The following is a 55,099-nucleotide window of genomic DNA, read 5'->3' as shown; positions in this document are numbered from 1 at the left end:
TGGGGTTCAAGCGCTGCACCATGACAGACGATCAAGGCAACAAGAGGACGGTCTGGTCCTTCAAGATCGGCATCGGCATAGGCGTGGGCGTGAACGCCAGTTCCACGCGATCGTTCGACAACAAGCGGGTAAGTCAATTGGGTGGCAAAGCCGCGTTCGTCGAGACCGGCGGGTCGCTCGGGCCCATCGGATTCGGAGCGTCAGCCTCCTTCGACATCGATGACCAAAAGGGAACCATAGGCCCGGTTCCCGCGATCGAAGCCGGCAATTCGGTGGGTGTCGGAGGCGCTCTCTGGAACACGGGGGTCGAGTTCAGTTGGTGACTCGTTGAAGTGTTGATGTGTTGTGAAGTCTCACGGAGCAGGGCGAAGGCATCTTCGGCGTTGCATGAGGATGCCTTTGACCTGGCCGATCACTTCCAGGCTCCGGAGAGCTGCACGCGGCCCTGGTGGGTGCTAGCCGGGTGTGGAACCGGCCGTCCGAGGCTCGCAAGCTGACACCGGTGCAACCACACCGCACAGCCAGAGCGGAAGCGGGCCACGGCCCGGAGCGGAGTGCTCCGTTCGGGTTGCTCATGACGGTCACCGAGTACGTCACCACGGCTTTCTGCCCGACGGCGAGTTTTCCATGCCGGCGAAGCGATTTCCCGGTCACAATGACGGATCCACTCGTGGCCTTCGCGTCGTCGTTGTAGGTGGCGTCGTCGAGGACCTTGGTCAGGTCGTCGGTGATGGGCCGGCGGCATCACCTTCCTCGCTGCGTGTGGGGTCGAAGCGTTCGTAGCTTGGATCCCGCGGGCGCTATGTGCGGTGGCGCGGCGAACGAATTAAAGTCCACTACCACAGGGTGAAGGGAGGGCGATGAGCTATACGCAGCCAGCAGCCGACCGGTTCGTGGGGGCGCTCAGAACTGCTTACCGGGGGCTGATCGAGAGTGGGGCGGTCTCCCTTGCTGTCGACCATGGCGATGCCGAGACAATAGTCCGACTCGAGCCGACTGCCTCGGGTGCACCGCGCCTGGAGCTACGCATGACTGGAAGCGTCGGGGAACTGTTCCTCGACGATCTGGATCCGTTCGAAGTGGACGAAACTTCGCCGGACGACGTCGAGGAGTTCGCGTCGTTCACACGAGCACTGGTCGATGGGCAGCTTGAGCTGGTCTCCAGGAAAACCTTGCTCGGCTGGCGTCCAGCGGCAGTCGAATGGCCTGGCGGCCAATGGTCACTACCAGGGAACCCAGGCATCGTGGGTTTGTTCTTTCGACCACGTACGGAGAAAGTGCGGGGATACGTCCAAACCGAAACGGAAGACAGAGTGAGATTGGAGCGGAATCGAATCCCAGGCCCGACCCAGCGCGGCACGCACCACTCCTGAGACATCCCCGCCGGTAAGGGTGTGGGCGAGGCTACGGGGCTTACGGTCTCTGCTGCCGGTCATGAGTGCTCCAGTCGTCGATGCGTCCCCGTCGGCGAATCACTGTGCTTGTCGTGCACGTGAAAGAGGTGCCGGGAAGACCCGCTCCGAACGGCACCGGCCGGCGAACGGCACAACACGCGGTCAGGCGGTGTCCTGGGGGAGGTGCAGGTGTCCGGTGATGACGTCGCGGGCTACGTCGGTGATCGCTCGCTGGTGGCTGAAGGCGTGCGCCCTGAGGCGCGCGAGCGCGTCGTCGACCGGGATGGCGAGGCGTGCAAACAGGATCCCGGCGGCCTGGTGCACCTCCGGCGCGCCACCGTTGTGAAAGCCCGGCAAAATCGATGACTGCTCACCGCGCTGTCCAGCTCCGCTGGGACATCCGTAGCGTCGCCGTCCACGACCTCGGGAACGATCCCGTGATCATGACCTACCCCGGGATCCGCATCACCCGTCATGAGTCCGGGCATGTTGTCTCCGAGGTCTGGCTGCCGGTCGGGGAACGCTCGACCTACACCGACGACGAGGCACTCATCGCCGCCCTGCACTCCGCCTGGCGGTGGACCAGGACCACCCGGCAATGACCCAGGTGGCGGTGGTCGCCGACCGCGTCACCGCGTTGTGCGCGCCCTCGGTGGGACAGTCTTCACCTGGTGCGAGGTCGCGCCTCGATCGCGCTCAGACACCGTTGCGCCTGTTGTCGGAGCGCGTCTTCGAGTTCCGGCGGTCCGCTGACCAGGGTGAAATCGGTCTGCACCGACGTGATCATCCACACCAGATCGGATGTCGTCGGAGCGCCGAGGTGCAGGAGACAGCGGTGCTCGTCGACGGCCTCGACGACGCCCATCCCCGGCCACACCCGGTCGGCCACCGCACCGGCCGATTCGTGCAGCTCGACCGTCGCCTGGCACGGCCAGGCGCGCGCGGAAAGCTGCTGCGCCAGATAGGCCGCGACGTCGTCGAACGGTGGCTCGCGGGGCGTGAACCGGGCGCCGGCGGGTGGCCGCGGGGTGAGGCGATCGACGCGGAAGGTGCGCCAGTCGTCGCGGTCGACGTCGAAGGCGACGAGGTACCAGTGCCTGCCGAAGTTGACCAGGCGATAGGGCTCGGCGTGCCGCCGGGAGGCACCGCGGCGCGGGCTGAGGTAGTCGAAGCGCAGGCGTTCGTGGCGGCGGCACGCGTCCGCGATGGTCATCAGCGTGTCCGCCGAGATCCGCGGGCCGGGCGCCACCCCGGCGCGCACGGTCGCGGTCTGGAGTGTGTTCACCCGATGCCGAAGCCGTGACGGCAGTACCTGCTCCAGTTTGGTGAGCGCGCGTAATGCGGTCTCCTCGATACCGGTGACCGAACTGCCGGTGGCGGTGCGCAGTCCGACGGCCACCGCGACGGCTTCGTCGTCGTCGAGCAGGAGCGGTGGCAGGGACGCGCCGGCGCCGAGCCGATAGCCGGGCGTGCCTTGGAGCGCGTGTACCGGGTAGCCGAGTTCCCGCAGGCGCTCGACGTCCCGTCGCACGGTCCGCGTGGTGACGCCGAGGCGTTCGGCCAGGTCGGTACCCGGCCAGTCGCGGTGGGTCTGCAGCAGCGACAGGAGCTTCAGCAGTCGTGCGGAGGTTTCCAGCATGGTTTTCATTCTGCCGTCCGGTTAGGACCGAAGTCGTCCTAACCGGTTTCTAGCGTGGTCTCATGACACAGGACATCCACCCGTTCTCGATCGACATCCCGCAGGCCGACCTCGACGACCTCGCCGCGCGCCTGGCCGCCACCCGCTGGCCGAGCGAACTGCCGGGCGTCGGCTGGAGCCGGGGTGTTCCCGCCGGTTACCTCGCCGGGCTGGCCGAGTACTGGCGCACCGGTTTCGACTGGCGGGCGCAGGAGGCCGCGCTCAACGCCCACCCGCAGTTCGTCACCACCATCGACGGCCAGCGCCTGCACTTCCTCCACGTCCGCTCGCCGGAGCGGGACGCCACGCCGCTGGTCCTGCTGCACGGGTGGCCGGGCGGGGTGACCGACTTCCTCGACGTGATCGGGCCGCTTTCGGACCCGCGGGCGCACGGGGGAGACCCGGCTGATGCCTTCCATCTGGTGATCCCGTCCTTGCCGGGGTTCGGGTTCTCCACGCCGCTGGCCGGACCGGGGATGAGCGCCGCGAAGATGGCGGGCCTGTTCGCCCGGCTGATGGCCGCGCTCGGCTACGAGCGGTACGGCGTGCACGGCTACGACACGGGTTCGTGGGTCGCGCCGGAGATCGGCAAGCAGGATCCGGGGCATGTGCTCGGGGTGCACCTCACCGCGATGATCACGTTTCCGATCGGCGCCGAGGGCGAACTGGACGACCTGCCCGAGGCCGACCAGCGCCGCTGGGCGTCGATGCAGGACTTCAACGACGGCTACCTGCAGTGCAACTCCAAGCGCCCGCAGACGGTGGCCTACGGCCTGCACGATTCGCCCGCCGGTCAGCTCGCGTGGATCGTGGAGAAGTTCAAGGAACTGACCATGCCCGAAGACGCGCTGCCCGAGGAATGCGTGGATCGCGATCGCATGCTCGCCACGGTCTCGCTGTACTGGTTCACCGGCACCGCCGGTTCGGCTGCCCAGATCTACTACGAGGAGATCTCGGCGAACGACTGGAGCGGCGGCGAATCCGGTGACTGGGGATCCGGCGACTGGAGTGGCGCCGCGGCGCCGACCGTGCCCACCGGTGTTCTCGTGTCCGCGCACGACGTGACCGTCCGTCGCTGGGCCGAGCGCGACCACCACGTCGTGCACTGGAGCGAACTCGGCCACGGCGGGCACTTCCTCGCCATGGAGGCTCCCGCCGCGCTGGTCGACGACGTCCGCGTGTTCTTCCGGAAGGTGCGCTGAGATGGGCGCCCGCGGGAGGGCGGTGCTGAGCCCGCGGGCGCTCAACCGCGCCCTTCTCAGCAGGCAACTTCTCCTCGGCCGCGTCGATCTCGGAGTCACCGAGGCGACCGAGCACCTGTTCGGGCTGAACGCGCAGGACCCGGATCTCGCGTATTTCGCGCTCTGGAACCGGCTCGAACGCTTCGGCGTCCAGGACCTCACCGCCGCCATCGAACGCGGTGTCCTCGTGCGGTCCACGATGATGCGGGCCACCCAGCACCTGATGTCGGCGGCCGACTTCCGGCTGGTCCGCCCGGTGCTGGCGCCGCTGCTGCGGCGGGTGCAGCGCAACGCCTTCGGCAGCCGAACCACCGGCGTCGACCTCGACGAACTGGTCGCCGACGCGGCCAAGCTGCTCGACGGCGGCGTCGTCCTCACTCGGCCCGAGCTGGGGCGGGCGCTCGCGCGAACCCGGCCGGGCACCGACGCACAGGCACTCGGCTTGACCGTGCAGTACCTGCTCCCGCTGGTGCACCCCGCCCCGAGCGGAACGTGGGGCAAACGCGGCGCGACCCCGTTCGCCGTCTTTCCCGGTGTATCCGAAACCGCCACCGCCGACGACGTGCGCGAGCTGATCCGGCGCTACCTCGCCGCGTTCGGGCCGGCCACCGTCGCCGACGCCCGGACCTGGTCCGGGGTGAGCGGACTGCGTGAGGTCTTCGAGCAGCTGCGGCCGGAACTGCGGACATACACCGACGAAGCGGGGCGGGAACTGTTCGACCTGCCGCACCACGACATCCCTTCGCCGGACCTGCTCGCGCCCGTCCGGCTCCTCGCGGAGTTCGACGCGACCCTGCTCGCCCACGCCGACCGCACGCGCGTGATGACCGAACCGATCCGGCGACAGGTCTGCCAGGGCGCGGCGGTCGCGGCCACCGTCCTCGTCGACGGCACGGTGGCCGCGACCTGGACGAAGGACCGCACAGGTGTACTCACCGTCGTGCCGCTGCGTTCGATCTCCACCGCCGATCGGCAGGCCATCGAAACCGAAGCCCTGCGGTTACTGGAGTTCGCCGCTCCCGGCGCCGTCCACGACGTCCGCTTCAGCGGATAAGTCCACAGATGACCGAAGCCTTGTGGAGCGTCGCGCGCCGATGCGGTGAAGACCGTCGGCCGGGCGGCTTCGAAGGCAGGCCGGTGGTTCACCGCGACTACTCGTTCAGCGAGCGCGGCAAGCCGAGCGAACAGGATTCTCCGCAAGGTCAAGATCGGTGGCAAGGTATCGGGTAGAAGAGACACCGGATCGCTCTGCACGCTCCTCACGCCGTGAACAGGCGGTATTCCGAGTGCACGAGGCCGCATGGGACTATGGCAGATCCACACGGGTAAGAAGCGGACGGCCAGGCGGGTGTTCCGGCTGAAGGAAGCTTACGAGCTCGGCGGCACTCGCGTGACGATCCTGGGCAGCATCTCGGCTCTCCTCTTCCTGGCACGGTTCACCGAGAGTGCGAGGTTTCGACGGCCTGCGCTCAGCAGGACACCAACGCCACCGTCCTGGTGATTCTGGCAGTGCATCCCACCACGAGCCGTCCCGGCGGTTGCGGTCGATCAGGCCTCGGGTGCCGTTGATCGCCGTCCGGGCGGGCCAACAGCTCCCGGTCGTCTGGACGGCGGGAGATGCGGGACCAGATGGTCTTGCCGGAGGCGGGGTCGTCACGGTGACCACCCGGCACGGTGCGGGTAGGTAGGTCAGCCGTACTTCACGCGTGCCGGGGGTGTGCTCGTAGGCATTCGCGAGTAATTCGAGTATTGCGAGTTGTTTCCGGAAGATTCTGGCGTCCTTGGGTGGAAGGGATGTGCGACGAGGATGAGGGTTAGTCGCAATTCGGCCGGGTCGGGCCGGCATTGCGGCAGGCCGCAGCCACAGTGAGGCTCCCAGAGTCGATGCATGGGTTCATGGACGAACAGCTTCCAAGCTTGAAGGGGGTCGGAGAGGGCCACGAAGCGCGGACATCGAGGTCCGGACCTGGGCGGGCGGGTGCGCATCGAGCATCGCATCGACCTCGCCGGCGACGCTTTCCGTTGCTGAAGAACGGTTTTCAGGCTGGCGGCGGGATCTTGCCCGCGCTCGCAACTGCGTTCCTGGTAGCCTCTGTTCACTTTAGATGGGGGAGATGAGCGCAAGATGTCGAACGTGGAGTGCCCCGGCTCGCTGAGAGCCGGTCGAATCGCAGTGGTTGTCGCCGCGTCGGCAATGCTATTGCTAGCCGGGTGTTCGTCGGACAAGTCTGGTTCGGCGCCGCAGGGCAAGGTCGCCGAGAGTGCGGCCCCGTCGTCCGCCGACCCGGCTGCCGAGACGGCCGCCCCGGACGCTTTGTGTGAACTTCTCACACCGGCTGACCTGTCGATGATTGCTGGAGAGGCGTCCGAGCCGAAGGCGTTGGCAGTCGGCGGATTGCCCGCGTGTCACTGGGAGGCGCCTGCCGGAGGTCGCGTCCAGGTGATCGGTGCGTCAGCGGAGAAGTGGGCAACGCAATTGCCCGCGGCGATAGAGCAGGTGAAGAAGTCGGGACTGCTCGACGATCCGGAGACGGCTCGCAAACTGGAAGCGGCTCGCGACCTGATCGCCTCAGGCAAGGAGATCGCGCCGGATCGTGCCTGTGAGCTGTTCTCCACGCTGCTGGAGGTTCAAGGACTACCGGCTGGCAGCTCCCGCACCGTGAATCTGATTCCCGCCCGGGAGAACCCCAAGGCCATCAACGGACAAACCTGCAGTGGCGGGAGATTTACGTCCGTCCAGCTCGTCGCGCCGAACCTGAGCGGCTCCGACGACGAGGTCTCGAAAATGTCGAGCGTGCTGACCAGGGCACACGAACGCAATCGCGGCTAAGCACCATTCAGTCGGCGCTCTTCTGTCTTGTCGTTTCGCCGTATCCCAATACCGGCGAGAAGCGAGCCGGAAGGGCGTTCCGGATCAACTGGACGAGGTTTCGGGTCATTTGTGCTGCCTTCGCCGTCACCGGACTTGTCGTGGGCGCCTGCGAAGATGGCGGCATGACGGAAGAACCCCCTGAGGTCGATTCGGATAGGTGGTTGCGGCTGGAGACGCTGTGCGATGTCGTCCAGGCTGAGCTGGCGGCCGCCGGGTTGCCGGTGGTCCCCGGCGGCCGTCCGACCGGCGTCGCCGGTGCGGTCGTGTCGGTCGACTTGCCCGATCTGCGCGGGTGCTTGTCGACTGGCAGGAGCACGCGCTCCTTCTTGACACGGGGCAACGACTACTCGCCTCATGAACTCCTGGTCACCCGAAGAGTGGCCCCGTCGGTGTGGAGCGTGCGACGGGATGCCCAGTTCACCCGGCGGTATGACTCGATGCGCGCAGCCTGGAACGCACGGAACGCTGCCGACTGCCCGAACCCCGACTGCGAGATCCACCACAGTCGCTGAACAGACCGACGCACACGTAATGTCCAATGAGGACAGAAGCGGCTGACCGGAACGGCGGGACGGGACGCGAAAGCCACTTTCGCGACGTCTGATGTCCCGAAAGTGGCTTTCGCGACATGGCCGCGCGCCCCGACCTCGTCAGAACGGCCAGTCGGCGTTCCGTCCCGCTTCGAGGAGCGGGATCATCGTGAAAGCGGCGTCTGTGAGGCCGCCGAAGGTGTGCCGGTTACCCCGTCCGGACGTCGAGTGGCCGCGCTCGTAGCCCGCGAGGTTCCACGTGTACAACGCGGTGTCCTTCGGCACGGCCTGGCCGACGTTGCCGGACGAGTGCTGCTCGTCGGTCAGGATCACCACCCGGTCGTGGTGACCGGGACGCAGGTGACGCTGGATCGCGCCGACGGTGTCGGTGCCCGCGCCGATGAAGTAGCCGTCGTTCTTCCACCGGTCGAGCCCGCGCAGCAGTGACTCGCCTCGGGGCACGTCGAAGGCCTTGGAACCGGTGCCGCCGTAGTAGGAGTTCGAGAACGACACGACGTCCGCCGTCTCACAGCGGGCGCCGAGTGCGATCCCGAAGATCGCGGCCGCGTCCCACCGCATCAGCGTGCCGTCCTTGCTGAAGCCCGCGTTCATCGAGCCCGAGGTGTCGACGAGGATCAGGGTCCTCCCGGCGAGCCGCGGCACGTTCGCCAGCGACTGGGCGATCGCCTTTTCCAGCGGGTACGACCAGCGAAGCGACGGCGCCGCCCGATACGCGGAGAGGAACCTCATCGGGAACTGCCGCGACTTCGCGACCTGCTCCGGATCGGCCAGCCGTGCCGCGACGCTCTCGGCCACCTCGTCGGACACGCCTGCTTCGTCGAAGTTCCGGAGGTTCCGCAGCAGCGCCATGTAGCCCATGGAAGGGATCATGGCTTCCCAAGCGCGCGCGTCCATCGGGCCCTGGAGCCAGCCCGCCAGGGACTCCCACGTCATGCCCGCCCGCCGGAGGGCGGACCGTGCGGTGTCGGGCCGGCTGAAGAGCTCGCGCCGCTTCTCCTTGTCCCACGCCATGAGTTCCGCCCGGGCGCCCAGGACTTCCAGTTCGGCGGGGATCTCGCGACCGGGGTTGAACCGGACGTCGACGATGTGCTTGAACAGGGCGTCCTGCGCCGGGTCCTTCGGGTCCGGGTGGGCCAGGCCGAGGACGTCCGCGAACCGGAAAGCCCGCGCGGCGGAGTCCCACTTGAGGAACGACTTCTCGTCGAAGAGCCGGACGGCCGCGTCGGCGACGCCACGCTTGAGCGGCTTCGGAATCCTCTTGCCGTACAGGGAGGCCCAGTACGCGAGTAGTTCGCCGGGCTCGTCGGCGCGCTGGAGCACCGAGCCGACGACGGCACGGTTCGCGATGGGGGCGTCAGACGACGGGTCACCGCCGAGCCGGGCGCGGACGTATTCGGCGGCGCCGACGATCGCGGCGGTCCGCATATTCGCCTCCGTGCGGAGCCAGCGCAGGAACCGCGCGGTCCACTCCGGGTCGGCGAGCGCCGTCTCCCGGACGAGGTCGGCGAATCGCGTGTCGCGCTTGTCGCCGGTCTCGTAGAAGGTGTTCTCGCCGACCATGTTGGTGACGGCGAGCAGGAACAGTTCGGACTTGGTGTCCCGCGCGTAGCCGTCGCCACCTTCGTGGGTGACGCCGCCGGGGCTCCGCTCGCCGGCGATCGGTGAGCTCGTCGCCGGCCGTGTACCGGTGGTGTTGAACTTCGACACCCTCGACCCTCGTTTCGTTCGAGGGGAGCTGCGATTCCGGATGAGGCCCGAGAAAAAGTCGGTGACGGTGGCTGTCCAATGCTCTACCGATTGAGCTACCGGCAGGATGGCTGCCGGGCGGGGCTCGAACCCGCAACCCTTGGGTAATCGAAGTAACCGTCGCCTGCGCACCGGGCACATCCGAAATCATGGCTCCCGAGAAATTATCGGTGACGGTGACGTTCGGATGAGGAAGTAACCGTTACCTGCGCACCGGGAGTGCTCGCTCAAGCTAACAGAGTGCTCGTGCCCGCGTCTCCGGAATTAACCGGCCCGCCTCAGAAGCGGGGAAGCTCCAGCAGGTTGTCCTTCCAGATCCCGTCCGCGCGCGTGCGGAGGAATTTCGCGCCGAAGGTCGGCTTGATGATCTCCACTGCCACCCGGTGGATCCCCTCGTCCACGTAGGCCTTGCCGTCGTCGTCCTCGAGCCACGCCACGATCGCCGAAACGAAACTCTCGCCGGTCTCGCCGCTGCCGGGGTTGATCCAGCGCAGTTTGGTGATGCTTTCGTGGAACTTCCCACCTTCGAGCCGCGCTGCGATGATCTTGATGGCCATGGTGCTACCTCTTCGGCTGGATGCCCTCGAGCGAACAGGGGTAAAGCGGTACTCGCCACCTGTCCTCACCCCGTTACGCCGTCCGGTCGCCGTGCTTCGAACGTTACGAGTTCGAGCGCGGGGCGTCGTTCTGAGTCAGATGACGCAGACCGCGCGCGTTTCGCCATGTCACCGTCCTCACGCCGGCGGGAACACCGGACGGCGGAGAGGGGAAACGAACATGTGCGCTGCCCACAGGAAATCGGCACTGGCGGGAATCGCCCTGGCCGTCGCGGTCTTGGCCGGCTGCGCGCCGGACCCGGCACCGGCGGCCCCGCAGGCGGCGCCCTCGCCGTCCGCGGCGGATCCGGCCGCGGCGGTGGCCTGGATGAACGGCTTCTGCGGCGTGGTCAAGGACTTCGTCGAAGGCAACAACAAGATGCCGTCGGCGAGTGGTGAGACCTTGGAGGCCATCAAGAAGAGCACGAGCGACCAGCTCGGGCACTACGCGGCGATTCTGACCAAGACGGTCGACGGCCTCGGCGCGCTGCCCGCCGCTCCGGCTCCGGCCGGAGACGCGGCGAAACGGGAGTTCCTCGCGAAGTACACCGCGGCGCGCGACAAGACCGTGAAAGCGAAGGCGGGTCTGGACGCGGCGGGGAAGAACGACACCGCCGCGCAGGGCCGCGCGGTCGACGGGCTCATCGCCGCCCAGAAGGACACACACGGCGCGCTCGACCCGGTCGCGGCCGTCTTGGGCGCTCCGGAGCTGAAGACGGCCGCCGCGACCGCGGAACGCTGCCGCCCCTGACTCGTGAGTGGCGAGGACGGTTCTAACGTCCCCGCCACTCACGAGCCCGGCACCCGCTGGCACGCTCATTCCTCGGCGAGGATCTTCCGCAAACGCGTCAAAGCGCGGTGCTGCGCCACTCGCACGGCACCGGCCGTCGAACCGACGACACCGGCGGTCTCCTCCGCCGACAGGCCCACGACGATCCGCAGCACGACGATCTCCCGCTGCTTGTCCGGCAGGATCCGCAGCAGTTCGCCCATCCGGTCGCTCAATTCGTTGTGCAGCGCCCGTTGTTCCGGGCCCACGGATTCCGAGATCCCGTCGGGGACTTCGGCGACGGGCTCGGTGCGGTTGCGGGCGGCGGCCCGGCGGGCGTCGGCGACCTTGTGCTGAGCGATGCCGTAGACGAAGGCGAGGAACGGCCGTCCCCGTTCCCGATAGGTCGGCAGCGCGCGGAGGATCGCCACACAGACCTCCTGCGCGACGTCGTCCGCCGAAGCGTACGTCCGTTCCTGTCTGCCGATCCGCGACCGGCAGTACCGGATCACGAGCGGGCGCACGGTGGTCAGCAGCTGGTCCAGCGCACGCTGATCACCTTTCCCGGCGGCCGCGACGGGTTCGTCGAGGGTGTACCACTGCGACGGCGTCACCTGCTCGGGTTCCGACTCCGCCGGGGTTCCGGGCGCCACCAGGGCGAGTTCCCTGACCATCGCGCGGTTTTTGATCCGGGCGAGGGTGTCTTCGGCGTCGAGCCCCATCCGCAAGGCGTCGAGGAAGGCGCTGTTGGCGCTGTCCAGCCGGTCGGCGAAGCCGGGATCGTGCTCCGCCAGCCGGCCACGCGCGTGGCGCAGTGTCGCGCCGACCGCCTCGTCCGCGATCCCCAGCACCCCGGCGATCTCCCGCTCCGAGTAGCCGTCCAACGTCCAGGCCATGGCGAGTTGCTGGCGTTTCGGCAGGTTCCCCAGCATCGTCAGGACGGCCGACGCCTCTTCGGCGAGCGCGGTGAGCTTGTCCTCCCGGTCGGCGTCGGCGGAGGCCCAATCGGCCCGGACCGCGGTCTGCTCCTTGGCCCGCCGATGCCCGACGCGGCGGACCCACGCCTTCGGCTGCGTGATGCCCGGCCAGTCTTCGTAGGCGTTTAGCAGCGCCTCCGCGGCCGCGTCGCGGGCTGGGTCCAGCGCGAAGCCCGCCTTGCACAGAAAGCCGGTGAGCAGCGGAAATTCGGCGTGGAAGAACTCGTCGAACCCGTCGTGGCCCATCACCCGCACTCACCGCTCTCAGCCGCCTGACGCGAATGCCCTCACAGGACAGGTGCAGTGAGCGGGCCGCTGAGTGTAACGATTCGGTCAAGGTGATGTTTACGGTGCGTACCCGGCCGGATACCCGGAAGTCGTTTGACGGGGAAGGGAAAATCGGAAAAAAGGAGGTGATAGGAAAATGGAAACGAGGATGGCGGGAGACCTGAGTGAGGCCGCTTGCCGCGGTGAGGATCCCGAACTGTTCTTCCCGGTCACCGAAACCGGCCCCGGCGCACGTCAGGCGGCCAGGGCGAAGGCCGTCTGCGCGCGGTGCCCGGTCGTATCGGCCTGTCTGGCCTACGCCGTGGACAACGGATTGGCCCACGGCGTTTTCGGCGGGCTGACCGGCGGCGAACGACGCCAGCTGATTCGCGTCGGCAACGCCGCCTGAAATCACTCGACATCGCGTTCCTCGAATTTCCACCGTGTTCTTCGTGCGCGCGAAAAGAGGGGCCCGGTTCCGCGAACCGGGCCCCTCGGTCGTGGCGGTCAGGCGGCGGCGGTCTCCTCGGCCAGCCGCTCGTTGCCCGACTGGGTCTTGAGCGGCTTGTGCTTGAGGAACGCGACGGCGACGATCACCAGCAGCGCGATCGGCGCGCTGATCAGGAACAACTCGCTGGTCGCCTCCCCGTAGGCTTCGCGGACGACGTTCGCGACCGGTTCGGGCAGGGTGGCGACGTTCGGCACCGCGCCGCCCTCGCCACCGCCGGGCAGCGGCCCGAGCTTTTCGCTCATCAGCGCGACGACCCGGTTCGCGAGCACCGCGCCCAGCGCGCTCACGCCGATCGAGCCGCCGAGGCTGCGGAAGAACGACAGCGTCGAGGTCGCCGTGCCGAGGTCGTGCGCATCGACGTCGTTCTGCGACACCAGGACCAGGTTCTGCATCAGCATGCCGACGCCGACGCCCAGCAGCACCATGTACGCGCCCAGGATGCCCAGGTTCGTCTTCGCGTCGATGGTGCCCAGCAGCGCCAGGCCCGCGGTCATCAGCGCCGCGCCGAGCAGCAGGTGGCTCTTCCACCGGCCGGTCCGGCTGATCAGCTGCCCCGAAACCGTGGACGACACGAGGATGCCGAAGATCATCGGCAGGCTCAGCAATCCGGCGACCGTCGGCGATTTGCCGAGCGACAGCTGGAAGTACTGCGACAGGAACACCGTCCCGCCGAACATCGCGACACCGACGAGGAAACTCGCGAGCGTGGTCAGGGTGACCGTGTGGTTGCGGAACAGGGTCAGCGGCAGGATCGGCTCGGCCACCTTCGACTCGACGTAGACGGCGAGCGCGAGGATGACGACGCCCGCGGTCACCAGGCCGACCGTCCACCACGAGCCCCACGCGAACTGGTGCCCGGCCAGCGAGGACCAGACCAGCAGCGTCGAGACACCGGCCATGATCAGGAACGCGCCGAGGTAGTCGACCTTCACGTCACGCCGGATCGTCGGCAGGTTCAGGGTGCGCTGCAGCAGCAGGATCGCCGCGATCGCGAACGGAACGCCCAGGAAGAAGCACCAGCGCCAGCCGAGCCACGACGTGTCCACCATGACCCCGCCGATCAGCGGGCCCGCGATGGTTCCGACGGCGAACACGGCGCCGAAGATCCCCGAGTACTTCCCGAGTTCACGCGGCGAGACGATGGCCGCCATGATCACCTGCGCGAGCGCGGTGAGCCCGCCCGCGCCGATGCCCTGCGCGACCCGGCTGCCGATCAGGAGCTCGATGTTGCCGGCGAACCCGGCGACCAGCGAACCGACCACGAACAACCCGAGCGAGAGCTGGATCAGCAGCTTTTTGTTGTACAGATCGGAAAGCTTGCCCCAGAGCGGCACCGTCGCGGTCATCGCGAGCAATTCGGTGGTGACCACCCAGGTGTAGGACGCCTGCGAGCCGCCGAGTTCGGAGACGATCCGCGGCAACGCGTTCGCCACCACCGTCGAGGCGAGGATGGCGACGAACATGCCCATCATCAGCCCCGACATCGCTTCGAGGACCTGTTTGCGGCCCATCGAGCCCGCCGGGGCCTCCGGTTCTCGTGGTTCGGTCGTGGATACGGACATGGTGGTCCCCCTTCGTGTTCCTGTGGTGCCGGGCGCGTCAGCGCGCGCGGCCGCCGGGCTCCGGGAGCCCGGCGAGAAGCAGTTCGACGGCGTCGTCGAGCAGGTCGAGCGCGGACATCCGGCCGTCGTGCTGATACCAGAGCATCAGCACGGCGTTGACCGCGCCGCCGAGCGTGGACAGCACCAGCGCCGGATACAGATCGGCCTTCGGATCCACGCCCGTGCGGCGGGCGATCGCCTCGATCATCGGCGCGATGGTGTCGTGGTTCATGGCCACCGCGCGCGAATGCAGGGTGGCGTTCTCCTGAATGGCCTTCATGCGGCCGAGCCACTCTTCGCGGTTCTCGTCGACTTGGGCGAAGTCCTCCTTCAGCGCGTCGACGAAAGCGCGCGGAGTGCTGACTTCCTTCGGCGTGGCAAGGAACTTCTCGATGGTGCGCTGGGTCCGCTCCGCGGTGTCGGCGTGTGCGATGACGACAGCGTCCTCTTTGGACGCGAAGTAGTTGAAGAACGTGCGCGGTGAAACCCCCGCGGCCGCGCTGATGTCCTCGACCGTCACCTGGTCCAGGCCGCGTTCGGCGACGAGCCGGACGGCGGTGGTCGCCAGCGCGCGGTGGGTTTCCAGCCGCTTGCGCTCGCGGAGACCTTTGACGGGTTCGGGCATGGGCGCCACGATACGCGCAAAGATGCAGATACTGCAAAATTGCAGTTTGTGAACCGTGCCACTGCCGGCCGGCGCCGGGCCGCCTGGCAGACTGCGGCGGGTGAGCGGAACGGTGCTGGTACTGGGCGGACGCAGCGAGATCGGCCTCGCGGTCGCGGAACGGCTCGCCAAGGGCGGGGCGCGCCGCATCGTGCTGGCCGCGCGACGGAGCGCGGACCTCGGAGCGGAGTCCGAGCGGCTGCTGGCCGCGGGCGCGGGGACCGTCGACGCCGTCGAGTTCGACGCCGACGACCTCGCCGCGCACGGGCCGTTCCTGGAGAAGGTCGTCGCGGAACACGGGCCGCTCGACGTCGTCGTCACCGCCTTCGGGATCCTCGGCGACCAGGCTCGTGCCGAAGCGGACGCCGGACACGCCGTCGCGATCGTGCACACCGACTATGTGGCTCATGTGAGTGTGCTGACGCATGTGGCCAATGTGCTTCGTGAGCAAGGAAACGGCAGCCTCGTGGTCTTCTCTTCGGTCGCTGGGGTGCGAGTCCGGCGGGCGAACTACGTCTACGGATCGGCGAAGGCGGGCCTCGACGGTTTCGCGAGCGGGCTGGCCGACGCCCTGCACGGCACCGGTGTGCGGCTGCTGCTCGTCCGGCCCGGCTTCGTGATCGGCCGGATGACCGAGGGCATGTCGCCGGCGCCGTTCTCCAGCACCCCCGATCAGGTCGCCGACGCGACGGTCGCCGCGCTCCGGAAGCGCCGGGGAACGGTGTGGGTGCCGGGACTCCTGAGGCCCATGTTCGCGGTGATGCGCGTGGTGCCACGGGCGATCTGGCGGCGCATGCCCCGCTAGGGAAGCGCTACGCGGTCGGTCCGGCACTCGGTGTCGCGATCGGCTGTCTGCTTGATCACTTCGAATGGTCCGAACGGGCTTTAAGACCCGCTTATGACACGTTTCTCAGGTAATTCCCAGCTAACACGGTGATCCTCGAATGCGGGGGGATCATTCACGGAAGCGGGGAGAAGGTCGTGCTGCTCACGTCGCGAGGACGGCGGATCGGCGGCCGTGTCGCACTGGGCCTGGTGTCGACGGCGGTCTTGGGGGTCACGGGTTTCGCGTGGACCCAGCTGAGCCGTTTGGACGAAGCGATCGTCACGGCCGACGTGATCGCCCCCTCCGCGCAGGTACCCGACGGCCCGGCGGGCGAACCGCTGAAGGTGGCGCAGAACATCCTGCTCGTCGGGATCGACTCCCGGACCGACACCAACGGGAACCCGTTGCCGCAGAACGTCCTCGACGCGTTGCACGCCGGGAGCGGCGACGACGGCGGCGACACCACCGACACCATGATCGTGGTCCACATCCCGGCGGGCGGGGCGGGCGCCACGGCCATCTCCATCCCGCGTGATTCCTATGTGGACATCGCGGGCGGATTCGGCAAGCACAAGATCAATTCGGCGTACAGCCGCGGCAAGAACGCCGCGATGAACACGCTGCGCGCGCAGGGCCTGTCCGGTCCGCAGCTCGAGGTCAAGGCCAACGAGGCGGGCGCCAAGCTCACGATCCAGACGATCGAGCAGTTCACCGGCCTGTCCATCAACCACTACGCCGCCGTCAACCTCGCCGGGTTCTCCGCGCTGAGCGAAGCCGTCGGCGGTGTCGAGGTCTGCCTCAACAACCCCGTGCAGGACAAGTTCTCCGGTGCGTCGTTCCCGGCGGGCAAGCAGTTGCTTTCGGGCCCGCAGGCGCTGGCCTTCGTGCGGCAGCGGCACGGCCTGCCCAGCGACCTGGACCGCATCGCGCGGCAGCAGGCGTTCCTGTCGAGCATGGCCAAGACCGTCCTCGACGCCGGGACCTTCACCGATCCCACCAGGCTGAGCTCCCTGATCGGCGCGATCCAGGGTTCGGTCGTGCTCGACCGCGGCTGGGACGTGCTCGGCTTCGCGCAGCAGCTGCGGGGGATGAGCTCGGGGGCGCTGAAGTTCCAGACGATCCCGGTGCAGAGCCTTTCGCTGCCGACGCCGTCCGATGGTGACGCGGTGAAGGTCGATCCGGCCGAGGTGAAGGCGTTCGTGAAGTCCGCGCTGAACGCGACGAGCGTCGCCGCGGTGGGGGATTCGACCGGCGGGATCGGGATCAAGCCGGTGGCGGCCACTTCTTCGATCGCGGCTCCGCCTTCGTCGTCCGGTGCTTCCACGCCGCCCGCGATGGCCGGCTGCGTGAACTGAGCCTTCCCGGCCGCCTCGAGGAGGTGCCCGGAAAACTCTTCCAAGATTCTTTTGAACCGCATCGAGCCGTCGTCCGTGTCGATGGCGTAGGGGAGTTCCAGAGAGCCTGGAACCCAAGGGTGCAGGGGAGAAAGAAGCATGCTTCGCAATCGAGTTCTGCCGATCGCCGTGCTCGTCACCGCCGGGGCGTTGTCACTCGCCGCCTGTGGTTCGCAGAACACCGCGCTGCCGACGGGACCGGCGCCGGCCGAGCAGGTCTCCGAGGGGTTGTCCTTCCTCGCCGGGACCGCGAAGGCCAACAACGCGCAGCCCAAGACCGGTGACTGGGCAACGGGTTCCGACGGCACGGCCGGCACCGCGGACCAGAACGTCGCGCGCAAATGGGTGCAGCTCAAGGCTTCCAAGGCGGGGAACCTCGATCCGGTGGTCGTCAACGGCGCCGGCTTGACGTTGTACCGCTTCGACAAGGACACCGCCAAGCCGTCGAAGTCGACCTGCAACGGTGAATGCGCCAAGACCTGGCCGCCGGTGCTCGTCACTCCCGGAAGCAAGGTTTTCCTCGCCGGGATCAGGAAATCCGCCGTCGGCACGGTCAAGCGCGACGACGGGACCCTTCAGCTGACCCTCGGCGGCTGGCCCGCCTACCGGTTCGCGAAGGACACCAAACCCGGTGACACGCTCGGGCAGGGTGTCGGCGGAACGTGGTTCGGGCTCGCGCCGAACGGCCAGAAGGCGCAGAACGGGCAGCCGGAGGAGACGGCGCCGCCGCAGAAGCCCGCGTCCAGCGCGATTCTCTTCGACGGCAAGAACTTCAGCGACGACGAGCCGTCGCAGGGACTCGCGGGCAAGGGCTGCCAGAACGTCGCCCGCCCGGACGTGACGTCGTCGGTCTCCGCCTCCGGTTCGCTCAAACTCTGGTCCGAAAAGGACTGCAAGGGCAAGTCTCTCGTCATCGACGGTGACGTCAAGGATCTCGCCAAGCTCAAGTTCGACGACACGATCAGCTCGGTCTTCTTCGGTTGACGGACAGCAGAGACGGGAATGGTGTGATGAAACGTCGGTCCGGCTGGGCGATCATGGCGAGCCTGTCTCTGTTCCTCACCGGTTGTGCCGCGACGGTAGGGGGAGCGGCACAACCGGTGGACCCCACCCGCGTCGCGGGGCTCGAGATCACCGACGGCCCCAGCGGGTTCAAACCCGGCGTGCTCGACGCCGGTCTCCCGGTCGTCGGGGGTGACGGCGGCGAGATCGACCGGCTCGCGGCCAACGCCGTCGCCGACGTCCAGCGGTATTGGCGCGAGCATCTGCCCGCGACCTTCGACCGCGAGTTCCGGCCGCTGACCACGCTCGTCTCCTACGACTCGGGCGGCCGCGGCCGCGAGATCTGCGGGGCCTCGACCGCCGGGCTCGTGAACGCCTTCTATTGCTCGGGGGAAGACGTCGTCGCGTGGGATCGCGGGGAGTTGTTGCCGATGCTCAACGATTCCCTCGGACCGGCGGCGGTGATGACCGTGCTCGCCCACGAAATCGGCCACGCCGTCCAGTTCCGGCTCGGTCTGCCGGGCGCGGCACCGTCGATCGTCAAGGAACAGCAGGCCGATTGCTACACCGGGGCGTACCTCCGCTGGGTCGCCGAAGACAAGTCGCCCATGTTCCAGGTCTCCACCGGCCGCGGGCTCAACGAAGTGCTCACCGCCCTGTTCCAGATCCGGGACTCCGCAGGGGTCGCCTTCGACGACGACGGCGCGCACGGCAACGCGTTCGACCGGGTTTCCGCGTTCCAGTTCGGGTTCACCGACGGACCCGCACGGTGCGCGAAGATCGACGTGCGCGAAATCGAAGGCCGGAGCACACAGGGCGGATTCGGTTCGGCCGCGGCGAACGTCCGCCTCGACGACCGGCAGGCCCTGGCCGACCTCACCACCAGCCTGCGGCAGGCCTTCCGGCTCGCGGCCACCCCGCCGGCGCTCACCACCGGAGCGGCCTGCGGTGTGACGGCGGAGGACGCGCTCGCGTCGTACTGCTCGGAGTCCAACCAGATCAACCTCGACCTCGACGGTCTCGTCCGCATCGGGACCCCGCCGCGCAGGGGGCGGCAGGGCGGCATCGGTGACTTCGCCGCGTTCGCCGAGGTCGCGTCGCGCTACACGCTCGCGGTCCAGCAGGAAGGCGGGTTCCGGCTCGACGGCCCGGTGGCCGCGCAGCGCACCGCGTGCCTCACCGGCTTCTGGGCGTCGACCCTCACGGAAGGCGGCGCGCTCACGTTGTCGCCGGGCGACCTCGACGAGGCCATCGCCGAGATGCTGACGCGGAACAGCCTGATCGCGGCGGACGTCCGGGGCCGGACGCTCCCGGCGGGTTTCGCGAGGGTCGCCGCCTTCCGCGACGGTTTCTCGTCCGGCACCCAGGACACCTGCGGCACGAAGTACCGTTAGCCGCCAAGTCCGTGAAGGCCTCCTTCCCTACCCTCAAGGTAGGGAAGGAGGCCTTCACGGACTTGGCCTTCAGATCACACGAAGGCGCTCTGGCCGGTGATCGCCTTCCCGACGATCAGCGTGTTCATCTCCCGCGTGCCTTCGAACGAATAGATCGCCTCGGCGTCGGTGAAGAACCGCATGATGTCGTTGTCCAGCACGATCCCGTTGCCGCCGAAGATCTCACGGCCCCAGGCGACGACCTCCCGCATCCGCGAGGTCACGAACGCCTTCGCCAGCGACGAGTGCTCGTCCTTGAAGATCCCGGCGTCCTGCAGCCGCGCGAGCTGCACCAGCATGCCCCACGACGCGGTGATGTTGCCGAGACTCTTCACCAGCAGGTCCTGCACCAGCTGGAACCGCGCGATCGGACGGCCGAACTGCTTGCGCTCCTTGGCGTAGTCCAGCGCGAGCTCGTACGCGCCGATCATCACGCCCAGCGCCTGCCAGGCCACGCCGCCGCGGGTCGCGCGCAGGATCTCAGCGACGTCGCGGAACGAGTCGATGCCCTGCAGCCGGTTGGCCTCCGGCACCCGGACGTCGGTCAGCGTGATCTCGGCGTTCTCCACGATCCGGAACGCGAATTTGTTCTCGATCTTGACCGGCACGAAGCCGGGCGAGTCCTTCTCGACCACGAAACCCTTGACGTTGTTGTCTTCCTCGTCGCGAGCCCACACGATGACCAGGTCGGCGAAGGTCGCGTTGCCGATCCACTTCTTGGCGCCGTTGAGGACCCAGGTGTCGCCCTCGCGCCTTGCCGTGGTGCGCATACCGCCCGCGACGTCGGAACCGCCGAGCGGTTCGGTCATCGCGAAGGCGCCGATCTTGTCCATCGCCGCCATCGACGGGAGCCAGCGATCACGCTGTTCCTGGTCGCCGCCCGAGTAGATGCTGTACATCGCGAGTCCGTTGTGGACACCGAAGAACGTGGCCACGGACGGGTCGGTGCGGGTCATCTCCATCGCCATCATGCCGCTGAGCAGGTGACTGGTGGCCGGAAGGTGTTCGCCGTAGCCCTCGTAGGGCAGCCCGGCGAGGCCGAGTTCACGGAACTTGCCGACGAGTTCGTGCGGGAACTCGCCCTTGGCCCAGTACTCGTTCACCAGCGGCTTGACCTCGGTGCGCATGAAGTCGCGCGTCTTGAGCAGCAGCTTGCGCTCCTCCTCGGGCAGCAGGTCCTCGTAGGCGTAGAAGTCGGCGGTCATGTCAGTTCTCCTCCCTGGCGGCACTGTCCAAAGCGGACAGAACGGCGAGCTGCTTGCGGTCGCGCGTCTCGGCGAGTTCCGAGTACGTGGAGGAGCCGTAAGCGGATTCCACGGCTTCGATGAGCCGTTCCTGTTGTTCGGGGTCTTGCGAGGGCTGCCCGAGGCCCGCCCACATCTTCTTCATCGACTTGCCGATGTGCTCGGCCATGTGCCGGTAGCCGCCGGGGCCGCCGCCCAGATGCGAGCCGAGGAACGGCCCGACCGTCGACCAGCGGATGCCGAGCGAGTTCGTCATCACCGTGTCCAGTTCGGACGGTGACACGACACCCTGTTCCACCAAGTAGATCGCCTCGCGGCTCAGCGCGTTCTGCAGCCGGTTGCCGACGAAGCCGGGGATCTCCTTGCGTTCCACCACCGGGGTGCGGCCGACGAACCGGTAGAACTCCACGGCCCGCTCGACCGACTCGGCACTCGTGCGCTCACCGGGTACGACCTCGACCAGCGGGATCAGATGCGGCGGGTTGAACGGGTGTCCGATGAGGACTCGCGACGCGTCGTCCAGCTCCGCCGCGAACGCCGTCGAGGGGATCGCGGAAGACGAGCTGAGCAACAGCGCATGAGACGGTGCTTCACGGACCAGGGTCGTGAACAGGTCCTTTTTGAACTCGACGTCCTCAGGCCCGTTCTCCTGTACGACATCCGCGGTCCGGACGGCCTCCGCGACGTCGGTGGCGAGGTGGACGCGAGGGGTGAGTTCCGCGGCGGTCCGGCCGAGATGCGGGGCGAACGCCTCCAGTGCGTCCGCGACGGCGTCGGCGAGGTCGGGCCGCGGATCCGAGACCTGGACCTCCATGCCGTGCGCGGCGAACAAGGCCGTCCACGACAGGCCGATGGTGCCCGCGCCGATCACCGCGGCGGTGCGAAAAGTCATGACCGTGCTCCCTTCAAGTAGTCGAAGACCGGCTTGACCGGGGCGAGCGTCAGGTCGGTGAGGATGTGGCTCGCGGAGACGACCTCCAGCACCGGGAGATCGGCGAGCGGGGCCAGCACGTGCTGGAACAGTTGCAGCCGCGCCGGCCCGGTCCAGGCATCCTTGACCACCACGTCGGTGATCTCGGTGCGGACCAGCTCGAACACGCGGGGCGAACCGTCGTAGTCCGGGATGGTCTTGAGCATGAACGTCGGCACGGTGATCTGCGCTTCGGCCTCGGCCACGTCCAGCCGGTGGTGCTTGTAACCCATGGTCGCGGTCGCGACGCGCTGGCTGCCGTAATCCAGCGTGCCGACGAGCGCGCCGTTCTCGGCGAACAGCTTCGGCGAGCCGATGGTCTTCGGGTAGGCGCTGATCTCGCGGCCGGACGCGGTGGCCGGGAAGTTGTCGAGGTACATCGCGTGCAGGTACTCGCCGCGTTCGCCCTCGAAGCTCACCGGGATCGCTTGCCCGGACTCGGTGTAGGGCCCGTAACCGCTGACGTCGCCCATCTTCATCACCTCGAACCGCACCAGCGGCTCGTCGATCCGCAGCGGTTCCGGCACGACGGCGCGCAGGGCGTCGGCGTCGGTGCGGTAGACGATGTTCAGGTACTCGCGGTTCGTGAACCGGGGCACCACCGGTGCGTACGCGGGGTTCGTGAGCGGCGTGGTCACATGCCGGAGAACGTCTTGCTGTTTCATCTCACTCTCCAGTCCACTGTGGAGCGCGGCGCTCGGCGAAGGCCTGCATGCCTTCGCGGACGTCGGCCGACTTCATCAGCGCCGGAAGCTCCGAACGCTGGGAGGCAAACGCTTGCGCGTCGGGGACGCCGTCCGCCGCGCGGACGATCTTCTTGACCAGTGCCAGCGCCAGGGGAGCGTTGGCGGCGATCCGTTCAGCCAGTTGCAGGGCGACCGCGGCGGCCTCGCCGCTCGGGACGACCCGGTTCACCAGCCCCAGGCTTCCGGCGCGTGCCGCGTCGATCGGCTCTCCGGTGAGCAGGAACTCCATCGCCAGGTGATGCGGGATCCGCTTCGGCAGCCGGATCACCCCGCCCCCGGCGGCGATCAACCCGCGTTTCACTTCGGGGAGCCCGAACTTCGCGTCCTCGGCGGCGACGATGAGGTCGCAGCCCAGCGCCAGTTCGAACCCGCCACCCATCGCCCAGCCCTCGACGGCGGCGATGAGGGGCTTCGACAGTTCGGCCTCGGTCAGCCCGCCGAACCCGCGGCCGGGGATCTCGGGCGATTCGCCCTTCAGCGCCGCCTTGAGGTCCATGCCGGCGCTGAACGAGCCGTCCGCGCCGGTCAGGACCCCGGCCCGCAACGTGGGATCGGATTCCAGCAGGTCCAGTGCTTCGGCCAGACCTGCCGCGACGGCGGCGTTCACCGCGTTGCGAGCCTGCGGCCGGTCGATCGTGATCAGCAGCGTGCCGCCGACCCGTTCCGTGCGTACTTCGTTGCTCATGGTTCTTCCTCAGCGAGTGGTGGCGAGTTCGCGCAGGACGTCTTCGGTGTCCTGACCCGGCAGGGGAGCCAGGCGCCGGACGGAACCGGGGGTCGCGGAGAACTTCACCGGGATGCCGATGGTGCGGATCGAGCCCTCGCTCGGGTGCTCGACGACGTCGAGCAGGTGGCCGTCGCGGACGTATTCGTCGTCGTGCGCGTGATCGAGTTCGAGGACCGGGGCCATCGGGATGCTGTGCTTCGCGCAGACCTCGGTCCATTCCGCGGTGGTCAGCGCCGGGGCGCATTCGGCGATCATCGCGGCCAGTGCCTCGTGGTCGGCGCCGTCGATCGCGTCACCGTTGACCCGCGGGTCCTCGGCCAGTTCGGGCCGCCCGGCGGCGTGGAAGAAGTCGCGGAAGTTCTGCGGGTTGTACGGGATCACGCAGGCCATGCCGTCCTTGGTGTGCACCGCCTGGTGGCCGGGGTTCATCGACGGGCCGAAGCCGGTCGGTCCCTCGGCGGGCTCGAAGACGTGCCCGGCGAGATGCTCGACGAGGTTGAACGCGATCAGCGTGTCGGTCATCGGGATCTCGACCCGCTGGCCCTCGCCCGTCCGGTCGCGGTGCACCAGCGCGGCGAGCACGGTGTAGGCGATGGTCAGGGAGGAGACCTTGTCGCCGATGATCGTCGGCAGGTAGACCGGCTTGCCCAGCGCGCGGTTCGCGACGTCGACCAGCCCGGACGACGCCTGCACCGTCTCGTCGTAGGCCGCGTGACCGGCGCGGTCGGAGTCGCCGCGGAAACCTTGCGCGTGGGCGTAGACCAGGCCGGGGTTGCGCGCGGCGAGGTCGGCGTAGTTCATACCGAGCCTGCCCAGCGCACCGGGGCGCATGTTGGTGATCAGCACGTCGGCGGTGTCGATCAGCTTGAGCGCCTGCTCGCGTTCCTCTTCGTCCTTGAGGTTGAGGGCGACGCTGCGCTTGTTGCGGTTCACGTTCAGGTTGAGCGCCGTCATGCCCGGCGTCGTCCGGAACCTGCCCACTCGCACGGTGTCGGCGGGGGACTCGATCTTGATCACGTCGGCGCCCAGGTCGCCGAGGATCTGCGCGGCGTACGGGCCCATGACGACCGTCGAGAGGTCGATCACGCGAACGCCGTCCAGTGGTCCGGTGGCGGTGTGAGTCATTGTGCTTCCCTTCGCCGTTGTTCGCTCTACAACCGAAGTTAGGCGCGAATTGCGGGAAAGGGAATGATCAAGAAAAGCAGAATGGTATGACCACGGTGGTCATACCATTCTTCAGGTCGAAAGCGGTTCGGCGAAGATCTCGCGCACGCCGGCCACGAGTTCGGCGAGGTCGCCCTCCTCGCCGCGGTCGCGCCGCCAGACCAGGGCGGTCTCCAGCTGGGGGCGGAAATCGGCGAACGGCAGGATGGTCGCGCCGTCGACCAGGAACAGATGCATCGGGCTGGCCGGATCGAGCATCGTGATCGAGAACGAAGAACCGTTCGCCACCAATTCGGAAATGCCCGAATATTCGGTTCCGCCGACCTTGAGCCTTTTCTTTATGCCCGCTTTCGACAGGGTGTGGTCCATATCGTCCGAATAGGCCGGAATGCTCTCCGACGCCGACGGGATGTAGGACAGATCACGCAATTCGGCGAGGTCCACCGTGTCCCGTCCGGCGAACCGGGCGGCCGGGACGACGGCGCCGAGCCGCTCCACCTGCACCGGGATGATCTCCAGCGCGGGATCGGTCACCGGCATCCGGACCAGCGACAACGCCAGCTTGCCCTCGTGCACCGCGGCGACCAGATCGGGGGTCGTGCCCGGCCAGCGCTTGAGCTCGAAGCGGTCGTGACAGCGTTCTTCGAGCCGTTTGACCCGCTCGCGCAGCGCCGGGTGCACACCGGCGGGGATGCCGACGAACACCGTGCTCCGCCGGGGTTTCACCGCTTCCTGCAGCCGCCAGGGGATCGCGTTGACCTGTTCGAGGACGTCCCGCGCGATGGGCAGCAGCGCGGAACCCGCCGCGGTGAGCGTGACGTGGTGCGTGCTGCGGTCGAACAGCCGGTGGCCCAGTTCGTGTTCGAGATCCTTGATGCGCTGGCTCAGCGGGGAGGCGGCCATATGCAGTTTGCGGGCCGCCTGGGAGAAGTTCAGTTCCTCGGCGACGGCCACGAAATACCGCAGGTGCAACATCTCCACCCGGTCACCCTAACCGCAGAGCCACCGTGAACGCGGCTCCGCCTTCCGGCGCCGGGCCCGCCGTCAGCGTGCCGCCCATCCGGGTGACCAGGCCGTGCGCCAGCGCGAGCCCGATACCCGAACCGACCGGACGGCTGTCGCGGTAGCGCCGGTTCAGCACCCCGCGCTCGAACGCGACCGGATAGTCCTCCGGCGCCAGGCCGGGACCGCCGTCGCGCACCGCCAGCCGGGCTTGACCGTCCGTCGCGACCAGCGAGAACACGATCGGCGCGCCCGCCGGGGTCACGCGCAGGGCGTTCTCGGCCAGTCCGTCGACGACCTGGCGGAGCCGCCGCGGATCGGCGATCACCGGCACCTCGCCGGGCGGCCGCTCGACCACCAGCGTGACGTCCTGCCGCGCGCACCGCAGCCGCCAGACGTCCGCGCATTCGTCCACCAGCGCCGCGAGATCGAGCCGCGCCGGGTCGAGGCGGAACTCGTCCGCGCCCAGCCGTGCCAGCTCCAGCAGATCGCTGACCAGGCGTTCCAGTCGTTCCGCCTCGCGATGGATGGTCTGCCCGGCGCGGCGCGCGTCCTCGCCTTCGGCCACGCCGTCCCCGATCGCCTCGGCGAATCCGGTGACGGCGGTCAGCGGCGTCCGCAGTTCGTGCGACACCGAAAGCAGGAATTCGCGCTGCCGCGCCTCGCTGTACTGCAGCGCGTCGGCCAGCTCGTTGACCGCTTTCGCCACGTCCGCGACCTCGGACGGGCCTTCCACCGGAACGCGCAGGTCACGCCGCCCGGCGCGCATCCCGCTCGCCACCGACGCGACCCGGCGCAGCGGCCGCGACAGCATCCGGCTCAGCACCAGCCCGGCGATCGCGGCGACCGCCAGCCCGGCGCCGAGCGCGAGCACGGTGTTGCGCACCAGTGTCCGGCCACGCGCCTCGCCGATCTCCGTCGCCTGGACGAGCGCGAACGCGGCGCCCCTGACGCCCACGGTGCGGGCTTCGACCAGGTACTGCTTGCCCTCCACCGACACCGTGCCCGAGCGCGTGAATCCCGTTCGGGCCGCGGCGATCGCCGCTTCCGTCCCGGCGCCGCCGAGTGTCCCGTTCGGACGGCGGACGACGACGTCGATCCCTTGCCCGCGCACGACTTCGGCGACCTTGCCGACGCTGAGCCGGTTTCCGATCCCGGTCTCGTCCAGCTGGCTCGCGACCACGTCGGCCTGTGCCGAGAGCGACTGCCGGAGCACGTCGGTGCCGGTGGTGCGGATGAGCCGGGCCGCGACCAGCCCGGCGACCACCACCGCGACCGCGGCGATCGCGAGGCAGACCACGGTGATCCGCAGCGCGAGCGACGTCCGGTTCATCCGGCGTCCGCCGCGTAGCCGATCCCGCGGACCGTCCTGATCGGACTGTGCTCGCCCAGTTTCCCGCGCAGCTGGGCGATGTGGACGTCGACGGTCCGCGTGCCCGCCGACGCCGCGTAGCCCCAGACGGAACTGAGCAGCTGCTCGCGGCTGAACACCTGGCCCGGCCGTCGCGCCAGATGGGTCAGCAGATCGAACTCGGTCGACGTCAGCGCGATCTCGGCACCGCCGGCCCAGACACGACGCTGGGTGACGTCGACCCGGACGCCGCCCGCGGTGTAGGTCTCGGCGGGCGACGGCGCCCCGGCGGCCCGGCGCAGCACGGTCCGGACCCGCGCCGAGAGTTCACGCGGGCTGAACGGTTTCGTCAGGTAGTCGTCCGCGCCGATCTCCAAGCCCAGCAGGCGGTCCAGCTCGTCGTCGCGTGCGGTCACGAACAGCACGGGCGTCCAGTCGCCGTCCGCGCGCAGCGTCCGGCAGATCTCGATACCGTCCATTCCGGACAGTCCGATGTCGAGCACGATCGCGACCGGGCGCGTCCGCCGGATCGTGGCCAGTGCCGCGCCGCCGTCCGCCTCCACGTGCACGCCGAACCCGTCCCGCCGCAGGTACAGCGAGGCGAGTTCGGCGATCGCGGGGTCGTCCTCGACGACCAGCACCAGCCCGCGTCCCGGTTGTGTCGTCACCGGCCGATCCTGTCACGGGGCCGGGTCGCCGGCCATGTCCTGCTCGATCGAGTCGAGGGTGTGCTGGACGTCGCTCAGTTCACCCGGCGCCGGGCTCGACGCGGGCTCGTCGTCGCCGCACGCGGCCGTGCCGAACAACGCGAGCGCGGTCAAGCCCGCGGCCAGGAGGCGTTTCACTTGCCCGCCTTACAGTGCGCCCCGGCGAACGCGTCGAGTTTCTGCTTGGCGGCGGTGAGTTCGGGAAGCCGTCCGCTGCGCTTGTCGGCGCGCTTCTGGAGCCTGTCGGCGGTGTCGTTGTGGCCCTTCTTGCGCTGGCCCTCGGCCCTGGCCTTGAGGTTCGCGACCGAACCGCGGACCTCGGGGCCGCCGTTGATGCGTTCGGTGAGCTTCGTGGTGCGCTGGGTGAGCTTGGGCAGCCATTCGGCGCACAGCGTCTGGGACTCTTCGGGGCTCAGGGTGATCGGCGTTTGGGCCGAGGCGGCGGGGGCGAGCGCGACGAGGCCGGCGGCGGTGAGGCAGACGGCGATGGTGTGTTTCAGCATGCGAAGAGCGTGGCGCGGCCGGATACGAGGAATGTGGGGGAAATGTTCGGGTTTTGTAAGCGATACTCGGACGATGGGGCTCGAGACCTTGACCGCCACCGTCGTGGCGACACTGCTGTTCACCGCCGCACCCGCCGTCGCGTCACCCGCGTTCGTCCTGCGTGACGGTGTCAGCGCGCCGGTGTTCTCCTACGAGAAGGCCATCCGGGAGACCGCCTGGGTGGAGACCGGCCAGGACCTCGACCGCGACGGGCAGGCCGACCGCGTCGCCGCGGACATCATCCGCCCGGCGGAACAGGCCGCGCGAGGGCAGCGCGTCCCGGTGATCATGGACGTCAGCCCGTACTTCGAAAAGGTCGGGCGCGGCAACGAGCGGCAGCCGAAGACGTACCTTCCCGACGGCACGCCGTCGCAGTTCCCGCTCTTCTACGACAACTACTTCGTCCCGCGCGGATACGCGGTCGTGCTGGTCGACGTCGGCGGCACCAATCGCTCGTCCGGGTGCTTCGACGACGTCGCGTCCGGCAACGGCGTCGTGAACTGGCTCAACGGGCGCGCCCAGGCCTTCCGCACGCCGTTCGGACCCGAGCGGGTCCGCGCGGACTGGGCGAACGGGTCGGTCGGCGCGATCGGGAAATCGCAGGACGGCGCGACGGCGATCGGCATGGCCGCGTCCGGGATCGAGGGTTTGAAGACGATCGTGCCGATCGCGGGGGTCAGTTCGTACTACGAGGTGCACAACTCGCACGGCGCTTACTTCGGCTGGGCGGGCGGCGCCGGGTTCTACAACGAGCGTGCCGAGAAGCTGTGCCGTCCGTTCGAAGAGGACAACGCGCGGCGCGCGGGGACGGACGGGAACTTCAACGAGTACTGGCGCGGGCTCGACTACGTCGCGAAGACCGGCAAGGTGCGCGCGAGCGTTTTCGCGTCCATGGGCTTCCACGATCTCAACGTCAACCCGATCCAGTTCGGACCCTGGTGGGAGGCGCTGAACGCCCACGATGTGCCGCGCAAGGCGTGGCTGCACCAGGCGGCGCACGTCGATCCGTTCGATCTCGACCGGTCGCTGTTCGTGCGGACGCTGCACCGCTGGTTCGACCGCTGGCTGCTCGGCGTCCGCAACGGCGTCGAGACCGAACCCGCGATCCGCGTCGAGCACACGCCGGACCGCTGGACCGACGAACGCCGCTGGCCGCCGGTCACGGGGACGCGCGTGGTGTGGCCATCGGTGTCGGGCGGGCTGGGGAATCGGCCGTCGCCGGGCACGGCTTCGGTGATCGACGATCCGGCGCGCGGAGCGTCGCAGTGGGTGGAGAACCCGTCGCAGCCCAGCCCGGATCGGGTCGTCTTCGCCGGTGAGCCCGTGCGGGTGGATACGCGCGTGGCCGGAACCGCCACCGTGACGGTGACCGCCCGTTCGGACAAGCCGAGCGCGCGGCTCGGCGCGGTGCTGGTGGATTACGGGCCCGCGACGGTGCGGAACACGACGTGGCCGGCGCTCGGCACGAAGGACCTGGCGACCCGCTCCTGCTGGGGCGCGGGTACCGCCGCGGACACCGGCTGCTTCCTCGACACCGTCGCCGATCTGACCACTGTGGACAAACAGATCGTCGCGACCGGATGGGCGGACCTCGGCCATCACCGGTCGCTGTGGCGGGGTGAGCCGCTCGTGCCGGGTAAGGCGTACACGATGACGTTCCGGCTGAGCAGCCTCGACCACGTCGTCGCGGCGGGGCACCGGCTGGCGCTCGTGCTGGGCGGGACCGATGGGGACATGTTCGACCCGGCGCTGCCCGCGCTCGGCTCCCGGGTGACGTTCGAACTGGGCGGGACTTCGCTGTCGGTGCCCATCGCCCGCGTTTAGTCCTCTGAATGCGAGAGACAAGGAGAACGCATGGCGAAGATCCAGCGCATTTCCGTCCACGGCCACACGAGCGCGAGCCCCGATGCCGTCTACGCGCTCCTCGTGGACCGCGAGCATTGGCCCGACTGGTCGCCCATGGGCTCGTTCCGCCTGCTCGACAAGGGCGACGCCAACGGTCTCGGCGCCATCGGCGTCTTCAGCACCAACGGCGTCAACAGCTGCGAAGAGGTCATCGCGCTCGAACCCGGCAAACGCTTCGGCTACTCGCTGAAGAAGGGGCTCCCGGTGCGCGACTACCGCGCCTACGTCGACCTCACCCCCGAGCGGAACGGCACCGCGATCCACTGGCATTCCACGTTCACGGCCAAGATCCCGGGCACCGGCTGGTTGTATCGCCGCTTCCTCGGCCACTTCATCGGGCGCATGGTCGAGAGCCTCGTGGCGCGCGCCTCGCGCGGCGCACCATAAAGTAGGCGTATGGCAGCCCCACGACGCACGCAGGAGGAACGCAGCGCCGCGATGCGCGTCAGGCTGCTCGACGCCACGATCGACTGTCTCGTCGAGTACGGCTACGCGGGCACCACGACCACCCGCGTCGCGGACCGCGCCGGGGTGACCCGCGGCGCGCAGGTGCACCACTTCCCGACCAAGACCGACCTCGTCACCTCGGCGATCCGGCATCTCGCGGCCAAGCGCACCGAGGTCGCGATGGCGGAGATCGACCGGCTCAAGGCCTCGGCCGACCCGGTCGGGGACGCGTTGCAGCTGCTGTGGGAGATGCACCAGGGACCGGTCTTCTCGGCGACCGTCGAGCTGTGGGTGGCGTCGCGGACCGACGCGGAACTGCGCGCCCAGATGGCGGTGGTCGAGCCGATCGCGACGAGCAGCCTGGTCGAGTTCGGCAAGGCCCTGCTGCCGGACCATTCGGCGCATCCGGAGTTCCTGCACGCGGTGTACACGGCGATGGACGTCGTCCGCGGCATCCTCATCGCCAGCTGGGCGACCCGCGACCAGACCGAATTGGAGGCGCGCTGGGAGCGCGGCCGCCGCCATCTGATCCTGCTGTTCGAGGCGTTGATGCAGCCCGCTCCCTCTCGTTGAGCGTGTTACTCTCCCCGGGAGAGTGAGGAGGTCACGTGCTCGGAAACCCGTACGACCCCGACTGCCCGACCCGCGCGCTGCTCGACCGCATCGGCGACCAGTGGACCGTGCTGATCGTCGGCGTGCTCGGCGACGGCCCGCTCCGGTTCACCGAGATCGGCAAACGCGTGCGCGGCATTTCGCAGAAGGTCCTCACCCAGACCCTGCGCAGCCTTGTCCGTGACGGGATCCTGACGCGCACGGCGTATCCGGAGATACCTCCGCATGTGGAGTACGAGCTGACCGACCTCGGCCGCAACCTCGCCGAACCGCTCGAGATGCTCGACAAGTGGGCCCGTGTCCACATGGGCGAGGTGCTCGACGCCCGCAAGAGCTACGACGGTCAGCTCACCGCTTGACCAGACCGGCCTCGTGCGCGAGCAGTCCGGCCTGGGTCCGGTTCGCGCAGCCCAGCTTGACCAGCATCCGCGACACGTAGCTCTTCACCGTCGCCTCCGCCAGGTGCAGCCGCGCCGCGATGTCCGCATTGGACAGTCCTTCGCCGAGACAGGCGAGGACGTCTATTTCGCGTTCGGTGAGCCCTTCGGTCTTCCGGCGCGCGTCGTCCCCGCGGCGCCGCCCGTCGGCCGACATCGCCACCAGACGGCGCGCCGCTTCGGGGGAGAGCACCGTATGCCCGTCGGCCGCGACCCGGACCAGCCCGATCAGCTCCTCCGGCGGGGTGGATTTCACCAGGAACCCGGCCGCGCCGGCCCGCAGCGCGCGGATGACGTAGGTATCCGCGTCGAACGTCGTCAGCGCGACGACCGCGGGCGGCTCCGGGAGTTTCGCGATCCGTTCGATGGCGGTCAGCCCGTCGACCCCGGGCATCCGCAGATCCATCAGCACCACGCGCGGCTTGTGCCGGATCACGGCCTCCACCGCCTCGGCGCCGTCCTGCGCCTGCGCGACCACCTCGATGTCGGCCGCGGAGCCGAGGATCGTCCGCAGATGCGCGCAGACCATCGGCTCGTCGTCGACGACGACCACCCGGATCACCGATCCCCTTCCGCCGTCGGGACGTAGGCGGGCAGTATCGCATCGACGCGGAATCCGCCGCCCGGCCGAGGCCCCGCCGCGAACCGGCCGCCGATCAGCTCGACCCGTTGCCGCAAGCCGGCCAGCCCGGCGCCCGAACCGCTGCCCGCCAGCGCCGGATCCGGTGGGGCGCCCGCGCGCGTGTTCTCCACCGCGACGTCCACACCGTCCGCGTGGTGGCGGAGTTCGACGGTCGCGGACGAGCCCGGCGCGTGTTTGCGGACGTTCGTCAGCGCTTCCTGCACGACCCGGTACGCCGTCCGGGCGACGGTCGGGGAGATCCGGCCGGGGTCGCCACGCACGATCAGTTCGGTCGAGATGCCCACCGACGCCGATTCGGCGACCAGCGTCGCCGGATCGCCCGCCTGGCCCTCGGTCGGGGTGGGCGGCCCGGCGTTCGCGCCGTTGCGCAGCACCCCGACGAGATCACGCAGTTCGTCCAGCGCCAGCGCGCCTTCGCGACGGATGTCCTCGGCGGAGGTCCGCACCGCCTCGTCCGCCGAGACGACGCCGAGCGCGCCGGCGTGCAGCACCATCAGGCTCAACCGGTGCGTGACGACGTCGTGCATCTCCTCGGCCAGTTTCCGCCGCTCCTCGGCACGGGCGCGTTCGGCGAGCAGGTGCTGTTCGCGTTCGGCCCGTTCCGCGCGGTCCCGCAGCGAGCGCAGCAACTGGCGCCGGGCCTCGAAATACAGCGAAAGCGTCGTGGGCAGCGCCGTGCTCAGCAGCCCGAACGGGGTGGTGTTCCAGTGCGCGTCCCACGGCCGGGACGCGCAGACCGCCAGGATCGCGGTCAGCCACAGCAGGGTCCGCCGGTCGATCAGGCGGGCCAGCTGGCTGAGCACCACGGGGGTGATGGTCGGGACGGTCATCAGCGTCAGCTGCCGTTCCGGCACCAGCAGGCCGGGGGAGAGCAGATCCGAGGCGAGCATCAGCAGCCCGCCCGCCACGATCAGGCCCGCGACCAGCCGGGGGAACCGGAACAGCAGGATCAGCGAGAGATCGAGCAGTACCTGCAGGGTGACGCCCGCGGCGGGCCCCGCCCAGCCGGACGTCGGTTCGCCGAACACGTACAGCGTGACGTCCAGGCCTGCGAACGCGAGCGCCGCCAGCGTGAGCCACCCGGTGTCGACCGGGCCCGGCCGGAACGACCTGCTTCTCTCCACCGGATCACGGTAACCACCCGGCGACCGCGACGGGGTGATCCGCAACTTTCGTCTATGCCATGACCCTCCTTACCCGGTATCCGGACAGGAGCGTCTCGGCTGGACTGGAGATCATGAGCATCGCGACCCAAACCGTCCGAACAGGACGGGAGCAGACCTTCGCCCGTCTCCCGGTGCTCGTCGTCGCCACCTTGGCCGGGGGCGCGCTGCTGGCCACGAGCGGCCGCTACGCGCACGGTTTCGACGAGCTGTACTTCCTGATGGCGGGCAAGGAACACCTCGCGTGGGGCTACTTCGACCAGCCGCCGCTGATCCCCGCCCTGGCCGGGGCGATGGACATCCTGTTCCCCGGTTCGCTGGTGATGCTGCGGCTGCCGATGACCCTGGCGGCCGCCGCCGGTGTGGTCGTCACCGCGCTGATCGCCAGGGAACTGGGCGGCGGACGCGGCGCCCAGGTGCTCGCGGCCGGGCTCTACGCGACGTCCGGCGTGATCGTCGTCAGTCACTGGATCGGCACCTACGTCTTCGATCCGTTCCTCTGGACGGTGATCGTCTGGCTGGTCGTCCGCTGGGTTCGCGTCCGCCGGGACGGGCTGCTGGTCTGGGCGGGCGTCGTCACCGCCGTCTCCCTGCAGACGAAGTTCCTCATCCCGGCTTTCTGGGTGCTCGCCCTGCTCTCGGCGCTGGTGCTCGGGCCGAGGGAGCTCGTGCGGCGGCCGAAACTGTGGCTCGGCGCGGGAATCGCCGTCGTCGCGACGATCCCGACGTTGCTCTGGCAGGCGCGGAACGGCTGGCCGTATCTGATCATGAACGACGTCGTCTCGGCGGAATTCCCCGGCACGTGGCCCTTCCTGCGCGACGGCTTCCTGACCGCGGGCGTCGGGGCCGGTGTGCTCGCGTTCGTCTACGGCCTCGTCCGGCTGAACCTCTCCCGCGAACTTCGCGGCTATCGCTTCCTGGGGGTGGTGATAGCCGCGTTGATCGTGGCGTTCTTGGTGCTGCACGGACGTTCCTACTATCTGATGGGCGTCTTCGCGCTGCCCTTCGCCGCCGCGGCGACGGGCTTCACGAAGCACGTCCCCCGATGGCGGCCGGTGGCGTGGCCGGTGATGGTGCTTTCGGCGGTGATCACCCTCGCGGGCCTGCCGATCTATCCGGCGACCATGGCCAGGACGAGCTTCGGGCCGATCGCGCTCGGCAGTTCCTTCGCCGGTGGTGAACTGCCGCAACAGGAACTGGTCAAGGCGGTCGGCGAGGCGTACGCGGCCCTGCCGCCGGATCAGCGCGCACGCACGGCGGTCTACGCCGAGATCTATCCGTTCGCCGCCGCCACGGAGTTCTACGGCAGGCGGTACGGCATCGACCACGTCTACAGTGGACATCGCGGCTACTGGTATTTCGACCGGCCCCCGGATTCGGCGGACGGCGTGCTGTTCCTGGGATTCGATCCGGGGCTGCTCAAGCCATACTTCGCCACGGTGACCCCGGTGGTGGAAGGACTGCTGTGGCGGTACGACGGTAGACGGGGTTCCTGGGACGAGATCTGGCCCAAACTGGAAAGGCACTGACGATGACCGAACTTTCGTTACCCGCCAAGGCCTATCTGCTCGCGTGCGACGTCGGCGAGGCCAAGCTGCGCGACCGGGCGCGCGCGGGCCTGCTGATCCGCGGCGCCGCGCTCACCGACCTCGTGCTGCGCGGCCGCGTCACCGACGCGGACGGCCGGGTCGCGGTGACGGGCGCCGGGCCGACCGGGGACCTCGTCCTCGACGAGCTGCTGGCCGAGATCGGCCGGGAGAGCCCGCGCAAGTGGAAAGGGTGGGTGCGCAAGGACGCGCGCGGCACGCTGGAGTCGCTGGAGTCCCAGCTGGACGCGGCGGGTGTGATCGACTTGAAGACCGCCCGGATCCTGGGATTGTTCCCGTCGCGCCGTCCGGTCGTGCGGGATCCGGCCGTCGTGGAAAGGTTGCGGGCCTCGGTCGATCAGGCGTTGCGCGGTCCGGCGCCGGCGTCCGATGTGGACACCGTTGACGCCGCGCTCACCGCGCTGGTGGCCGCAGTGGAGCTCCGCGGTGTCGTTTCGGGCCGGGACAGGCGTCGCCACCGGGACCGGATCGAAGAACTGGGCGAGCGTGGCGGGGACGCGGTCCCCGCGTTGCGGAAGCTGTTCCGGGAGCTACGGGCGGTGCGGGCGTCGGCGGCGTCCTCATCCGGCGGGAGCTGAACCGAACAGCCGGTCGAGGTAGTAGTCCACTGTGGACAACGCCTCTTCCGGTGTGCGGTGCTTCATCACGATGTTGGTGCCCTGGGAATCGGCGAGGGCCCACAGGATCGCGGACTCGTGCATCGGATCGGCCGATTTGTCGACAGTGCCCGCCTCCTGACCCTGGCGGATCAGGAGGGCGAGCAGCTCGAACAGCTGCGGGACACCGTCGGTGAACGCGGCCGTGAAGGAGGGGTCGGAGATCGCGCGGATGAAGAACGCGACACCCATCAGCCAGTCGCCGCGGCGGCGCTCGTCGAGCGGCAGGATCTCGACCATGATCGCGCGGATGATGGCCTGCGGTGTCGACGGCAGTTCGCCGGCCTCCAGCTGGGCCTTGATGCGCTCTTCGTAGACCTGCGAGCGGCGTTCGACGGCGAACAGCAGCATCTCGTCCTTGGTCTTGAAATAGTGCTGCACCAAGCCCATCGACATGCCCGCTTCGGCGGCGACGTGCCGGAGGCTGACTCCTTCGAGGCCCCGCGTGGCCGTCAGCCGCGTCAGCGCCTCGGCGATCTCCGCGCGGCGCGCGGCGTGATCCACCTGTTTCGGCACCTTCACCATCCGTTCCGCCGTTTGCAATGCGATCGCATTGCCACTACTGTCCCAGGTTATTACGATGCGATCGCATTGTAAACGAGCTCGGGGGTGAACTCGGTGGAAGCCGAACGGGGGAAGGTGCGGCTGCGGCCGCCGCGGAACGTGCTGGATCAGCGCGTCGTGGGCTGGTGGCGGCTGCAGGGAACGCTTTTCTGGGGCGCGCCGGTGCTGGTGCTGGTGGTGCTCGGGCTGCTCATCACGCCCGCGCGGTTCTGGCTGCTGACACCGGCGGTGGTGTTCGCGGTACTGGGCCTCGCGTGGGTGATCGCGATGCCGCTGTGGTGGTTCAAGGTGCATCGCTGGGAAGTCACGGAGACGGCGGTGTACGCGCGCTCCGGGTTCTTCTGGCAGGAGTGGCGGGTCGCGCCGATGTCGCGGATCCAGACCGTGGACACCCTGCGCGGGCCGCTGCAGCAGGTGTTCAAGCTCGCGACCGTCACGGTCACCACGGCGTCGGCTCGGGGCGCGGTCAAGATCCGCGGCCTCGACCACGAACTGGCCGCGAGCCTGGCGGAGCAGCTCACCGAAACGACGCAGGCGACGCCGGGGGACGCGACATGACCTCGGGCGAATTCGAGGGCTGGAACACGCTCGACAAGCGGACACTCGCCGTCACCGCGGTGATGATGACCGGCGCGGCCGTCGGCGCCGCGATCCCGACCACGGCCGCGATCGTCGGCGGCGGCGCGGGATTCTGGGTCGCGCTCGCCTGGGTCGTGGCGGGCGGGCTGGTCCTCGTCGTCGGCGGAGTGCTGGCGGACCTCTTCTACTGGAAGGGGGTTCGCTACCGGCTCACGCCGGAACGTCTGGAGACGGCGTTCACCCTGGTCTTCCGCTCGCGGAAATCCCTGCAGCGCGAGCGGATCCGCAACGTCGACCTGACGGCGAACCCGCTGCACCGGCTGTTCGGCGTGGCGGTGGTGACCATCGGCACCGGCTCGCACGAGTCGGGCGGGCAGGGCCGGATCAAGCTCAACCCCGTCTCGCGCGCCGAAGCCGAGCGGCTGCGTGCGGAACTGTTGCGCCGCGCGGAAATCGTGGAGACCGACGAGGACGCGCCGCTGGCCGAACTCGACCGGAGCTGGATCCGCTACGCGCCGATGTCGTTCCTCACCCCGGCGCTGGGGCTCGCCGCGGGCGGCGGGCTCATGCAGGTCTCCGAATGGGCGGGTCTGCAGAAGGGCCTGATCGACTGGGTGATCGGCCTGTTCCGCGGTATCCCACTGGTGGTGGCGATCCTGATCCTGCTGGCGATCGCGATGCTCGTCGGCCTGGTCGGCGCGCTGGGCCTGTGGGTCGAGATGTGGTGGAACTACCGGCTCGACCGGGAGGCCGGCGGCACGCTGCGGGTGCGCCGGGGCCTGTTCACCACGCGCTCGATCTCGATCGAGGAACGCCGGATGCGCGGCATCGACCTCGTGGAGCCGCTCGGGAACCGGATCTCCGGCGCGGCGCGGGTCGACGCGATCGCCACCGGCATGCGCCAAAGCGACGACAAGGACAAGACCGACTACCACACGCTTCTGCCCGCCGCGCCGGTCGCGACGGCCAACCGGATCGCCGCGGCGGTGCTGCGCGAACCGGTCTCGCCGACCGAAGCCGTCCGGCTGACCGGGCACCCGCGCGCCGCGCGGGGACGGCTGCTGCGCTGGTGGATCGGCTCGGTGGTGGTCCTGCTGGCGATCTTCGCGATCCTCGGCTTCCTGCTGACCGACGTCCTGCTGGTGATCGGCGCCGCGCTCGGCGTGGTGCTGCTGCCCGCGTCGGTGCTGCTGGCGCTGGACGCCTACCGCAACCTCGGGCACGGGATCACCGGGCGGTACCTGGTCGGACGGCATGGCACCGTGCGGCGGAGCACGTTCGCGCTGGAGCGTGACGGCGTGATCGGCTGGACGGTGAAGCAGTCGATCTTCCAGCGGCGCAAGGGTTTGCTGACCGTCGTGGCGACCACGGCCGCCGGTGCCGGGGCGTACTCGGTGTACGACGCGGGGGAGGAGCAGGGGCTGCTGTTCGCGGAGGAATCGGTGCCGGAACTGCTGACGCCCTTCCTGGAACGGGCTTGACGCTTCGGCCGTCACCGAAGCGTCCGCTGGCTACCGTCGTGCCATGACCGCATTCGCCGCACTCCACGTCCCCGGTTCCCCGCTGCTCCTGCCGAACGTCTGGGAGTTCGGTACCGCCGCCTTCCTGGCCGCGCAAGGCTTCCCGGCGCTCGGCACGACCAGCCTCGGGGTCTCGGCCGCCGAGGGCGAGCCGGACGGTGCCCCGTCCTCGAAGGACGCCACCGTCCGGCTGGCGCGACGGCTCGCCGGGCTGGACGCGCTGATCAGCGTCGACCTCGCCGACGGGTTCAGCGAAGACCCGGGCGAGGTCGGCGCGCTGGCGGCGGAGCTCGCCGAAGCCGGTGTCGCGGGCATCAACCTCGAAGACGTCCTCGGCGACCCGGTGCGGCACGCGGCCAAGATCGCGGCCGTGAAGGACCGCGCTCCCGGTCTGTTCGTCAACGCCCGCACGGACACGCATTGGCTGGGAGCGCCCGACATCGGCGCCGCGATCGACCGCTCTCTGTCCTATGTGGACGCGGGCGCCGACGGAGTGTTCGTGCCGGGGCTCGCCGAGGCCGCGGAGGTCGAACGGCTGGTGAAGGCCGTCGGGGTGCCGGTGAACCTGCTTTTCCTGCCCGGCAAGGTCACCGTCGCGGGGCTCGCCGGGCTCGGCGTCGCCCGGATCAGCCTCGGGTCGCTGCCGTACCGGATGGCGCTGGCCGCCACGCTGCGCACGGTGGAGGCCGTGCGCGACGGCGGCGAACTCCCGCTGATCCCGCCGTCCTACGCCGACGTCGCGGCCCTGCTCCCGGAATCTCATTAACCTCGGGAGCATGCAGACCTTCGGAGCCGAATTCGCCGTCCCGTCCGGCTATCTGAACACACCCAGCATCGGCATCCCGCCGTCGCACGTGGCCGACGCGGTGGCGGAGGCGGTCGAACGGTGGCGGCGCGGCGAGGCCCGGCCTGCCGACTTCGACGAGCCCGTCGCGCGGACCAGGGCGGGCTTCGGCGCGCTGATCGGCGTCCCCGCCGAGCGGGTCGCGGTCGGGGCGTCCGTGTCGCAGCTGATCGCGAACGTGGCCGCCGGACTGCCCGACGGCGCCAGTGTCCTGGTCGCCGCGAACGACTTCACGAGCGTCACCTTCCCTTTCGCGGCCCAGGCGCACCGCGGGGTGAAGGTCACCGAAGTCCCGCTGGCCGAGCTGACCGAGCGCGTCGAAGGGCACGACCTCGTCGCGGTCAGCGTCGTCCAGTCGGCGGACGGTGCCCAGGTCGACCTCGCCGCGCTCCGGGCCGCGGCCGAGGCGGCGGGCGCGGCGGTCCTGCTCGACGCCACCCAGGCCGCCGGATGGCGGCCGCTGGACCTCGGCTGGGCCGACTGGGTGGTCGCCGCGGGCTACAAATGGCTGCTCGCGCCGCGCGGGGCGGCCTGGCTGGCCGCGCATCCGCGGGTGCTGGAGCGGGCCGTGCCGGTCGCCGCGAACTGGTACGCGGGCGAAGACCGCTGGCAGACCGTCTACGGACTCCCGCTGCGCCTGGCGGAGGGCGCCCGGTCGCTCGACCTGTCTCCGGCCTGGCTCGCGTTCGTCGGCGCCGCCGCCTCTCTCGACTACCTCGCGTCCTTGGACCTCGAAGCCGTCCGCGCGCACTGCGTGGGCCTCGCCGACTCACTCCGCGAAGCGATCGGCTCACCCGGTCAGGGGAGTGCGATCGTCTCGCTCGACGCCGACGCCCGCCGGGTGGCGGAAGCGGGCATCGTGGCCGGTACCCGGGCCGGAAGGCAGCGATTCGGCTTCCACCTCTACAACACGGCTGACGACGTCGAACGGGTGATAAGCACGTTCAGGTGAACCGCCGGGAGCGCGTGAACTACCGTATGTTCCCGTGGTTGGTGCGCAATTTACCCCGGGACCGACGGAAACGACCCGGCTTCAGCCGGTGCGACCGGCAGGGCCGGGCGGACCGCCGTCCGCGCCGAAGCCGCCTAGGGACACCAAGGCCCTGGCGCTCAAAGGCGGCGGGCTGGTCGCCATCGCGGTCGTCTCGGCCCTGCTCTGGTGGCTGATCCGGCACGAGCCGGAGCCGACGCCGGTCGCGGACCCGCCGGAGAAGACCGGCCAGTTCCAGTACACGCTGGTCGAAGGCCCGCAGGTCACCACCGACTGCGCGAGCAAGGCCTACGGCGACACCAAGAAGTTCTTCACCGACACGCCGTGCACGCGCCTGTCGCGGGCGCTGTACACGACCGAGACCGGCGGGAAGAAGGCGCTCGTGTCGGTCGTCCTGGTCACCATGCCCGGCGAGGTCACCGCGACCCAGCTCAAGGCGCTGACCGACAAGGACGGCACGGGCAACGTGTCCGACCTGGTGCGCGATGGGACCTTCAAGGCGCAGGGCGCGCCGAAGATCTCGGGGCAGGACGCGGCCTACGACTCCCACGTCACCGGGCCCGAGGTGGCCATCGTGCTGGCCGGCTTCTACGACAAACAGAAGGACAAGCCGGTGCTGGAGAAGATCGCGACCGACGCCCTGCGGCTTTCGGGCGACCTGCGCCGCTGACCGGACCCGCCTCCGAAGTGTCATGAAAGGGCCGTTCAGGACATCTTTTGTCCTGAACGGCCCTTTCATGACATGAGGTCAGGCCGACTGGCCCGGCATCGCGATCGCCACCGGTTTCGCGCCGAACTCCGCCCGCCACGCCGTCCCCCGCCGCGCCGACCCGATCAGCGCGTTCAGCGCCGTCGTCCGCAAAGCGGCGTCGTCGGTGCGGTCGACCACGCCGAGCCAGGCCGCGGACGCGTCCGCTTCGGCGGTCGCCACCAGTTCCATCGCCGAATTCGCCTCGGTCACCGGCCTCGGCGGCACGTACGCGGCCTCCGGCCCGGCGGGCGCCTGTCCCGCCGCGGAAAGCATGCGTTCGCAGACGTCACGGCGTTTGACGTGCTCGGCCGTACCCCGCGACACCGCGCCGCTGAACGCCGCGGGCAGGTACGCGCTGACCAGCCCGTACACCCAGATCGCCGCGTGTTCGGCGGCCAGCGCCTGCTGGACGGCCTCCGCCGCCTCGCCGCCGAGCTGGACCCCGGCGGGCACCTCGACGGCTCCGGCGTCGTCGCCGCGGCCGAGCTTCTCCGAACTCTGCTGCAGCGCCGCGCAGCCCGCCGCGATCGAGGCGACCATCCCGGCGCGGTAGCGCGGCAGGGTGGGCACGAGACCTTCGGCCTGTTTACGGGCCACGGCGAGCCGTTCCTTGAGCCCATCGAGCGACGACGGCGGTGGTATCGCCGCCGGACCCGGTTGCTCCGGCTTCGGCCGGTTCAGCCGGTCCACCTCGGTCTTGAGCGCCGCCGCGTGCGCGGCCCGCGCGGTGGCGACCGCTTCGCCCTCGGCGCCCAGCGCCTTCGCGCCGGCCGCGTCGGTCTCCGCCGCGCGCAGCAACGGGCCCAGCGGGTCGGGGCTTTCGTCGAAGCCGGGGGAGCAGGCGGACGCCAGCGGCACGGCCAGCACGGCCATCGCCCCCATCCGCAGGAAAGTGCGACGGCTCGGCTCTGTCGATCTTCCGGTCACGCCGCCCCATCCTGCCAGTACCCCGTGCGGGGCCGCCGCTCGCGCGTCACGCGGGGGTGACCGGATAAGCTGGTCCACTACCGAACCCGGATCCACGCCGCCGGGTCGCCCACAGCCGAACAGGAGCACTCCACCGTGCCCAACGACCTCGCCAGCAGGCTGGAGCCCATCGTGGCCGAAGCCGTCAAGGCCGCGGGTTTCGACCTCGATTCCTTCGAGGTCCAGCAGGCAGGCCGCCGTCAGCTGGTCAAGGTCGTCGTCGACGGGGACGACGGCGTCGGGCTGGACGAGGTGGCGGGCGTCAGCCGCGCGGTCTCCGCCGCGCTCGACGAGAACGAGCACGTGATCGCGAGCGCGTACACGCTCGAAGTCACCTCGCCGGGCCTGGACCGGCCGCTGACCGTGCAGCGGCACTGGCGGCGCGCGAAGTTCCGTCTCGTCAAGGTCACCCCGGCCGAAGGCGCGGCGTTCATCGGCCGGGTCGGGCACGCGGGGGAGAAGTCCGCGCGCGTGCTCGTGGACGGCGAGATCCGGGACGTCTCTTACGCCTCGGTGACCAAGGCGGTCATCGAGATCGAGTTCAAGCAACCACCTGCCGAGGACCTGAAACTGTTGGAAACCGATGCGTCGGCCCTGAACGCCGCCACCACGGAGCCGAAGGAGGAGCCGAAGTGAACGTCGACATCGCCGCGCTGCGCGCGATCGAACGGGACAAGGACATCCCCTTCGAGACGGTGATCGAAGCGATCGAAACCGCGCTGCTCACCGCGTACAAGCACACCGAGGGCCACCAGCCGCACGCCAGGATCGACATCGATCGCAAGAGCGGGCTGGTGCGCGTCCTCGCGCACACCCTCACCCCGGACGGCCAGACCGACGAGGAATGGGACGACACCCCCGAAGGCTTCGGGCGGATCGCCGCGACCACCGCGCGGCAGGTCATCCTGCAGCGTCTTCGCGACGCCGAGCACGAGAAGACCTTCGGCGAGTTCTCCGCCAAGGAGAACGAGCTCGTCGCCGGCGTGGTGCAGCGCGACGCCCGCGCCAACGCCCGTGGCATGGTCGTCATCCAGGTCGGCGACATCGAGGGCGTGCTGCCCGCGATCGAGCAGGTGCCCGGCGAGACCTACGAGCACGGCGACCGGATCAAGGCCTACGTCGTCACCGTCTCGCGCGGCAACCGCGGCCCGCAGGTCACGCTGTCGCGTTCGCACCCGAAGCTGGTGCACAAGCTGTTCGCCCTGGAGGTCCCCGAGATCGCCGACGGCACGGTCGAGATCGCCGCCGTCGCGCGGGAACCGGGACACCGGACCAAGATCGCGGTCCGCTCGACGGTGCCCGGCGTCAACGCCAAGGGCGCCTGCATCGGCCCGGTCGGCGCGCGGGTGCGCAACGTGATGAGCGAACTCGCGGGCGAGAAGATCGACATCATCGACTACTCCGAAGACCCGGCGAAGTTCGTCGGGAATGCGCTGTCGCCCGCGAAGGTTGTATCGGTGAAGGTCGTCGACGAGCGGGCCAAGACCGCCCGCGTCGTCGTGCCGGACTTCCAGCTTTCGCTCGCGATCGGCAAGGAGGGGCAGAACGCCCGCCTCGCCGCCCGGCTCACCGGCTGGCGGATCGACATCCGCAGCGACGCCGCCCCTGAGCAGGGTGACGAAGCACACGCCGGGCAGGCGCGGCCCGCCGCGGCAACCGGTTCGGCTGAGTGAAGGTCGAAGCGCTAGACTTACGAGTGGTTCAGAGCCCGCGGCCGGGAACCGACCTCCAGCATGACCGGGAAACCCCGGTTCGCACCTGTGTGGGTTGCCGTAAGCGGGCCTTGATCGGCGAGTTGCTGCGAGTGGTCGCGGCGGACGGTCGGTTGGTCGTCGACGAACGTCGGCGGCTGCCGGGCCGGGGTGCCTGGTTGCACCCCGTGCCGGACTGTCTGGCCAAGGCCGAGCGGCGCAGGGCGTTCCCCCGAGCACTTCGTGTTCCGGGGTCGCTCGACGCCCAGGGTGTCCACGAACGCCTGGAGCGGCACGCCGAAGGCTAAAGGGCGCCGGGACATCCCCGGTGCCGGATGGAATCAGGAAGCAGGTCGACCCGTCATGAGTCAGCCGTGAAGCTGAATCAATGAACGCGCGACAATAGGACGAGGTCTGCGGGTCTGCCGCCGGCCTCCCCAGATGAGGAGAGCTGTGCCAGGCAAGGCCCGAGTACATGAGCTCGCGAAAGAGCTCGGCATCACCAGCAAGGAAGTTCTCGCCAAGTTGAAGGACCAGGGCGAGTTCGTGAAGTCCGCGTCGTCGACCGTCGAGGCACCCGTGGCCCGGCGTCTTCGTGACGCTTATTCGTCCAAGGACGGCCAGAGCAAGAAGCCCGTCCCGACTCCCGGCCCGCGCCCGCCGGTGAAGCCCGCTGCCCCGGCTCCGGCCGCGAAGCCCGCTGCGCCCGCGCCCGCGGCGAAGACCGAGGCCCCGGCCGCCCCCGCGGCGTCCGCCCAAGCCCCGTCGGCTCCGGCTCCGGCCCAGCAGCCGTCCCGTCCCGCCACCCCGGGTGCCCGCCCGGGTCCGCGCCCCGGCCCCCGGCCGCCGGCGCCGAAGGAAGAGGTCGCTCCGGCGGCGAAGGCCGCTCCGGCCGAGCCGAAGAAGGAGACCCCGGCGGCACCGGCCACCCCGCCCGCGTCCCAGACGCCGTCGCAGGGTTCGGTCGTGCCGCCCAAGCCGCAGGGCCCCAAGCCCGGCGGCCCGAAGCCCGGCCCGCGCACCCCGCGCGTCGGCAACAACCCGTTCGGTGTGGGTTCCGGTTCCCCGGCCCCGCGTCCGTCCGGCCCGCGTCCCGGTGGCGGCCAGCAGGGCGGCGACAGCCGTCCGCCGCGTCCCGGTGGCGGCCAGGGCGGCGACCGTCCGGCTCCCCGCCCCGGTGGCGGCGCGCCCGGTGGTAACCGGCCGAGCCCGGGCAACATGCCCCCGCGCCCGAACCCCGGCATGATGCCGGGCCGCCCGGCCCGTCCGGCCGGTGGTCCCGGTGGCGGCCGTGGTGGGCCCGGCGGCGGAGCCCGTGGTGGCCCCGGCGGCGGCGCTCGTGGCGGTCCCGGTGGCGGCGGCGGAGGTTTCCGCGGCGGTCCCGGTGGCGGCGGCGGTGGCGGTTTCCGTCCCGGCGGCGGTGGCGGCGGTTTCCGTCCCGGTGGCGGCGGTCCCGGTGGGGGCGGCGCCCCGGCCGGTGGCGGCGGCTTCCGCGGTGGCGGCGGCGGTCGTGGCGGCCCCGGTGGCCGTGGCGGTACCGCGGGTGCCTTCGGGCGTCCCGGTGGTCCCTCGCGCAAGGGCCGCAAGTCGAAGCGGCAGAAGCGCCAGGAGTACATGGACAACATGCAGGCGCCCAGCGTCGGTGGTGTCCGTCTGCCCAAGGGGCAGGGCGAGACGATCCGCCTGCCGCGTGGTGCCTCGCTGACCGACTTCGCCGAGAAGATCGACGCCAACCCGGCTTCGCTGGTGCAGGTGCTCTTCCACCTCGGCGAGATGGTCACCGCGACGCAGTCGGTGTCCGACGACATCCTGGAACTGCTCGGCGGCGAAATGAACTACAACGTTCAGGTCGTCAGTCCCGAGGAAGAGGACCGGGAGCTGCTCGAGACCTTCGACATCACCTACGGCGAAGACGCGGGTGAGGAAGAGGATCTGCAGGTCCGTCCGCCGGTCGTGACCATCATGGGTCACGTCGACCACGGTAAGACCCGCCTGCTCGACACGATCCGCAAGACGAAGGTGCGCGAAGGTGAAGCCGGTGGCATCACCCAGCACATCGGCGCCTACCAGATCGAGACCGAGCTCGAAGGCACCCCGCGTCTGATCACCTTCATCGACACCCCGGGTCACGAGGCGTTCACCGCCATGCGTGCCCGTGGTGCCAACTCGACCGACATCGCGGTGATCGTGGTGGCGGCCGACGACGGTGTGATGCCGCAGACGGTCGAGGCGATCAACCACGCGCAGGCCGCCAAGGCGCCGATCGTGGTCGCGATCAACAAGATCGACAAGGAAGGCGCGAACCCGGACAAGATCCGGCAGCAGCTGACCGAGTACGGCCTGGTCGCCGAGGAGTACGGCGGCGACACGATGTTCGTCGAGATCTCCGCGCGGCAGAACATCAACATCGACGGCCTGCTCGAGGCGATCCTGCTGACCGCCGACGCCGCGCTGGACCTCCGGGCCAACCCGGACATGGAGGCCCAGGGTGTCGCGATCGAGGCCCACCTCGACCGCGGTCGCGGTCCGGTGGCCACGGTGCTGGTCCAGCGAGGCACGCTGCGCGTCGGTGACTCGGTCGTGGCGGGTGACGCCTACGGCCGCGTCCGCCGGATGGTCGACGAGCACAACGTCGACGTGACCGAGGCGTACCCGTCGCGTCCCGTCCAGGTCATCGGGTTCACCTCGGTGCCGGGTGCGGGCGACACCTTCCTGGTGGTCGACGAGGACCGCGTCGCCCGGCAGATCGCCGAGCGCCGCTCCGCCCGGACGCGCAACGCCCTCAACGCGTCGCGTCGCAAGCGGGTCAGCCTCGAGGACCTCGACTCCGCCTTGAAGGAGACGAACAGCCTCAACCTGATCATCAAGGGTGACAACTCCGGTACCGTCGAGGCGCTCGAAGCCTCGCTGGTGCAGCTCGAGGTCGGCGACGACGTCGAACTCAACGTCGTGCACCGCGGTGTCGGTGGCGTCACCGAGTCCGACATCGACCTGGCGACCGCGTCCGACGCGATCGTCCTGGGCTTCAACGTCCGTGCGCAGGGCAAGGCGACCGAGCGGGCCACCCGCGAAGGCGTCGACGTCCGGTACTACACGGTCATCTACCAGGCGATCGAGGAGATCGAGCAGGCTCTGAAGGGCATGCTCAAGCCGGAGTACGAAGAGGTCGAGCTCGGCAAGGCGGAGATCCGCGACGTCTTCAAGTCGTCGAAGATCGGCACCATCGCCGGTTGTCTCGTCGTCTCGGGCGAGATCCGCCGCAACGCGCGGGCCCGTCTGCTCCGCGACGCGACCGTCATCGCCGAGAACCTGCCGATCAGCTCGCTGCGGCGGTTCAAGGACGACGTGGTCGAGGTTCGCGACGGGTACGAGTGTGGTCTGACGCTGGGGTCGTACAGCGACCTCAAGGTCGGCGACATCATCGAGACCTACGAGCAGCGCGAAAAGCCGCGTGCGTAAGTGACACGGGCGGCGCTCCTCCGCATCTGGGCGGGGGAGCGCCGCTTCACTTCTAAACAACCCAGAACCCCACATGTTCGTAGGAGCTCTTGAGCTCGACATCCTGCTGGGCGACGTCCATTCGCTCAAGCAGAAGCGATCCGTGATCAAACCGGTGCTGGCCGAGGTGCGCAGGCGTTTCGACGTCTCCGTCGCCGAAGCGGGCCATCAAGACCTGCACCGGCGCGCGCTGATCGGTGTGGCCGTGGTCGCGGCGAGTGGCGAGCACGTTCGTGACGTGCTCGACTCGTGTGAGCGCCTCGTGGCCGGGAGGCCGGAGTTCGAACTGCTCTCCAGCCACCGCCGGCTGCTCGGCCCGGATGACTAAAGAAGATCTTTCGAGGAGACGAAATCCCATGGCCGACCCCGCTCGGGCTCGTAAGCTCGCCAAGCGGATCTCACAGATCGTCGCGCACGCGATCGAGCACGACATCAAGGATCCGCGGCTCAACCACGTGACGATCACCGACACGAAGATCACGGCGGATCTGCACGACGCCACGGTCTACTACACGGTGCTCGGCGAAAACCTGGAGTCCACGCCCGACCACGCCGGTGCCGCCGCGGCGCTCGAATCCGCCCGCGGCGTCCTGCGCACGAAGGTCGGTCAGGGCACCGGAGTCCGCTACACTCCGACGCTGGCCTTCGTGGCCGACAGTATTCCTGAGGACGCCAAGCGCATCGAAGACCTTCTCGCGAAGGCGCGGGAAGCGGATGCCGAGGTCGCCCGGCGGGCCACTGGGGCGCAGCACGCCGGCGAAGCCGACCCGTACAAGCCGCCGCGGGAAGAGGCCGAAGACGATGAGTTCGCCGACGAGGAGACCCGTCGCTGAGGGACCGGACCACGCCGTGAGCCGGCGTGGTCTCCTGCTGGGAGCCGCGGCTCTCGGCGGCTCGGCGCTGCTTTCCGCTTGCGGCGCCGAGAAACCACCTCTGGTGGGGCCGCCGCCGGTGGCCCCGCCGTCCACCCCGACCCCGCTCACCGAAGCGGTCACGGTGCAGAAGATGCGGTCGGCGGCGCGGAATCGCGACGTCAACCTCGTCATCATCGCGCCGGACGGCGTGTCCCGGGTCGGGATGCCGGTCTGCGTCGCCCTGCACGGGCGCGGCGCGGACGCCAGGACGTTCCTGAACCTGGGCGTGCAGGACGCGCTGAACCGGGCCGTCGCGTCCGGGATGCCCGGTTTCGCGGTGGCCGCCGTCGACGGGGACAACTACTGGGTGGACGTCGGCAAGGACGACGACCCGCAGCGGATGCTGTCCGACGAGCTGCCCGGCTGGCTCGCCCAGCGCCAGCTGCGGCCGCCGTCGGCGATGTTCGGGATCTCGATGGGCGGGTTCGGCGCACTGCGCTACGCCCGCGACCACAAGAACCTCAAGGCTGTCGCGGTCGCCAGCGCGGCGCTGTTCGTGAGCTGGCCCGATGCCAAGTCCCGCAAGGTCTTCGAGGATCGCGCGCAGTGGGAATCGCATGAGCCGCTGCTGCACACCGGCGACCTTTCCGCCGAGGCGACGGGCGTGTGGTGCGGGAATTCGGATCCCTTCGCCCGTGCCGACCGCAAGCTCATCAAGGCACTGGACCCGGCCGTCGCGAAGATGACCCCGGGCGCGCACAACGACGACTATTGGCGCGAGATCATGCCCGACGTGCTGAAGTTCGTGGGGGACCGCATCGCCTGACCCCGCGTTTCGTCCTCTGAATGCGATAGTGCGCGATGCCAACTACCGCATTCAGAGGACGAAACGCGGGAGGGGGCTAGAGGGGTTTGGAGGCGACGATCAGGTCTCGCACGATCGCCTGGTCCACCCGGTGGGCGAAGCCGGCGTACGGGCCGTCCTCCCGGACCTCCAGGCCCGCCTTGTCCAGGATCGCGGCGAGTTCCTCGCGCGGCGCGACGTTGGTGTTCCACGAGATGCCGAGCGCGCCGCCCGGGCGCAGCACCCGCGTCCACACCGGGACCGCGGCCGCGAGCAGATCGCGCGGGCTGCGCGCGAGCGACGCGTCCTGGGTGCGGTGGCTGCCGTGCTGCACGCCGTACGGGGCGTCGGTGACGATGAGGTCCACCGAGTTCGGCCGCAGCAGTTCGTCGGTGGTGAGCGTGTCGCAGTTGAGGTAGCTCAGCCGGCGTACCTCGCCCGCCTTGTACCGCTCCTTGGTGATCCCGAACCCGATGTCGAGCCGCCTGCCGAGCCGGACCTTGTTGCGGCGCACCTGACCGGATTCGGCGCTGTGCTTGATCCGCTTCTGCTTCAGCCAGGTCTTGACGAACATCTCGTAGGCGTCGAAATCCTTGCCGTCGACGTCGAGGCCGGTGGCGTCGAAGCCGTACATCATCGCCTGGTTCAGCGTCGTGCCGCGGCCGCAGAGCGGGTCGAGCAGGTGCAGCGGCCCGTCCAGCATCGCGGCAGGCTCCGCCCTCGACAACAGGGTGACGTTGACGAGGAGTTTGGTGAACAGCTCGTTCGTCTTGCCCGGGTACTTCTGGATGGTCAGCAGATCCGAGTCGAAGTTCGCGAGCGGGCTGATCGTCACGGGCTTCAGCACGCCGTCGCCGAGTTCGAACAGCGCGTACAGCGCCGAAAGGTTCGACAGGAGCGCGAGATCGCGTTCGCTCAGCGGTGCGGGCGTGGTGAAGGTGAGGTAGCCGACGCCGCCGAGTTCCGTCTCGCCGATCTCGGAGACCTCGGTCTCCAAAGCGGACAGACCGAACACCGCCAGCTCCGCGCGCAGGAGGGCCGGAGTGGAGTCGGTGTAGACCCGGTTGGCGGACGGGTAGACCAGGATCGCGTACTCGGACATCCGGTAGAGCGTAGCTTGACTGATTGTGACAGCCACTCCAGTGCCGAACCTGAAGGAAGCCGCCGCCCTCCTGGCGCGCGCCACCGACGTGACCCTGCTCGGCCATGTCCGCCCGGACGCCGACGCGCTCGGCAGCGCGCTGGCGCTGGGCCGGGCGCTTCAGCTGCGCGGCGTCAAGGTCCGCGTCTCCGTCGGCGAACCCGAGGAGATGCCCGAAACCCTGCGGAGCCTGGACGTCGGCGGGCTCTACGTCCCGGCGAGCGAGCTGCCGGAGAGCGAACGGCTGCTGGTCGCGCTCGACACGCCCACGCCGGGCAGGCTCGGGAAACTCGCGCCGCGGGTGGACGCCGTCCGCGCGGCGGGCGGCGACGTCCTGGTGATCGACCACCACGCGTCCAACGTCTTCTACGGCACGCACCACGTCGTCGACGACACCGCCGAAGCCACCGCGGTCCTCGTCTTCGCGTTGCTGGAGGAGCTCGGCACCGAGATCGACGAGCCGATCGCGCGCTGCCTGTACGCGGGGCTGGTCACGGATACGAGCGGGTTCCGTCGGGCCCGGCCGTCCACCCATCTGATGGCCGCGAAGCTGCTCGAAGCCGGTGTCGACCCGGACAAGGTGGTCCGCGAGATCGTCGACGACCACCCGTTCGCGTGGCTGCCGATGCTTTCGGAGGTCCTCGCAGGCGCCCGGCTGGAGCCTGACGAGGCTCGCGGCTTTGGCCTCGCGCACGCGGTCGTGACGCTCGACGTCGCGCGGTCCGTCCGTGCCGAAGAGGTCGAAGCCGTCGTCGACGTCGTCCGGTCCACTCGCGAGGCCGGGGTCGCCGTGGTGCTCAAGGAGGCCGAGCCGATCGGGCCACAGCGGCGATGGACGGTTTCGCTCCGTTCGGCGGGCGGCGTCGACGTGTCGGCCGCGGCCGGGGAACTGGGCGGTGGAGGACATCGCCAGGCGGCAGGCTGCACCGCGGAGGGCACGCCCGACGAGGTGCTCGGCAAGCTCCGGGAGGCGCTGTCGAGGGCGCCGCTGCTCTGACGAACGGTGTCATCGTAATTTCATCGGTGGTTCCTAACGTGAGCCACGATGAACGAACGAAACCCCCTCCGCCGCCGGATCCTGGTCACGCTGGGCGTGATCGTGCTGTTCCGGCTGGGGCAGAGCCTGCCCACGCCCCAGCCGGTCCGCCCGCCGCTGAGCGATCATTCGTGGCGCTGGATCCTCGACCTCCTCACCGGCGGTCGCCTGGCCACGGTGTTCGGGTTCGGTGTCCTTCCCTGCCTGCTCGCCCCGTTCGTCCTGCGAGCGCTGATCGTCCTGATCCCGCGGCTGGCGGCGCTCCGGGCGGAAGGTGAAGCCGGAGCCCGGGTGCTGACGCGGTACCGGCGACGGCTCGTCGTCGTGCTCGGCCTGCTGGGTGCCGTCGGCCTGGTCGTGTCCGGTGCCCAGGACGTTCTCGACGGAGCCGTGACGGTGGCGTGCCTGACCGCGGGCACCGCGGTGGTCCTTCGGCTGACCGAGCTGATCACCGACCGGGGTTTCGGTGATGGCGTCCGGATCCTGCTGCTCGCGCAGGTCCTGGCGGTGCTGCCGCCGGAGTTCCTGCGCCTGTACGAAAGGACGGGCTGGGCCGCCGTCGTGGTGATGGCCGTGGTGACACTGTCGATCACCGTGATCACGATCGTCGTCGCGCAGGGGCAGCGCCGCGTCCCGGTGCAGTACGCCAAGCGGATGATCGGCAGACGCGCTTTCGGCGGCACTCCGTCTTACATTCCCCTTCGCTTCCCCCAAGCGAACAGCCCGGCCGTGCTCGCCGCGGTCCTGCTGTGGGTGCTTCCCTTCGGCCTGGGAGATCCCTGGTGGATCGCGGTCTACTTCGTCCTCGTCTGCCTCTTCGCCTTCGTCAGGGCGGCCGTGGCGCAGGACATGGACAAGGTGGCGGGCGAGCTGGTGCGGGTAGGCGGTTTCGTCCCCGGGATCCGGCCGGGGAACTGGACCGCCGAGTACCTCGACCACGTGAACCGCCGGATCATCGCCTTCGGCGCGTTCAGCTTGGGAGTGGTCGCGCTGCTCCCGGTCGCCGGTCTGGCCCTGCTACGCGTCACCCCGGCGACGCTGTTCGTCGCCGGGGTGACCCTGCAGGTGGTGCTCGTCTTCCTGGTCAGTGTCTCGCTCGACACCACGCGGCAGATCGAGTCTCTGCGCCAGCAACGGCGCCACGAACCGTTCCTTCGCTGACCCTGACCACCTCAGAAGTGCGGAAGCCAGCCGCTACCGAGAGCGTCGGCCGGGCCGAACTTGTTGCCGCCCTTGCCGTTCCACAGGTACAGCGTGCCGCTGGTCTTGTTGATGGCGCCGATGTCGGAGTGGCCGTCCTTGTCGACGTCGCCGAGGGACATCAGCGTGGCGTGGTAGTCGCCCCAACCACTTCCGACTGCGTCGGCGGCACCGAACTTATTGCTGCCCTTGCCATTCCAGATGTAGAGCGTGTTGCCATCCCGCACCGCCGCAAGATCGGTCTTGCCGTCGTTGTCGAAGTCGCCCGCGATGGGCGCGGTGAAGGGTTCCCAGCCGCCACCGACCGAGTCGGCGGGGGTGAAGTGGTTGTTGCCCTTGCCGTTCCAGATGTACAGGGTCCCGTCCTTGACCGCCGACAGGTCGCTGATGCCGTCGTTGTCGAAGTCGCCTGCGACCGGGGCGCTGAAGGGCTCCCAGCCGCTGCCGACTGCGTCGGCGGTGCCGAATTTGTTGTCGCCCTTGCCGTTCCAGACGTAGAGGGTGCCGTTCTTCACTGCGGCGAGGTCGGTTTTACCGTCTTTGTTGAAGTCGCCGGCGGCGGGGCGGGTGAAGCCTTCCCAACCGCCGCCGACGGGGTCCGCGGTGCCGAAGTTGTTGCTGCCCTTGCCGTTCCAGATCGTCAGAGTTCCGGTTCCGGTGGCGTAGATGTCGCCGACGCCGTTGCCGTCGAAGTCCCCGCCGTCCGCGGTCGACCGCTGCCACAGTGCGCTGACGATCTTCTGCGCGTCACCGGCCTCGGTCTGGTAGCGGTCCGGATAGGCCGAGACCTGCACCGCCTGGCACACCTCGCCGATCGGCGCCGAGCTCCAGGACCCGTTCGGGTACACCCGCACCATCTTGTCGAGGAAGGCGTTGGTGGCCCAGACAGGGTTGAGCCGGTTCGTCGCGCTGCCCCAGGACGCGCGTTGCTGGAACAGGCCGAGGCTGTCGTGGTCGACCTCCTCGCTGATGTTCTGGAGACTCGTCTCGACGATCACCGTCGCGATGGCGATGGCCGCGGCTCTCTGGCTCAGCCCGCGATCGCGGACGGCGTCGACGACCATGCGGGCGCACGACATCCGGTACGCGGTCAGGTAACCCCGCATCTTCGCGGTCAGGGTGCCGTTCAGCTGGGTGGCCAGGGCGGCGTCGCCGCTGGTCGTGCCCGAGCGGTCGCACGGGGCCGTGGCGTAGGCGGCGGTCACCAAGCCGGCCGGTTCTTCTTCGGCGTGCGCGACGGGGGACAGGGCGGTGATCGCGAAGACGGTCAGGGCTGCCGTGGTCACACGGCGGGTGAAGTTCTTCGACACTGGTCGACCCTCCAAGGTCGTGGGGTGGGGACGGAAGCGGTCAGAAGTGGGGGAGCCAGCCGCCACCCAGGGCGTCGGCGGGGCCGAATTTGTTGCCGCCCTTGCCGTTCCACAGGTAGAGGGTGCCGCTGGTCTTGTTGATGGCGCCGATGTCGGAGTGGCCGTCCTTGTTGACGTCGCCGAGGGACATCAGGGTCGCTTGGTAGTCGCCCCAGCCACCGCCGAGAGCGTCGACGGCACCGAACTTGTTGCCGCCCTTGCCGTTCCAGATGTGGAGGGTGCCGTCCTTGACGGCGGCGAGGTCGCTCTTGCCATCGTCGTTGAAGTCGCCCGCGATGGGCGCGGTGAAGGGTTCCCAGCCGCCGCCGATGGTGTCGGCGGGGGTGAAGTGGTTGTTGCCCTTGCCGTTCCAGATGTAGAGCGTGCCGTCCTTGACCGCGGAGAGGTCGCTGATGCCGTCGTTGTCGAAGTCGCCTGCGACGGGGGCGCTGAAGGGTTCCCAGCCACTGCCGACGGCGTCGGCGGCGCCGAACTTGTTGCCGCCCTTGCCGTTCCAAACGTAGAGCGTGCCGTTCTTCACCGCGGCGAGGTCGGTCTTACCGTCCTTGTTGAAGTCGCCCGCCGCGGGGCGGGTGAAGCCTTCCCAGCCACCGCCGACGGGGTCCGCGGTGCCGAAGTTGTTGCTGCCCTTGCCGTTCCAGATGGTCAAGGTGCCGGTTCCGGTCGCGTAGATGTCACCGACGCCGTTGCCGTCGAAGTCCCCGCCGTCGAGGGACTTCTCGATGACCTTGTCGTAGCGGATACCGCGGTAGGTGGTCATCTCCGACCAGGAGTTGGTGTTGTGGTTGGTCTTCTGGCCGTAGTCGTTTTCCGAGTAGACCCAGGCGCCCGCCGAGTGGTCCTTGGGGTCGACCCACTTCTCGAACAGCTCGATGTGACCGTTCTTGAGCAGTGCGTCACCGGGCAGCAGATCGTGCAGGCTCGGCAGCCAGGACTTGTGCGAGTAGGACTCGAAGTCGCCGGTGTTGAGGTCCCAGCCGTCGGATTTCTTGGGCAGATGCCAGGCCATCGCGACGAGACCGGAGCAGTCGGGCCGGTACTTGCCGCCGGTGCCGTCGGAGATCGCGTCCGCCTGGTCCTGGCTGTACCAGGTGTCACCCCGGTCGTACCAGTACTTGGCGCGGGCGATGATCTCGGCGCGCGTGATCACGCCGCCCACTGTGGACGCGGCACTCGCCTCGTTCCGCGTGCCGAACGTGAGCAAGCCTGCGACGAGGGTCACGAGGACCATGACCGCGGCGGCGAACCGTACCGCTCTGGGAGAACCGGAGCTGTTCATGACGACCTTTCCTGAGCATGATGTGGAGTGGGACGACACAGAGGCTCCGGGAGGCCGCTGTAGCCACGCTTCAACGCGAGCTACAGCGAGAGGGGCGCGCTGTGGCTGGATCCGCTCTGGGGGAGGGACGGATGAGGTTTTCTCTGCTCGGGCCGATGGAGGTGGCGGGCCCGTCGGGGCCGATCGCGCTCCCGGGGGCCAAACCGCGCACACTGCTGGCCGCGCTGCTGCTGGGCTCCGGCCGGACGGTGCCCGCCGAACGGCTGATCGGCGTGATCTGGGGCGAGGAGCCGCCCACGACCGCCCGCGCGGTGGTGCAGACGTATGTCGCGACGCTGCGCCGGACGTTCGACACGGCGGGCTTGCCGCAGGTGATCGCGTCCGATCGGAACGGCTACCTGTAGTGACCATGGACGTTGTTGACGGTTGAGCGGCGTGTTGGGTTGATCATGACGAAGACCTCCGTGTGTGGTGCTGGTGTCTGACGCCATCACCGATCACAACGGAGGTCTTCGTGTTCCACCG

At 69.2% G+C, this 55,099-nt stretch carries 58 protein-coding genes (1 of these 58 cut by a window edge); 34 read left to right on the top strand and 24 right to left on the bottom strand.

What is annotated here, in order from left to right; all coding sequences use genetic code 11:
• Positions 1–323, top strand: partial view of an RHS repeat-associated core domain-containing protein gene (locus DMC64_RS43705; RefSeq protein ID WP_370325546.1) — the 3' portion only. Its footprint begins 5,473 nt before the window's first position; only the last 323 of its 5,796 coding nucleotides appear in the window; its start codon lies off the left edge, out of view; it ends in the stop codon at positions 321–323.
• A 537-nt stretch (positions 324–860) separates the two neighbouring features.
• Positions 861–1,373 carry a hypothetical protein gene (locus tag DMC64_RS36510; RefSeq protein ID WP_125737227.1) on the top strand — a complete coding sequence of 171 codons (513 nt, stop codon included), beginning with the start codon at positions 861–863 and terminating at the stop codon, positions 1,371–1,373.
• A 183-nt stretch (positions 1,374–1,556) separates the two neighbouring features.
• Here the strand turns inward: DMC64_RS36510 and DMC64_RS43580 are convergent, their stop codons facing one another.
• Positions 1,557–1,718, bottom strand: a complete 162-nt coding sequence (locus DMC64_RS43580; protein ID WP_255432911.1) for an ANTAR domain-containing protein — start codon at positions 1,716–1,718, stop codon at positions 1,557–1,559.
• 38 nt (positions 1,719–1,756) lie between these two features.
• On the opposite strand from DMC64_RS43580, the gene DMC64_RS36500 reads away from it, so the two are divergent.
• Positions 1,757–1,996 (top strand): hypothetical protein, encoded by a 240-nt coding sequence (locus DMC64_RS36500; RefSeq protein WP_125737226.1) that lies wholly within the window; start codon positions 1,757–1,759, stop codon positions 1,994–1,996.
• 62 nt (positions 1,997–2,058) lie between these two features.
• Here DMC64_RS36500 and DMC64_RS36495 read toward each other — a convergent pair whose 3' ends face one another.
• The gene (locus DMC64_RS36495) at positions 2,059–3,033 is read right to left on the bottom strand and encodes a YafY family protein (RefSeq protein ID WP_125737225.1); all 975 of its coding nucleotides are present in this window, start codon (positions 3,031–3,033) and stop codon (positions 2,059–2,061) included.
• Positions 3,034–3,095: 62 nt separating this feature from the next.
• On the opposite strand from DMC64_RS36495, the gene DMC64_RS36490 reads away from it, so the two are divergent.
• The 4 genes from DMC64_RS36490 (at position 3,096) to DMC64_RS36475 (ending at position 7,697) form a co-directional block, all read left to right on the top strand.
• On the top strand, positions 3,096–4,274 hold the full coding sequence (locus DMC64_RS36490; protein WP_125737224.1) for an epoxide hydrolase family protein: 1,179 nt from the start codon (positions 3,096–3,098) through the stop codon (positions 4,272–4,274).
• Between the two features lies 1 nt (position 4,275).
• The gene (locus DMC64_RS36485; RefSeq protein WP_125737223.1) at positions 4,276–5,367 is read left to right on the top strand and encodes a winged helix DNA-binding domain-containing protein; all 1,092 of its coding nucleotides are present in this window, start codon (positions 4,276–4,278) and stop codon (positions 5,365–5,367) included.
• Positions 5,368–6,438: 1,071 nt separating this feature from the next.
• Positions 6,439–7,143: a DUF3558 family protein gene (locus DMC64_RS36480; protein WP_199755210.1), complete on the top strand. Its 705-nt coding sequence runs from the start codon at positions 6,439–6,441 to the stop codon at positions 7,141–7,143.
• Positions 7,144–7,307: 164 nt separating this feature from the next.
• Positions 7,308–7,697 (top strand): hypothetical protein, encoded by a 390-nt coding sequence (locus DMC64_RS36475; RefSeq protein ID WP_233629937.1) that lies wholly within the window; start codon positions 7,308–7,310, stop codon positions 7,695–7,697.
• Between the two features lie 138 nt (positions 7,698–7,835).
• Here the strand turns inward: DMC64_RS36475 and DMC64_RS36470 are convergent, their stop codons facing one another.
• Both DMC64_RS36470 and DMC64_RS36465 read right to left on the bottom strand, forming a co-directional pair.
• Positions 7,836–9,443 carry a TROVE domain-containing protein gene (locus tag DMC64_RS36470; RefSeq protein ID WP_125737222.1) on the bottom strand — a complete coding sequence of 536 codons (1,608 nt, stop codon included), beginning with the start codon at positions 9,441–9,443 and terminating at the stop codon, positions 7,836–7,838.
• A 317-nt stretch (positions 9,444–9,760) separates the two neighbouring features.
• On the bottom strand, positions 9,761–10,039 hold the full coding sequence (locus DMC64_RS36465; protein ID WP_125737221.1) for a DUF3892 domain-containing protein: 279 nt from the start codon (positions 10,037–10,039) through the stop codon (positions 9,761–9,763).
• A 220-nt stretch (positions 10,040–10,259) separates the two neighbouring features.
• On the opposite strand from DMC64_RS36465, the gene DMC64_RS36460 reads away from it, so the two are divergent.
• Positions 10,260–10,829: a hypothetical protein gene (locus DMC64_RS36460; RefSeq protein WP_125737220.1), complete on the top strand. Its 570-nt coding sequence runs from the start codon at positions 10,260–10,262 to the stop codon at positions 10,827–10,829.
• A gap of 65 nt (positions 10,830–10,894) precedes the next feature.
• Here DMC64_RS36460 and shbA read toward each other — a convergent pair whose 3' ends face one another.
• A complete protein-coding gene (shbA, locus tag DMC64_RS43640) occupies positions 10,895–12,070 on the bottom strand; it encodes an RNA polymerase sigma factor ShbA (protein ID WP_125737329.1) in 1,176 nt (391 codons plus the stop codon).
• Between the two features lie 178 nt (positions 12,071–12,248).
• Between shbA and DMC64_RS36450 the strand changes: the two genes are divergently transcribed.
• The gene (locus tag DMC64_RS36450; protein WP_125737219.1) at positions 12,249–12,500 is read left to right on the top strand and encodes a WhiB family transcriptional regulator; all 252 of its coding nucleotides are present in this window, start codon (positions 12,249–12,251) and stop codon (positions 12,498–12,500) included.
• 98 nt (positions 12,501–12,598) lie between these two features.
• Here DMC64_RS36450 and DMC64_RS36445 read toward each other — a convergent pair whose 3' ends face one another.
• Together DMC64_RS36445 and DMC64_RS36440 are read right to left on the bottom strand one after the other, a co-directional pair.
• Positions 12,599–14,164, bottom strand: a complete 1,566-nt coding sequence (locus DMC64_RS36445; RefSeq protein ID WP_199755209.1) for an MDR family MFS transporter — start codon at positions 14,162–14,164, stop codon at positions 12,599–12,601.
• Positions 14,165–14,201: 37 nt separating this feature from the next.
• Positions 14,202–14,828 (bottom strand): TetR/AcrR family transcriptional regulator, encoded by a 627-nt coding sequence (locus DMC64_RS36440; RefSeq protein WP_038516823.1) that lies wholly within the window; start codon positions 14,826–14,828, stop codon positions 14,202–14,204.
• 100 nt (positions 14,829–14,928) lie between these two features.
• Here DMC64_RS36440 and DMC64_RS36435 point away from each other — a divergent pair, with 100 nt between their 5' ends.
• The 4 genes from DMC64_RS36435 (at position 14,929) to DMC64_RS36420 (ending at position 19,483) form a co-directional block, all read left to right on the top strand.
• Positions 14,929–15,672 (top strand): SDR family NAD(P)-dependent oxidoreductase, encoded by a 744-nt coding sequence (locus tag DMC64_RS36435; protein ID WP_125737218.1) that lies wholly within the window; start codon positions 14,929–14,931, stop codon positions 15,670–15,672.
• Between the two features lie 176 nt (positions 15,673–15,848).
• Positions 15,849–17,048: an LCP family protein gene (locus DMC64_RS36430; protein ID WP_073847157.1), complete on the top strand. Its 1,200-nt coding sequence runs from the start codon at positions 15,849–15,851 to the stop codon at positions 17,046–17,048.
• A gap of 138 nt (positions 17,049–17,186) precedes the next feature.
• The gene (locus DMC64_RS36425; RefSeq protein WP_125737217.1) at positions 17,187–18,071 is read left to right on the top strand and encodes a hypothetical protein; all 885 of its coding nucleotides are present in this window, start codon (positions 17,187–17,189) and stop codon (positions 18,069–18,071) included.
• A gap of 26 nt (positions 18,072–18,097) precedes the next feature.
• Complete coding sequence (locus tag DMC64_RS36420; RefSeq protein ID WP_199755208.1) at positions 18,098–19,483, top strand: neutral zinc metallopeptidase; 1,386 nt, start codon at positions 18,098–18,100, stop codon at positions 19,481–19,483.
• Positions 19,484–19,557: 74 nt separating this feature from the next.
• On the opposite strand, the gene DMC64_RS36415 is transcribed toward DMC64_RS36420, so the two are convergent.
• The 10 genes from DMC64_RS36415 to DMC64_RS36375 form a co-directional block, all read right to left on the bottom strand.
• On the bottom strand, positions 19,558–20,727 hold the full coding sequence (locus DMC64_RS36415; RefSeq protein WP_125737216.1) for an acyl-CoA dehydrogenase family protein: 1,170 nt from the start codon (positions 20,725–20,727) through the stop codon (positions 19,558–19,560).
• 1 nt (position 20,728) lies between these two features.
• Positions 20,729–21,658, bottom strand: coding sequence for a 3-hydroxyacyl-CoA dehydrogenase NAD-binding domain-containing protein (locus tag DMC64_RS36410; RefSeq protein WP_125737215.1), 930 nt, complete (start codon positions 21,656–21,658; stop codon positions 20,729–20,731).
• Positions 21,655–22,401, bottom strand: coding sequence for an acetoacetate decarboxylase (locus DMC64_RS36405; RefSeq protein WP_125737214.1), 747 nt, complete (start codon positions 22,399–22,401; stop codon positions 21,655–21,657). The genes DMC64_RS36410 and DMC64_RS36405 overlap by 4 nt, the downstream gene beginning before the upstream one ends.
• Position 22,402: 1 nt before the next feature.
• Positions 22,403–23,167, bottom strand: coding sequence for a crotonase/enoyl-CoA hydratase family protein (locus DMC64_RS36400; protein ID WP_125737213.1), 765 nt, complete (start codon positions 23,165–23,167; stop codon positions 22,403–22,405).
• Positions 23,168–23,176: 9 nt separating this feature from the next.
• Positions 23,177–24,334, bottom strand: coding sequence for a CaiB/BaiF CoA-transferase family protein (locus DMC64_RS36395; RefSeq protein WP_125737212.1), 1,158 nt, complete (start codon positions 24,332–24,334; stop codon positions 23,177–23,179).
• A gap of 111 nt (positions 24,335–24,445) precedes the next feature.
• Complete coding sequence (locus tag DMC64_RS36390; RefSeq protein WP_125737211.1) at positions 24,446–25,354, bottom strand: LysR family transcriptional regulator; 909 nt, start codon at positions 25,352–25,354, stop codon at positions 24,446–24,448.
• Between the two features lie 4 nt (positions 25,355–25,358).
• Complete coding sequence (locus DMC64_RS36385; protein WP_125737210.1) at positions 25,359–26,708, bottom strand: HAMP domain-containing sensor histidine kinase; 1,350 nt, start codon at positions 26,706–26,708, stop codon at positions 25,359–25,361.
• The gene (locus DMC64_RS36380; RefSeq protein ID WP_125737209.1) at positions 26,705–27,394 is read right to left on the bottom strand and encodes a response regulator transcription factor; all 690 of its coding nucleotides are present in this window, start codon (positions 27,392–27,394) and stop codon (positions 26,705–26,707) included. Before DMC64_RS36380 ends, DMC64_RS36385 begins: the two co-directional genes overlap by 4 nt.
• A gap of 12 nt (positions 27,395–27,406) precedes the next feature.
• Positions 27,407–27,571 carry a hypothetical protein gene (locus DMC64_RS43045; RefSeq protein ID WP_167337766.1) on the bottom strand — a complete coding sequence of 55 codons (165 nt, stop codon included), beginning with the start codon at positions 27,569–27,571 and terminating at the stop codon, positions 27,407–27,409.
• Positions 27,568–27,936, bottom strand: coding sequence for a hypothetical protein (locus DMC64_RS36375; RefSeq protein ID WP_125737208.1), 369 nt, complete (start codon positions 27,934–27,936; stop codon positions 27,568–27,570). The genes DMC64_RS43045 and DMC64_RS36375 overlap by 4 nt, the downstream gene beginning before the upstream one ends.
• Before the next feature lie 73 nt (positions 27,937–28,009).
• On the opposite strand from DMC64_RS36375, the gene DMC64_RS36370 reads away from it, so the two are divergent.
• From DMC64_RS36370 to DMC64_RS36355, 4 genes are read left to right on the top strand one after another with little or no spacing between them, the layout of a single operon-like run.
• A complete protein-coding gene (locus tag DMC64_RS36370; protein ID WP_125737207.1) occupies positions 28,010–29,800 on the top strand; it encodes a CocE/NonD family hydrolase in 1,791 nt (596 codons plus the stop codon).
• Positions 29,801–29,830: 30 nt separating this feature from the next.
• Positions 29,831–30,268 (top strand): SRPBCC family protein, encoded by a 438-nt coding sequence (locus DMC64_RS36365; protein WP_125737206.1) that lies wholly within the window; start codon positions 29,831–29,833, stop codon positions 30,266–30,268.
• 51 nt (positions 30,269–30,319) lie between these two features.
• Entirely contained in the window at positions 30,320–30,901 is a 582-nt protein-coding gene (locus DMC64_RS36360; RefSeq protein ID WP_016332589.1) for a TetR/AcrR family transcriptional regulator, read from the top strand.
• 35 nt (positions 30,902–30,936) lie between these two features.
• The gene (locus DMC64_RS36355; protein WP_125737205.1) at positions 30,937–31,299 is read left to right on the top strand and encodes a helix-turn-helix domain-containing protein; all 363 of its coding nucleotides are present in this window, start codon (positions 30,937–30,939) and stop codon (positions 31,297–31,299) included.
• Here DMC64_RS36355 and DMC64_RS36350 read toward each other — a convergent pair.
• Together DMC64_RS36350 and DMC64_RS36345 are read right to left on the bottom strand one after the other, a co-directional pair.
• The gene (locus DMC64_RS36350) at positions 31,289–31,939 is read right to left on the bottom strand and encodes a response regulator transcription factor (RefSeq protein ID WP_125737204.1); all 651 of its coding nucleotides are present in this window, start codon (positions 31,937–31,939) and stop codon (positions 31,289–31,291) included. The genes DMC64_RS36355 and DMC64_RS36350 overlap by 11 nt on opposite strands.
• Complete coding sequence (locus DMC64_RS36345; RefSeq protein WP_125737203.1) at positions 31,936–33,144, bottom strand: sensor histidine kinase; 1,209 nt, start codon at positions 33,142–33,144, stop codon at positions 31,936–31,938. The genes DMC64_RS36350 and DMC64_RS36345 overlap by 4 nt, the downstream gene beginning before the upstream one ends.
• A gap of 113 nt (positions 33,145–33,257) precedes the next feature.
• Here DMC64_RS36345 and DMC64_RS36340 point away from each other — a divergent pair, with 113 nt between their 5' ends.
• Positions 33,258–34,712 (top strand): glycosyltransferase family 39 protein, encoded by a 1,455-nt coding sequence (locus DMC64_RS36340; RefSeq protein ID WP_125737202.1) that lies wholly within the window; start codon positions 33,258–33,260, stop codon positions 34,710–34,712.
• A 2-nt stretch (positions 34,713–34,714) separates the two neighbouring features.
• Positions 34,715–35,368 carry a GPP34 family phosphoprotein gene (locus tag DMC64_RS36335; protein ID WP_125737201.1) on the top strand — a complete coding sequence of 218 codons (654 nt, stop codon included), beginning with the start codon at positions 34,715–34,717 and terminating at the stop codon, positions 35,366–35,368.
• Here DMC64_RS36335 and DMC64_RS36330 read toward each other — a convergent pair.
• A complete protein-coding gene (locus DMC64_RS36330) occupies positions 35,351–35,971 on the bottom strand; it encodes a TetR/AcrR family transcriptional regulator (RefSeq protein WP_125737200.1) in 621 nt (206 codons plus the stop codon). The two genes, DMC64_RS36335 and DMC64_RS36330, sit on opposite strands and share 18 nt — an antisense overlap.
• Before the next feature lie 84 nt (positions 35,972–36,055).
• On the opposite strand from DMC64_RS36330, the gene DMC64_RS36325 reads away from it, so the two are divergent.
• The 5 genes from DMC64_RS36325 to DMC64_RS36305 all read left to right on the top strand — a co-directional run bounded on the left by DMC64_RS36325 (position 36,056) and on the right by DMC64_RS36305 (position 40,614).
• Positions 36,056–36,568, top strand: a complete 513-nt coding sequence (locus DMC64_RS36325) for a PH domain-containing protein (RefSeq protein ID WP_125737199.1) — start codon at positions 36,056–36,058, stop codon at positions 36,566–36,568.
• Positions 36,565–38,070 (top strand): PH domain-containing protein, encoded by a 1,506-nt coding sequence (locus DMC64_RS36320; RefSeq protein WP_125737198.1) that lies wholly within the window; start codon positions 36,565–36,567, stop codon positions 38,068–38,070. The genes DMC64_RS36325 and DMC64_RS36320 overlap by 4 nt, the downstream gene beginning before the upstream one ends.
• Before the next feature lie 43 nt (positions 38,071–38,113).
• The gene (locus DMC64_RS36315; protein WP_125737197.1) at positions 38,114–38,875 is read left to right on the top strand and encodes an isocitrate lyase/phosphoenolpyruvate mutase family protein; all 762 of its coding nucleotides are present in this window, start codon (positions 38,114–38,116) and stop codon (positions 38,873–38,875) included.
• 10 nt (positions 38,876–38,885) lie between these two features.
• A complete protein-coding gene (locus DMC64_RS36310) occupies positions 38,886–39,905 on the top strand; it encodes an aminotransferase class V-fold PLP-dependent enzyme (protein WP_125737196.1) in 1,020 nt (339 codons plus the stop codon).
• 88 nt (positions 39,906–39,993) lie between these two features.
• Positions 39,994–40,614, top strand: coding sequence for a hypothetical protein (locus tag DMC64_RS36305; protein WP_125737195.1), 621 nt, complete (start codon positions 39,994–39,996; stop codon positions 40,612–40,614).
• Positions 40,615–40,692: 78 nt separating this feature from the next.
• Here the strand turns inward: DMC64_RS36305 and DMC64_RS36300 are convergent, their stop codons facing one another.
• On the bottom strand, positions 40,693–41,622 hold the full coding sequence (locus tag DMC64_RS36300; protein ID WP_125737194.1) for a ferritin-like domain-containing protein: 930 nt from the start codon (positions 41,620–41,622) through the stop codon (positions 40,693–40,695).
• A gap of 135 nt (positions 41,623–41,757) precedes the next feature.
• Here DMC64_RS36300 and rimP point away from each other — a divergent pair, with 135 nt between their 5' ends.
• The 7 genes from rimP (at position 41,758) to DMC64_RS36265 (ending at position 48,530) form a co-directional block, all read left to right on the top strand.
• A complete protein-coding gene (rimP, locus tag DMC64_RS36295; protein WP_037343048.1) occupies positions 41,758–42,297 on the top strand; it encodes a ribosome maturation factor RimP in 540 nt (179 codons plus the stop codon).
• The gene (nusA, locus tag DMC64_RS36290; protein WP_037343050.1) at positions 42,294–43,334 is read left to right on the top strand and encodes a transcription termination factor NusA; all 1,041 of its coding nucleotides are present in this window, start codon (positions 42,294–42,296) and stop codon (positions 43,332–43,334) included. The genes rimP and nusA overlap by 4 nt, the downstream gene beginning before the upstream one ends.
• A gap of 23 nt (positions 43,335–43,357) precedes the next feature.
• Positions 43,358–43,660, top strand: a complete 303-nt coding sequence (locus tag DMC64_RS36285) for a YlxR family protein (protein WP_052120881.1) — start codon at positions 43,358–43,360, stop codon at positions 43,658–43,660.
• Between the two features lie 145 nt (positions 43,661–43,805).
• A complete protein-coding gene (gene infB, locus DMC64_RS36280; RefSeq protein WP_125737193.1) occupies positions 43,806–46,811 on the top strand; it encodes a translation initiation factor IF-2 in 3,006 nt (1,001 codons plus the stop codon).
• 73 nt (positions 46,812–46,884) lie between these two features.
• A complete protein-coding gene (locus DMC64_RS36275; protein WP_016332602.1) occupies positions 46,885–47,178 on the top strand; it encodes a DUF503 domain-containing protein in 294 nt (97 codons plus the stop codon).
• Positions 47,179–47,206: 28 nt separating this feature from the next.
• Positions 47,207–47,683: a 30S ribosome-binding factor RbfA gene (gene rbfA / locus DMC64_RS36270; protein WP_007029396.1), complete on the top strand. Its 477-nt coding sequence runs from the start codon at positions 47,207–47,209 to the stop codon at positions 47,681–47,683.
• A gap of 16 nt (positions 47,684–47,699) precedes the next feature.
• Positions 47,700–48,530 carry an alpha/beta hydrolase family protein gene (locus DMC64_RS36265; RefSeq protein ID WP_037343057.1) on the top strand — a complete coding sequence of 277 codons (831 nt, stop codon included), beginning with the start codon at positions 47,700–47,702 and terminating at the stop codon, positions 48,528–48,530.
• Positions 48,531–48,606: 76 nt separating this feature from the next.
• Here DMC64_RS36265 and DMC64_RS36260 read toward each other — a convergent pair whose 3' ends face one another.
• Positions 48,607–49,650: a TRM11 family methyltransferase gene (locus DMC64_RS36260; protein ID WP_199755207.1), complete on the bottom strand. Its 1,044-nt coding sequence runs from the start codon at positions 49,648–49,650 to the stop codon at positions 48,607–48,609.
• Positions 49,651–49,690: 40 nt separating this feature from the next.
• Here DMC64_RS36260 and DMC64_RS36255 point away from each other — a divergent pair, with 40 nt between their 5' ends.
• Positions 49,691–50,686 (top strand): bifunctional oligoribonuclease/PAP phosphatase NrnA, encoded by a 996-nt coding sequence (locus DMC64_RS36255; protein WP_081975924.1) that lies wholly within the window; start codon positions 49,691–49,693, stop codon positions 50,684–50,686.
• A 48-nt stretch (positions 50,687–50,734) separates the two neighbouring features.
• A complete protein-coding gene (locus tag DMC64_RS36250; protein ID WP_125737192.1) occupies positions 50,735–51,886 on the top strand; it encodes a preprotein translocase subunit SecY in 1,152 nt (383 codons plus the stop codon).
• Between the two features lie 11 nt (positions 51,887–51,897).
• Here the strand turns inward: DMC64_RS36250 and DMC64_RS42805 are convergent, their stop codons facing one another.
• Both DMC64_RS42805 and DMC64_RS36240 read right to left on the bottom strand, forming a co-directional pair.
• On the bottom strand, positions 51,898–53,211 hold the full coding sequence (locus DMC64_RS42805) for a VCBS repeat-containing protein (RefSeq protein ID WP_158634290.1): 1,314 nt from the start codon (positions 53,209–53,211) through the stop codon (positions 51,898–51,900).
• A 64-nt stretch (positions 53,212–53,275) separates the two neighbouring features.
• On the bottom strand, positions 53,276–54,574 hold the full coding sequence (locus tag DMC64_RS36240) for a VCBS repeat-containing protein (protein WP_125737191.1): 1,299 nt from the start codon (positions 54,572–54,574) through the stop codon (positions 53,276–53,278).
• A 131-nt stretch (positions 54,575–54,705) separates the two neighbouring features.
• Here DMC64_RS36240 and DMC64_RS36235 point away from each other — a divergent pair, with 131 nt between their 5' ends.
• On the top strand, positions 54,706–54,978 hold the full coding sequence (locus tag DMC64_RS36235) for a winged helix-turn-helix domain-containing protein (protein ID WP_233629936.1): 273 nt from the start codon (positions 54,706–54,708) through the stop codon (positions 54,976–54,978).
• Positions 54,979–55,099 lie beyond the last annotated feature (121 nt).

It is taken from the genome of Amycolatopsis sp. WAC 04197, assembly GCF_003947475.1.
Lineage (GTDB): Bacteria > Actinomycetota > Actinomycetes > Mycobacteriales > Pseudonocardiaceae > Amycolatopsis > Amycolatopsis japonica.
Note: the sequence above shows the minus strand (reverse complement) of the source record. Positions and strands in the feature narration are given on the sequence as shown.

What these genes read in the sequence shown, in the direction of transcription:
- DMC64_RS36510 (WP_125737227.1), top strand. Translation starts at nt 861, where the DNA reads ATGAGCTATACGCAGCCAGCAGCCGACCGGTTCGTGGGGGCGCTCAGA.
- DMC64_RS36500 (WP_125737226.1), top strand. Translation starts at nt 1,757, where the DNA reads ATGACTGCTCACCGCGCTGTCCAGCTCCGCTGGGACATCCGTAGCGTC.
- DMC64_RS36495 (WP_125737225.1), bottom strand. Translation starts at nt 3,033, where the DNA reads ATGCTGGAAACCTCCGCACGACTGCTGAAGCTCCTGTCGCTGCTGCAG.
- DMC64_RS36490 (WP_125737224.1), top strand. Translation starts at nt 3,096, where the DNA reads ATGACACAGGACATCCACCCGTTCTCGATCGACATCCCGCAGGCCGAC.
- DMC64_RS36485 (WP_125737223.1), top strand. Translation starts at nt 4,276, where the DNA reads ATGGGCGCCCGCGGGAGGGCGGTGCTGAGCCCGCGGGCGCTCAACCGC.
- DMC64_RS36480 (WP_199755210.1), top strand. Translation starts at nt 6,439, where the DNA reads ATGTCGAACGTGGAGTGCCCCGGCTCGCTGAGAGCCGGTCGAATCGCA.
- DMC64_RS36475 (WP_233629937.1), top strand. Translation starts at nt 7,308, where the DNA reads ATGACGGAAGAACCCCCTGAGGTCGATTCGGATAGGTGGTTGCGGCTG.
- DMC64_RS36465 (WP_125737221.1), bottom strand. Translation starts at nt 10,039, where the DNA reads ATGGCCATCAAGATCATCGCAGCGCGGCTCGAAGGTGGGAAGTTCCAC.
- DMC64_RS36460 (WP_125737220.1), top strand. Translation starts at nt 10,260, where the DNA reads ATGTGCGCTGCCCACAGGAAATCGGCACTGGCGGGAATCGCCCTGGCC.
- shbA (WP_125737329.1), bottom strand. Translation starts at nt 12,070, where the DNA reads ATGGGCCACGACGGGTTCGACGAGTTCTTCCACGCCGAATTTCCGCTG.
- DMC64_RS36450 (WP_125737219.1), top strand. Translation starts at nt 12,249, where the DNA reads ATGGAAACGAGGATGGCGGGAGACCTGAGTGAGGCCGCTTGCCGCGGT.
- DMC64_RS36445 (WP_199755209.1), bottom strand. Translation starts at nt 14,164, where the DNA reads ATGTCCGTATCCACGACCGAACCACGAGAACCGGAGGCCCCGGCGGGC.
- DMC64_RS36440 (WP_038516823.1), bottom strand. Translation starts at nt 14,828, where the DNA reads ATGCCCGAACCCGTCAAAGGTCTCCGCGAGCGCAAGCGGCTGGAAACC.
- DMC64_RS36425 (WP_125737217.1), top strand. Translation starts at nt 17,187, where the DNA reads ATGCTTCGCAATCGAGTTCTGCCGATCGCCGTGCTCGTCACCGCCGGG.
- DMC64_RS36420 (WP_199755208.1), top strand. Translation starts at nt 18,098, where the DNA reads ATGAAACGTCGGTCCGGCTGGGCGATCATGGCGAGCCTGTCTCTGTTC.
- DMC64_RS36415 (WP_125737216.1), bottom strand. Translation starts at nt 20,727, where the DNA reads ATGACCGCCGACTTCTACGCCTACGAGGACCTGCTGCCCGAGGAGGAG.
- DMC64_RS36410 (WP_125737215.1), bottom strand. Translation starts at nt 21,658, where the DNA reads ATGACTTTTCGCACCGCCGCGGTGATCGGCGCGGGCACCATCGGCCTG.
- DMC64_RS36405 (WP_125737214.1), bottom strand. Translation starts at nt 22,401, where the DNA reads ATGAAACAGCAAGACGTTCTCCGGCATGTGACCACGCCGCTCACGAAC.
- DMC64_RS36400 (WP_125737213.1), bottom strand. Translation starts at nt 23,167, where the DNA reads ATGAGCAACGAAGTACGCACGGAACGGGTCGGCGGCACGCTGCTGATC.
- DMC64_RS36395 (WP_125737212.1), bottom strand. Translation starts at nt 24,334, where the DNA reads ATGACTCACACCGCCACCGGACCACTGGACGGCGTTCGCGTGATCGAC.
- DMC64_RS36385 (WP_125737210.1), bottom strand. Translation starts at nt 26,708, where the DNA reads ATGAACCGGACGTCGCTCGCGCTGCGGATCACCGTGGTCTGCCTCGCG.
- DMC64_RS36375 (WP_125737208.1), bottom strand. Translation starts at nt 27,936, where the DNA reads ATGCTGAAACACACCATCGCCGTCTGCCTCACCGCCGCCGGCCTCGTC.
- DMC64_RS36370 (WP_125737207.1), top strand. Translation starts at nt 28,010, where the DNA reads ATGGGGCTCGAGACCTTGACCGCCACCGTCGTGGCGACACTGCTGTTC.
- DMC64_RS36365 (WP_125737206.1), top strand. Translation starts at nt 29,831, where the DNA reads ATGGCGAAGATCCAGCGCATTTCCGTCCACGGCCACACGAGCGCGAGC.
- DMC64_RS36360 (WP_016332589.1), top strand. Translation starts at nt 30,320, where the DNA reads ATGCGCGTCAGGCTGCTCGACGCCACGATCGACTGTCTCGTCGAGTAC.
- DMC64_RS36340 (WP_125737202.1), top strand. Translation starts at nt 33,258, where the DNA reads ATGAGCATCGCGACCCAAACCGTCCGAACAGGACGGGAGCAGACCTTC.
- DMC64_RS36335 (WP_125737201.1), top strand. Translation starts at nt 34,715, where the DNA reads ATGACCGAACTTTCGTTACCCGCCAAGGCCTATCTGCTCGCGTGCGAC.
- DMC64_RS36330 (WP_125737200.1), bottom strand. Translation starts at nt 35,971, where the DNA reads ATGGTGAAGGTGCCGAAACAGGTGGATCACGCCGCGCGCCGCGCGGAG.
- DMC64_RS36320 (WP_125737198.1), top strand. Translation starts at nt 36,565, where the DNA reads ATGACCTCGGGCGAATTCGAGGGCTGGAACACGCTCGACAAGCGGACA.
- DMC64_RS36315 (WP_125737197.1), top strand. Translation starts at nt 38,114, where the DNA reads ATGACCGCATTCGCCGCACTCCACGTCCCCGGTTCCCCGCTGCTCCTG.
- DMC64_RS36310 (WP_125737196.1), top strand. Translation starts at nt 38,886, where the DNA reads ATGCAGACCTTCGGAGCCGAATTCGCCGTCCCGTCCGGCTATCTGAAC.
- DMC64_RS36275 (WP_016332602.1), top strand. Translation starts at nt 46,885, where the DNA reads ATGTTCGTAGGAGCTCTTGAGCTCGACATCCTGCTGGGCGACGTCCAT.
- rbfA (WP_007029396.1), top strand. Translation starts at nt 47,207, where the DNA reads ATGGCCGACCCCGCTCGGGCTCGTAAGCTCGCCAAGCGGATCTCACAG.
- DMC64_RS36260 (WP_199755207.1), bottom strand. Translation starts at nt 49,650, where the DNA reads ATGTCCGAGTACGCGATCCTGGTCTACCCGTCCGCCAACCGGGTCTAC.
- DMC64_RS36250 (WP_125737192.1), top strand. Translation starts at nt 50,735, where the DNA reads ATGAACGAACGAAACCCCCTCCGCCGCCGGATCCTGGTCACGCTGGGC.
- DMC64_RS36240 (WP_125737191.1), bottom strand. Translation starts at nt 54,574, where the DNA reads ATGAACAGCTCCGGTTCTCCCAGAGCGGTACGGTTCGCCGCCGCGGTC.
- DMC64_RS36235 (WP_233629936.1), top strand. Translation starts at nt 54,706, where the DNA reads ATGAGGTTTTCTCTGCTCGGGCCGATGGAGGTGGCGGGCCCGTCGGGG.